Annotated in this window: 57 protein-coding genes (1 of these 57 running past the window's edge); 30 read left to right on the top strand and 27 right to left on the bottom strand. The window is 71.5% G+C overall.

The genetic code is table 11. The features are described 5' to 3' along the window. The first annotated feature begins 376 nt into the window (after positions 1-376). Complete coding sequence (locus OG332_RS25145; protein ID WP_327415604.1) at positions 377-973, top strand: SCO3374 family protein; 597 nt, start codon at positions 377-379, stop codon at positions 971-973. Here OG332_RS25145 and OG332_RS25140 read toward each other — a convergent pair. The 7 genes from OG332_RS25140 to OG332_RS25110 all read right to left on the bottom strand — a co-directional run bounded on the left by OG332_RS25140 (position 952) and on the right by OG332_RS25110 (position 5042). Next, entirely contained in the window at positions 952-1290 is a 339-nt protein-coding gene (locus tag OG332_RS25140) for a histone-like nucleoid-structuring protein Lsr2 (protein WP_327415603.1), read from the bottom strand. The genes OG332_RS25145 and OG332_RS25140 overlap by 22 nt on opposite strands. Before the next feature lie 165 nt (positions 1291-1455). Next, on the bottom strand, positions 1456-1986 hold the full coding sequence (locus OG332_RS25135; RefSeq protein WP_327415602.1) for an amino-acid N-acetyltransferase: 531 nt from the start codon (positions 1984-1986) through the stop codon (positions 1456-1458). Between the two features lie 11 nt (positions 1987-1997). After that, entirely contained in the window at positions 1998-2462 is a 465-nt protein-coding gene (locus OG332_RS25130) for a BlaI/MecI/CopY family transcriptional regulator (RefSeq protein ID WP_327415601.1), read from the bottom strand. A gap of 107 nt (positions 2463-2569) precedes the next feature. Then, positions 2570-2734, bottom strand: coding sequence for a hypothetical protein (locus tag OG332_RS25125; protein WP_319727111.1), 165 nt, complete (start codon positions 2732-2734; stop codon positions 2570-2572). 13 nt (positions 2735-2747) lie between these two features. After that, complete coding sequence (locus OG332_RS25120) at positions 2748-3332, bottom strand: hypothetical protein (RefSeq protein ID WP_327415600.1); 585 nt, start codon at positions 3330-3332, stop codon at positions 2748-2750. A gap of 48 nt (positions 3333-3380) precedes the next feature. Next, a complete protein-coding gene (locus OG332_RS25115) occupies positions 3381-3572 on the bottom strand; it encodes a DUF397 domain-containing protein (protein WP_030720495.1) in 192 nt (63 codons plus the stop codon). Between the two features lie 339 nt (positions 3573-3911). Continuing rightward, positions 3912-5042 (bottom strand): threonine aldolase family protein, encoded by a 1131-nt coding sequence (locus OG332_RS25110; RefSeq protein ID WP_327415599.1) that lies wholly within the window; start codon positions 5040-5042, stop codon positions 3912-3914. Positions 5043-5153: 111 nt separating this feature from the next. Here OG332_RS25110 and OG332_RS25105 point away from each other — a divergent pair, with 111 nt between their 5' ends. From OG332_RS25105 to OG332_RS25085, 5 genes are read left to right on the top strand one after another with little or no spacing between them, the layout of a single operon-like run. Further along, complete coding sequence (locus OG332_RS25105) at positions 5154-6065, top strand: Rossmann-like and DUF2520 domain-containing protein (RefSeq protein WP_327415598.1); 912 nt, start codon at positions 5154-5156, stop codon at positions 6063-6065. Continuing rightward, a complete protein-coding gene (panC, locus tag OG332_RS25100; protein ID WP_327415597.1) occupies positions 6062-7054 on the top strand; it encodes a pantoate--beta-alanine ligase in 993 nt (330 codons plus the stop codon). Before OG332_RS25105 ends, panC begins: the two co-directional genes overlap by 4 nt. After that, positions 7051-8811 carry an L-aspartate oxidase gene (locus tag OG332_RS25095; protein WP_327415596.1) on the top strand — a complete coding sequence of 587 codons (1761 nt, stop codon included), beginning with the start codon at positions 7051-7053 and terminating at the stop codon, positions 8809-8811. Before panC ends, OG332_RS25095 begins: the two co-directional genes overlap by 4 nt. Positions 8812-8813: 2 nt before the next feature. Next, complete coding sequence (nadC, locus tag OG332_RS25090; RefSeq protein ID WP_327415595.1) at positions 8814-9782, top strand: carboxylating nicotinate-nucleotide diphosphorylase; 969 nt, start codon at positions 8814-8816, stop codon at positions 9780-9782. A 3-nt stretch (positions 9783-9785) separates the two neighbouring features. Then, the gene (locus tag OG332_RS25085) at positions 9786-10595 is read left to right on the top strand and encodes a type III pantothenate kinase (protein ID WP_327415594.1); all 810 of its coding nucleotides are present in this window, start codon (positions 9786-9788) and stop codon (positions 10593-10595) included. A 52-nt stretch (positions 10596-10647) separates the two neighbouring features. Here OG332_RS25085 and OG332_RS25080 read toward each other — a convergent pair whose 3' ends face one another. Then, positions 10648-11085: an ATP-binding protein gene (locus OG332_RS25080; protein WP_327415593.1), complete on the bottom strand. Its 438-nt coding sequence runs from the start codon at positions 11083-11085 to the stop codon at positions 10648-10650. 186 nt (positions 11086-11271) lie between these two features. Here OG332_RS25080 and OG332_RS25075 point away from each other — a divergent pair, with 186 nt between their 5' ends. The 3 genes from OG332_RS25075 (at position 11272) to OG332_RS25065 (ending at position 13271) form a co-directional block, all read left to right on the top strand. Beyond that, positions 11272-12123, top strand: coding sequence for a helix-turn-helix domain-containing protein (locus OG332_RS25075; protein ID WP_327415592.1), 852 nt, complete (start codon positions 11272-11274; stop codon positions 12121-12123). 13 nt (positions 12124-12136) lie between these two features. After that, complete coding sequence (locus OG332_RS25070; RefSeq protein ID WP_327415591.1) at positions 12137-12328, top strand: DUF397 domain-containing protein; 192 nt, start codon at positions 12137-12139, stop codon at positions 12326-12328. 436 nt (positions 12329-12764) lie between these two features. After that, a complete protein-coding gene (locus tag OG332_RS25065) occupies positions 12765-13271 on the top strand; it encodes a hypothetical protein (RefSeq protein WP_327415590.1) in 507 nt (168 codons plus the stop codon). A 27-nt stretch (positions 13272-13298) separates the two neighbouring features. Here OG332_RS25065 and OG332_RS25060 read toward each other — a convergent pair whose 3' ends face one another. Beyond that, positions 13299-13508: a hypothetical protein gene (locus OG332_RS25060; RefSeq protein WP_327415589.1), complete on the bottom strand. Its 210-nt coding sequence runs from the start codon at positions 13506-13508 to the stop codon at positions 13299-13301. A gap of 198 nt (positions 13509-13706) precedes the next feature. Between OG332_RS25060 and OG332_RS25055 the strand changes: the two genes are divergently transcribed. Then, positions 13707-14831: a DUF5937 family protein gene (locus OG332_RS25055; protein WP_327415588.1), complete on the top strand. Its 1125-nt coding sequence runs from the start codon at positions 13707-13709 to the stop codon at positions 14829-14831. 241 nt (positions 14832-15072) lie between these two features. Then, positions 15073-16623 carry a M28 family metallopeptidase gene (locus OG332_RS25050; RefSeq protein ID WP_327415587.1) on the top strand — a complete coding sequence of 517 codons (1551 nt, stop codon included), beginning with the start codon at positions 15073-15075 and terminating at the stop codon, positions 16621-16623. 61 nt (positions 16624-16684) lie between these two features. Here the strand turns inward: OG332_RS25050 and OG332_RS25045 are convergent, their stop codons facing one another. Then, entirely contained in the window at positions 16685-17563 is an 879-nt protein-coding gene (locus OG332_RS25045) for a hypothetical protein (RefSeq protein WP_327415586.1), read from the bottom strand. 227 nt (positions 17564-17790) lie between these two features. On the opposite strand from OG332_RS25045, the gene OG332_RS25040 reads away from it, so the two are divergent. From OG332_RS25040 to OG332_RS25020, 5 genes are all read left to right on the top strand, one after another. Further along, the gene (locus OG332_RS25040) at positions 17791-18987 is read left to right on the top strand and encodes a CapA family protein (protein ID WP_442816372.1); all 1197 of its coding nucleotides are present in this window, start codon (positions 17791-17793) and stop codon (positions 18985-18987) included. Between the two features lie 124 nt (positions 18988-19111). Then, positions 19112-21355 carry a HAMP domain-containing protein gene (locus OG332_RS25035; protein WP_327419362.1) on the top strand — a complete coding sequence of 748 codons (2244 nt, stop codon included), beginning with the start codon at positions 19112-19114 and terminating at the stop codon, positions 21353-21355. A 6-nt stretch (positions 21356-21361) separates the two neighbouring features. After that, positions 21362-23182 (top strand): poly-gamma-glutamate synthase PgsB, encoded by a 1821-nt coding sequence (gene pgsB, locus OG332_RS25030; protein ID WP_327415585.1) that lies wholly within the window; start codon positions 21362-21364, stop codon positions 23180-23182. Beyond that, positions 23179-23661 carry a poly-gamma-glutamate biosynthesis protein PgsC/CapC gene (locus OG332_RS25025; RefSeq protein ID WP_327415584.1) on the top strand — a complete coding sequence of 161 codons (483 nt, stop codon included), beginning with the start codon at positions 23179-23181 and terminating at the stop codon, positions 23659-23661. Before pgsB ends, OG332_RS25025 begins: the two co-directional genes overlap by 4 nt. A 58-nt stretch (positions 23662-23719) precedes the next feature. Beyond that, positions 23720-24799 (top strand): C40 family peptidase, encoded by a 1080-nt coding sequence (locus OG332_RS25020; protein WP_327415583.1) that lies wholly within the window; start codon positions 23720-23722, stop codon positions 24797-24799. Between the two features lie 26 nt (positions 24800-24825). Here the strand turns inward: OG332_RS25020 and OG332_RS25015 are convergent, their stop codons facing one another. Continuing rightward, a complete protein-coding gene (locus tag OG332_RS25015; protein ID WP_327419361.1) occupies positions 24826-25899 on the bottom strand; it encodes an SAM-dependent methyltransferase in 1074 nt (357 codons plus the stop codon). A gap of 155 nt (positions 25900-26054) precedes the next feature. Between OG332_RS25015 and OG332_RS25010 the strand changes: the two genes are divergently transcribed. Together OG332_RS25010 and OG332_RS25005 are read left to right on the top strand one after the other, a co-directional pair. Next, entirely contained in the window at positions 26055-27257 is a 1203-nt protein-coding gene (locus tag OG332_RS25010) for a sensor histidine kinase (RefSeq protein ID WP_327415582.1), read from the top strand. Positions 27258-27274: 17 nt separating this feature from the next. Then, complete coding sequence (locus tag OG332_RS25005; RefSeq protein ID WP_327415581.1) at positions 27275-27952, top strand: response regulator transcription factor; 678 nt, start codon at positions 27275-27277, stop codon at positions 27950-27952. Between the two features lie 58 nt (positions 27953-28010). On the opposite strand, the gene OG332_RS25000 is transcribed toward OG332_RS25005, so the two are convergent. Then, positions 28011-29378: a PH domain-containing protein gene (locus OG332_RS25000; RefSeq protein ID WP_442816201.1), complete on the bottom strand. Its 1368-nt coding sequence runs from the start codon at positions 29376-29378 to the stop codon at positions 28011-28013. After that, positions 29375-29866 (bottom strand): PH domain-containing protein, encoded by a 492-nt coding sequence (locus OG332_RS24995; protein ID WP_327415580.1) that lies wholly within the window; start codon positions 29864-29866, stop codon positions 29375-29377. Before OG332_RS24995 ends, OG332_RS25000 begins: the two co-directional genes overlap by 4 nt. 31 nt (positions 29867-29897) lie before the next feature. Here OG332_RS24995 and OG332_RS24990 point away from each other — a divergent pair, with 31 nt between their 5' ends. The 4 genes from OG332_RS24990 (at position 29898) to OG332_RS24975 (ending at position 33230) form a co-directional block, all read left to right on the top strand. After that, the gene (locus tag OG332_RS24990) at positions 29898-31040 is read left to right on the top strand and encodes an NADH-quinone oxidoreductase subunit D (RefSeq protein WP_327415579.1); all 1143 of its coding nucleotides are present in this window, start codon (positions 29898-29900) and stop codon (positions 31038-31040) included. Between the two features lie 64 nt (positions 31041-31104). Continuing rightward, positions 31105-32049 (top strand): nucleoside hydrolase, encoded by a 945-nt coding sequence (locus OG332_RS24985; protein WP_327415578.1) that lies wholly within the window; start codon positions 31105-31107, stop codon positions 32047-32049. An 84-nt stretch (positions 32050-32133) separates the two neighbouring features. Continuing rightward, positions 32134-32985 carry an arylamine N-acetyltransferase family protein gene (locus OG332_RS24980; RefSeq protein ID WP_327415577.1) on the top strand — a complete coding sequence of 284 codons (852 nt, stop codon included), beginning with the start codon at positions 32134-32136 and terminating at the stop codon, positions 32983-32985. A 29-nt stretch (positions 32986-33014) separates the two neighbouring features. Next, a complete protein-coding gene (locus tag OG332_RS24975) occupies positions 33015-33230 on the top strand; it encodes a hypothetical protein (protein ID WP_319726030.1) in 216 nt (71 codons plus the stop codon). 430 nt (positions 33231-33660) lie between these two features. On the opposite strand, the gene OG332_RS24970 is transcribed toward OG332_RS24975, so the two are convergent. Further along, the gene (locus OG332_RS24970; RefSeq protein ID WP_327415576.1) at positions 33661-34551 is read right to left on the bottom strand and encodes an NAD(P)-dependent oxidoreductase; all 891 of its coding nucleotides are present in this window, start codon (positions 34549-34551) and stop codon (positions 33661-33663) included. A 116-nt stretch (positions 34552-34667) separates the two neighbouring features. Between OG332_RS24970 and OG332_RS24965 the strand changes: the two genes are divergently transcribed. Beyond that, positions 34668-35261, top strand: coding sequence for a TetR/AcrR family transcriptional regulator (locus OG332_RS24965; RefSeq protein ID WP_327415575.1), 594 nt, complete (start codon positions 34668-34670; stop codon positions 35259-35261). Between the two features lie 39 nt (positions 35262-35300). Here the strand turns inward: OG332_RS24965 and OG332_RS24960 are convergent, their stop codons facing one another. The 4 genes from OG332_RS24960 to OG332_RS24945 all read right to left on the bottom strand — a co-directional run bounded on the left by OG332_RS24960 (position 35301) and on the right by OG332_RS24945 (position 38780). After that, on the bottom strand, positions 35301-36290 hold the full coding sequence (locus OG332_RS24960) for a hypothetical protein (RefSeq protein WP_327415574.1): 990 nt from the start codon (positions 36288-36290) through the stop codon (positions 35301-35303). A gap of 108 nt (positions 36291-36398) precedes the next feature. Continuing rightward, positions 36399-37376, bottom strand: coding sequence for an ABC transporter substrate-binding protein (locus OG332_RS24955; RefSeq protein WP_327415573.1), 978 nt, complete (start codon positions 37374-37376; stop codon positions 36399-36401). A 32-nt stretch (positions 37377-37408) separates the two neighbouring features. Then, entirely contained in the window at positions 37409-38077 is a 669-nt protein-coding gene (locus tag OG332_RS24950; protein ID WP_327415572.1) for an ABC transporter permease, read from the bottom strand. A 4-nt stretch (positions 38078-38081) separates the two neighbouring features. Continuing rightward, entirely contained in the window at positions 38082-38780 is a 699-nt protein-coding gene (locus OG332_RS24945) for an ABC transporter permease (RefSeq protein WP_327415571.1), read from the bottom strand. Positions 38781-38929: 149 nt separating this feature from the next. Between OG332_RS24945 and OG332_RS24940 the strand changes: the two genes are divergently transcribed. Next, positions 38930-39892, top strand: coding sequence for an ABC transporter ATP-binding protein (locus OG332_RS24940; RefSeq protein ID WP_327415570.1), 963 nt, complete (start codon positions 38930-38932; stop codon positions 39890-39892). 60 nt (positions 39893-39952) lie between these two features. On the opposite strand, the gene OG332_RS24935 is transcribed toward OG332_RS24940, so the two are convergent. Continuing rightward, positions 39953-41062 (bottom strand): alpha/beta hydrolase, encoded by a 1110-nt coding sequence (locus tag OG332_RS24935; RefSeq protein WP_327415569.1) that lies wholly within the window; start codon positions 41060-41062, stop codon positions 39953-39955. A gap of 152 nt (positions 41063-41214) precedes the next feature. Between OG332_RS24935 and OG332_RS24930 the strand changes: the two genes are divergently transcribed. Next, entirely contained in the window at positions 41215-43065 is a 1851-nt protein-coding gene (locus OG332_RS24930) for a phosphatidylglycerol lysyltransferase domain-containing protein (protein WP_327415568.1), read from the top strand. 69 nt (positions 43066-43134) lie between these two features. Here OG332_RS24930 and OG332_RS24925 read toward each other — a convergent pair whose 3' ends face one another. Continuing rightward, on the bottom strand, positions 43135-44328 hold the full coding sequence (locus OG332_RS24925) for an IS30 family transposase (protein WP_327419148.1): 1194 nt from the start codon (positions 44326-44328) through the stop codon (positions 43135-43137). A gap of 295 nt (positions 44329-44623) precedes the next feature. Here OG332_RS24925 and folP point away from each other — a divergent pair, with 295 nt between their 5' ends. From folP to OG332_RS24900, 5 genes are all read left to right on the top strand, one after another. Beyond that, positions 44624-45496 carry a dihydropteroate synthase gene (gene folP, locus OG332_RS24920; protein WP_327415567.1) on the top strand — a complete coding sequence of 291 codons (873 nt, stop codon included), beginning with the start codon at positions 44624-44626 and terminating at the stop codon, positions 45494-45496. Positions 45497-45578: 82 nt separating this feature from the next. Next, positions 45579-45965: a nuclear transport factor 2 family protein gene (locus tag OG332_RS24915; RefSeq protein ID WP_442816371.1), complete on the top strand. Its 387-nt coding sequence runs from the start codon at positions 45579-45581 to the stop codon at positions 45963-45965. Positions 45966-46095: 130 nt separating this feature from the next. Beyond that, positions 46096-46455, top strand: a complete 360-nt coding sequence (gene folB / locus OG332_RS24910; protein ID WP_030010912.1) for a dihydroneopterin aldolase — start codon at positions 46096-46098, stop codon at positions 46453-46455. Further along, positions 46452-47060, top strand: coding sequence for a 2-amino-4-hydroxy-6-hydroxymethyldihydropteridine diphosphokinase (folK, locus tag OG332_RS24905; protein WP_327415565.1), 609 nt, complete (start codon positions 46452-46454; stop codon positions 47058-47060). Before folB ends, folK begins: the two co-directional genes overlap by 4 nt. Positions 47061-47114: 54 nt before the next feature. After that, positions 47115-47603, top strand: a complete 489-nt coding sequence (locus OG332_RS24900; RefSeq protein WP_327415564.1) for a DUF3180 domain-containing protein — start codon at positions 47115-47117, stop codon at positions 47601-47603. 4 nt (positions 47604-47607) lie between these two features. Here the strand turns inward: OG332_RS24900 and OG332_RS24895 are convergent, their stop codons facing one another. From OG332_RS24895 to dacB, 7 genes are all read right to left on the bottom strand, one after another. Beyond that, on the bottom strand, positions 47608-48468 hold the full coding sequence (locus tag OG332_RS24895) for a hypothetical protein (protein ID WP_327415563.1): 861 nt from the start codon (positions 48466-48468) through the stop codon (positions 47608-47610). Between the two features lie 192 nt (positions 48469-48660). Then, positions 48661-49269: a GTP cyclohydrolase I FolE gene (gene folE / locus OG332_RS24890; protein ID WP_327415562.1), complete on the bottom strand. Its 609-nt coding sequence runs from the start codon at positions 49267-49269 to the stop codon at positions 48661-48663. A 112-nt stretch (positions 49270-49381) separates the two neighbouring features. Continuing rightward, positions 49382-51418 carry an ATP-dependent zinc metalloprotease FtsH gene (ftsH, locus tag OG332_RS24885; RefSeq protein ID WP_327415561.1) on the bottom strand — a complete coding sequence of 679 codons (2037 nt, stop codon included), beginning with the start codon at positions 51416-51418 and terminating at the stop codon, positions 49382-49384. A gap of 216 nt (positions 51419-51634) precedes the next feature. Further along, a complete protein-coding gene (gene hpt, locus OG332_RS24880) occupies positions 51635-52195 on the bottom strand; it encodes a hypoxanthine phosphoribosyltransferase (RefSeq protein WP_030010907.1) in 561 nt (186 codons plus the stop codon). Between the two features lie 66 nt (positions 52196-52261). Beyond that, a complete protein-coding gene (gene tilS, locus OG332_RS24875) occupies positions 52262-53296 on the bottom strand; it encodes a tRNA lysidine(34) synthetase TilS (RefSeq protein ID WP_327415560.1) in 1035 nt (344 codons plus the stop codon). A gap of 241 nt (positions 53297-53537) precedes the next feature. Continuing rightward, the gene (locus tag OG332_RS24870; RefSeq protein WP_327415559.1) at positions 53538-54674 is read right to left on the bottom strand and encodes a zinc-dependent metalloprotease; all 1137 of its coding nucleotides are present in this window, start codon (positions 54672-54674) and stop codon (positions 53538-53540) included. A 38-nt stretch (positions 54675-54712) separates the two neighbouring features. Continuing rightward, positions 54713-55828, bottom strand: partial view of a D-alanyl-D-alanine carboxypeptidase/D-alanyl-D-alanine endopeptidase gene (gene dacB / locus OG332_RS24865; RefSeq protein WP_327415558.1) — the 3' portion only. It continues 369 nt past the right edge of the window; only the last 1116 of its 1485 coding nucleotides appear in the window; its start codon lies off the right edge, out of view; the stop codon is at positions 54713-54715.

The raw sequence follows: 55828 nt of genomic DNA, 5'->3' as shown, positions 1-55828 counted from the left end.
CTCATTCCAACTGCCGACATCCGTCCCCGGCTCACCCCTGCGTCAGCGGGAAAACCGGCTTGAAGAGCCGACAACTGCTCCAACTCGATGGTGCGAGACGATGTTCCCGCAGGCCAGGCAGATACCCGTCATGCGTGTACGCCGACGGCGAACGGGAGCCCGTCAAATCAGCGTGTCGCCCCGATCCACTAGGAATGTCTTACCCGTAAGGACTGACACTCCACGCCCCCGGCACCGGTCTCCTCAGCTAAGGGCGAACACAGTTCCGTCCCGAATGCGGGACTCCGCCTCCACAGACGTTTACGTTCCGCATGCGAGTGAGTGCGGTGTGTCACGGCGACCGTAACCCCGGAGCGTTTCGCGAGTTGCTCCGGGTATGGCCGTAACCGCTGCGCCGACCGTCCCGCTGCCCCGCGTCGCGCCCGAGGAGGGCGCGTACGCCTCCTGGTACGAGAGGGTGCTCGGCTGGGCCGTCACGGGCGGTCCGCCCGGCCGGCTCGCGACCGGGATCCGGTTCGACGTGCTGGAGCTGCCGTCCGATGCGGGGACGGCACTGCTGCGCAGGCCGGTCGCCACGGGCCCGGTGGCGCTCATGGGGCGCCGGATGCGGTTCCTGGTGGCCGCGGGGAGCGCAGAGGAGCTGGAGGGGCTGCTCGACTGGCTGGAATGGGGCGGGGTCGCCCTGGACCTGACCGCCCTGGGTGCGGGTGGCCGGATCACCGCCCCGGCTCCCCCGGGGCATCCCCGAGAAAGCCCTCGGGGGGCCGCTGTGTGGCTGCGACCCCCCGAGCAGGGGTGTGAGGCACTGCTGCCGGCCCTGCCCGGTCCCGGGCGGGCCGCCGGACCCGGTCCCGGCAAGGGCACCGCCGGGCCCGATCTCGTACGCCTGGTGGCGGCGGCGGCGACGGAATGCCACCGGGCCCGCCTGGGCCGGCGTACGGCGGGGGTCCGTCAGCCCTTGGTCTTCTCGTAGGCCTCGCGGATCTCGGCCGGGACGCGGCCGCGGTCGTTCACGTTGTAACCGTTCTCCTTGGCCCACGCGCGGATCTCCGCGGTGTCCGGGTTGCCGGTCGTCGCCGAAGCGCGACCCTTGGCACGTGCCGCGCTGGCACGGCCACCGGTGCGGCGGCCGCCCTTGGTGTACGGGTCGAGCAAACCGCGGAGCTTTTCAGCGTTGGCGGTGGTGAGGTCGATCTCGTAGGTCTTGCCATCCAGAGCGAACGTCACCGTCTCGTCCGCCTCGCCACCGTCGAGGTCGTCGACAAGAAGGACCTGAACCTTCTGTGCCACCGGGATTTCCTTTCATCGAAAAGCAGTACGTGGAAAGGAAACCGCTTTTGCCTGGAAAACACAAACCCCCGGGGAGAGGTTCAGGACCGCAACAGGGCGGGAAACGTGCGCGATTCGGACATAGGCCACAGGTGTGCGGATCGACGGAAAAGCTGAGGCCATCGATCAGAGGTGCAGAAGCATCCGACTGTTGCCCAAGGTGTTCGGCTTCACTCGTTCGAGACCGAGGAACTCGGCGACTCCCTCGTCATAGGAACGCAGGAGCTCCATGTAGACATCGGTCTTGACCGGGGTCTCGCCGATCTCGACGAACCCGTGCTTCGCGAAGAACTCGACTTCGAAGGTCAGGCAGAAAACCCGGCTCACCCCGAGCGTGCGGGCGGTCCGCAACAACTGCTGCAGCACCATGTGGCCGACGCCGCCGCCCTTCAGGTCGCGGTCCACGGCGAGAGTACGCACTTCGGCGAGGTCTTCCCACATCACGTGGAGGGCGCCGCAGCCGACCACCTGACCGTCGGAGTCGCGTTCCGCGACCCAGAACTCCTGGATGTCCTCATAAAGGACGACCGGGGCTTTGTCCAGCAGGATCCGCTGCTGCACGTACTGGTCGAGGAGGCGGCGCAGCGCGGGAACATCACCGGTGCGGGCACGGCGGATCGTCACTGTTTCTGCATGTGCAGTGGAAAACTCTCCCATGGCTGCGGACGCTATCGCCCCGGCTCCCGCGGGCGCTCGTCGGAGTCCCCTTCGGCTTCCGGCGCAGCGGAGGGTTCGGCCACGGCTCCGGCCACGGCTTCGGCGCCGGACTCGTCGTCGTGCTGGACGACCCGTACGGCGTCCCGGAGTGCTTCCCGCTGTTCCGCGGACATCATGCCGAAGAAGGCGACGAGGGCGGCCGCGGGGTTGTCGCTCGTCGACCAGGCTTCGTTCATCAGTGCGGCCGAGTAGGCGGCGCGGGTGGAGACCGCCGTATATCGATAGGCGCGGCCTTCGGCTTCCCGGCGGACCCAGCCCTTCTGATGAAGATTGTCCATAACGGTCATGACCGTGGTGTACGCGATGGACCGTTCCTGCTGGAGGTCTTCCAGTACTTCACGAACGGTGACCGGGCGGTTCCACTGCCACACCCGCGTCATGACGGCGTCTTCGAGTTCTCCCAAGGGGCGAGGCACAACAGCACGATAGTGCTGCTTGTGCGGAATTGCCCGACTATTCGCTCGGCAACGCGCGACAAAATCGGGAGTGCGGCCGGTGGGCCGCACTCCCGTCGCCCGGAGGGCTAGTTCTGCTGGCGCGCGGCCTCGGCCCGGGCGATCACGGCGTCGACCGCGGCGTCTTCCTTGGCCTTGTTGGCGCCGCCCTGGCTCTTCACGATCGTCACGACGAGAGCGATGAAGAACGCGGCCATCACGATGGGGGGCACGAGCGCGGAGACGTAGTCCATGCCCACAGCGTAGCTACCCGACGGCCCGCCCGGCCGCCGGGGGCGGCGCGGGCTTGCGGCGCGGCGGGAACACCTCGCCGGGGGTGGGAACCGGCCGCTCGGGGCGCGGCGGCTCCTTGGGCTGCGGAGCCGGCTTCGGCGGCTCCTCCCGCCCGCCGGCCAGGGCCAGCAGCCGGGTCCGGGGCGCGGGAGTCGTCGACAGGCGCCGGCGTACGGAGCGCTCCGCGACGCCCTGGGCCCGCTCCAGCAGCGCGGCGGCGACCGGATTGGCGCGGAGCGCGCGCAGGGCGGCGAGGTCGTCGGGCACCGGTTCGTAGCCGGCGGCCAGGGCGTCCTGCAGCAGCTCCAGGTAGCCGGAGAGGCTGCCGGGCAGGGCGCCCCGGTAGCGGGCCAGGTCGTCGAGGAGGAACGCTCTGAGCCGGCCCGCCTCCTGGACCGCTTCGTCCACCGACTGCGCGAGGCGCAGGCAGTCCTGGACCTCCGCGGCCGCCAGGGGGGCCGGGGAGGACTGAAGGGCGTGGGCGAGGAGACGCCTGAGCACGTGCAGTTCAGCAGCGCTGAACGCCATGCCGCCGCGGGATCCGTAGGGCGTGGGCATGGGCCGAAGATACGCGCTAATCGGACAAAATCCCCTGAGGGTGAGCAATTACGGCGCGGCGGTTTCTTTCACGGCGCGGATGAAATCGGCCCAGGCGGCCTGGGTCGTGGCGAGCACGAGGTGCGCGGGGTCGACGCGGTCGGCGACCTTGACGAGGGCTCCGGGGGCGGTGGCGACGTAGACGCAGGCGTCGCCCTCACTGCAGAACGAGGACTTCCGCCACGTGGGCTGAGCGGTCATGGTGTCTCCTCCGGGCAACGGTGGCCGGTAATTGCCGTCGATGGGACGGTAACTCCGACACCGGCCCGGACCGATGGCTTTCCCGGAATTCGGTGTTTCGCCACTTCCCTCCGGGGGCGCGGGGTCGCCGCTGCGCGGAGCCTTTCCCCCACCGGGGCTCCGCCCCGAACCCCGCGCCTCAAACGCCGGCGAGGCTGGATCTTCCAGCCCGTCCGGCGTTTGAGGACCGGGTCCGGGCAGAGCCCTGGGGCCACCTCCCAGCGGAGCTGGGGGAGAAACGGGGAAAGGGCGGGGCGGGGAGCGGCTCCGCGCAGCGGTACGCCCGCACCGAGGCCGCGGCTAGAGCCGGGCCACGAAGGCGGCGGTGGCCTTCCGCACGTCGGACTCCGTCCAGGACAGGCCCGGCTCGGTGATCTCCAGTTCCGTCACCGCGAGACCCGGCGGCCCCTCGGGAGACCACCGGCGGAAGAGGACCGTGCCCGTCTCCTCCGCCAGCCGCAGGCCCGCCTCCGTCAGGCGGTCCGCCTCGTACGGCAGCCACACCTGGAACTGGTGCGTGTGCGGCTCCTCCGGGTGGATCCTGGCCCACGGGACCGGCGACTGCGCGAACGCCGAGCGCAGCGCCCCGGCCACCATCCGCGCCTGGGCGACGTACGACGGCAGCCGGGGCAGTTCCCGTTCCAGCCCGGCCAGCGCGGACAGGGCCTGCGGGAACTGCCGGAAGATCTGGCCGCCGTACCGGTGGCGCCAGACACGGGTCTCCTCCACGAACTCCCGCGCCCCGGCCAGGCAGGCCCCGCTCAGGCCGCCGAGCGACTTGTAGAAGGAGACGTACACCGAGTCCGCGAGCCCCGCGATCTCCGGCAGCGGGCGCCCGAAGTGGACGGTGGACTCCCACAGGCGGGCGCCGTCGAAGTGGACCACCGCCTCCCGCTCGCGGGCCGCCTCGACCAGTGCCTCCAGTTCCTCCCAGCCGGGGAGGAGGAAACCGGCGTCCCGCAGCGGCAGCTCCAGCATCAGCGTGCCGAAGGGCTCCCGGACCTCAGCGACCTCCGCGGGCGTCGGCTGGCGGGGCTCCGTCGTCGGGTGCACCACCCGCAGCCCGGAGACGTTGGACAGCGCGTCCCCCTCCCACCGCTCCGGATGGCTCATCGGGTGCAGCGCCACCACCGGGTTCCCGGTCCGGCCCGCCCAGCAGCGCAGCGCGATCTGCTGGGCCATCGTCCCGCTGGGGAAGAACGCCGCGTCCTGCGTGCCCAGCAGCCCCGCGACCCGGCGCTCCAGCTCCTCGACGACCCCGTCGCCGTACACGTCGGCCGGTCCGTCCATGGCGTACGGGGCTTCGGCGAGCTCGGCGAGCAGCTCCCCCACCGTGGGTTCGAGCAGGCTGCGCGACAGCCTGCGCTCGGCCCCGCGCCAGGCCGCCACCTGCCGCTTCGTACGTTCCGTCTGGTCACTGTCGTCGCTCATGGAGCCCGATCCTCGCCCTCGTCGTCGCCGTCCGGCCAATTGCCCCAGGAGCTAGCATGGCGGCGTATCGTCCGGTACCCCCCGCGGACTGGAACGGAAGGCCCTCCCCGCGTGAATCCATCACAGCAGCCACGTCCTGCCCGGCTCGCCGTCGGCGTCGTCGGAGCCGGCCGTGTCGGTCCGGCGCTGGCCCGTGCGCTCCAGCAGGCCGGGCACCGGCCCGTCGCCGTCTCCGGTGTGTCCGACGCGTCCGTGCGCCGGGCCGCGCGGATGCTGCCCGACGTACCGCTCGTGCCGCCCGCGCAGGTGCTGGAGCGGGCCGATCTGGTGCTCCTCACCGTGCCCGACGACGCGCTGCCCTCCCTCGTGGAGGGTCTGGCCGAGACCGGCGCGATCCGCCCCGGCCAGCTCATCGTGCACACCTCGGGCCGGTACGGGGCGGCCGTGCTCGACCCGGCGCGCCGTGCGGGCGCGCTGCCGCTGGCCCTGCACCCCGCGATGACCTTCACCGGCACCGAGGTCGACGTGCAGCGGCTGGCCGGCTGCTCCTTCGGCGTCACCGCTCCCGAGGAGCTGCGGCTCGCCGCCGAAGCCCTGGTCATCGAGATGGGCGGGGAGCCCGAGTGGATCGCGGAGGAAAACCGTCCGCTCTACCACGCGGCCCTCGCCCTCGGCGCGAACCACCTGGTCACGCTGGTCGCCCAGGCGATGGAGCTGCTGGGCAAGGCCGGGGTCGAGCACCCCGACCGGATGCTCGGCCCGCTGCTCGGCGCGGCCCTCGACAACGCCCTGCGCTCCGGGGACGCCGCCCTGACCGGGCCAGTGGCCCGCGGGGACGCCGGTACGGTCGCCGCGCACGTCTCGGAACTGCGCAGGCACGCGCCCGGCACGGTCGCCGGATACCTGGCGATGGCCCGCACCACCGCCGACCGGGCCCTCGCCCACGGTCTGCTCAAGCCGGAGCTCGCCGAGGACCTGCTCGGCGTGCTCGCCGACACGGACGCCGACGGGGGCCACGGGTGAACCGGCTGCTGCTGCACACCGCCGAGGAGCTGCACGGGCTTCCGCGCGCCGGCCGGCGGGCCGTGGTGATGACGATGGGCGCCCTGCACGAGGGCCACGCCACCTTGATCCGTACCGCGCGCGAACAGGTCGGGCCGGGCGGCCAGGTCGTCGTCACCGTCTTCGTCAATCCGCTGCAGTTCGGGGCGAACGAGGACCTCGACCGCTATCCGCGCACCCTCGACGCCGATCTGCGGATCGCCGAAGGGGCGGGCGCCGACGCGGTGTTCGCCCCGGCCGTCGACGAGGTCTACCAGGGCGGCGACCCGCAGGTGCGGATCAGCGCCGGGCCGATGGGCGAGCGCCTCGAAGGGGCCACCCGCCCCGGCCACTTCGACGGGATGCTGACCGTCGTCGCCAAGCTCCTCCACCTCACCCGTCCCGACCTGGCCCTCTTCGGCCAGAAGGACGCCCAGCAACTGGCGCTCATCCGGCGGATGGTGACCGACCTGAACTTCCCCGTGGAGGTGGTCGGCGTCCCGACCGTCCGCGAGGAGGACGGGCTCGCCCTGTCGTCCCGCAACCGCTACCTCTCCCCCGCCGAGCGGCACACCGCCCTGGCCCTGTCCCGCGCCCTGTTCGCCGGGCAGGACCGGCTCGCGGCGCAGGCGGCACTGCGCGCCCGCGCCGAGGCCTCCCCGGCCAGTGACGAGCGGGCCAGCGCCCTGGCCCGGCTGGGCGAGATCCGCGCCTCGGCCGACGCGCACGCCGTCTCGGCGGCGGGCGGGGGGCTGCCGGACGGCGTACGGGCCGCCGCGCTGCACGTCCTGGAGGAGGCGGGGCGCCACGAGCCGCCGCTCGTGCTGGACTACCTGGCGCTCGTGGACCCGAAGGACTTCACCGAGGCCGGTCCCGGCTTCACCGGGCAGGCCGTGCTGGCCGTCGCCGCGAAGGTGGGCGCGACCCGGCTGATCGACAACATCCCATTGGAATTCGGAGCACACTCGTGAGCACCCCAGGCAGAGGCCCCGCAGGCAGCGGCGGCGGAGACACGGCCGCGGGCACCGGCATACGGCTGCACGCGCCCGCCCCCGGCTGGTCCCTCGACGCCGATGTCGTGGTGGTCGGTTCCGGTGTGGCGGGCCTGACCGCCGCACTGCGCTGCGCCGCCGCGGGCCGCCGTACCGTCGTGGTCACCAAGGCCCGGCTCGACGACGGCTCCACCCGCTGGGCCCAGGGCGGCATCGCCGCGGCCCTCGGCGACGGCGACACTCCGGAGCAGCACCTCGACGACACCCTGGTCGCGGGCGCGGGCCTGTGCGACGAGGAGGCCGTACGGCTGCTCGTCACCGAAGGCCCGGACGCGGTACGGCGGTTGATGGCCGCCGGTGCGGTCTTCGACACCTCCGCGGAGACCGGCGAGATAGAACTGACCCGGGAGGGCGGCCACCACCGCCGCCGGATCGCGCACGCGGGCGGCGACGCCACCGGCGCCGAGATCTCCCGGGCGCTCGTCGAGGCGGTCCAGGCCGCGGGCATCGAGACCGTCGAGAACGCACTCGTGCTGGACCTGCTGCAGGACGCGCAGGGTCGTACGGCCGGTGTCACCCTGCACGTGATGGGCGAGGGCCAGCACGACGGAGTCGGCGCCGTCCACGCGCCCGCCGTGATCCTCGCGACCGGCGGCATGGGCCAGGTCTTCTCGGCCACCACCAATCCGTCGGTGTCCACCGGTGACGGCGTGGCGCTCGCGCTGCGCGCCGGCGCCGAGGTCTCCGACCTGGAGTTCGTGCAGTTCCACCCGACGGTGCTCTTCCTCGGCCCGGACGCCGAGGGGCAGCAGCCGCTGGTCTCGGAGGCGGTCCGCGGGGAGGGCGCGTACCTCGTCGACGCGGACGGCGTCCGCTTCATGCTCGGCCAGCACGAGCTCGCCGAGCTGGCCCCGCGCGACATCGTCGCCAAGGGCATCATGCGCCGCATGCAGGAGCAGGGCGCGCAGCACATGTACCTGGACGCCCGGCACTTCGGCGCCGAGATGTGGGAGCAGCGGTTCCCGACGATCCTCGCCGCCTGCCGCTCGCACGGCATCGACCCGGTGACCGAGCCGATCCCCGTCGCGCCCGCCGCGCACTACGCGTCCGGCGGCGTACGGACCGACCTGCACGGCCGGACCACCGTCCGCGGCCTGTACGCCTGCGGTGAGGTCGCCTGCACCGGTGTGCACGGCGCGAACCGGCTCGCCTCCAACTCGCTGCTGGAGGGCCTGGTCTTCGCCGAGCGGATCGCCGACGACATCGCCGCCCAGCGCTTCGGCGGCAACGGCCCGGTCGTCCCGGTCCCGGCGACCGGCCCGCTGCAGCCCGCCGCGGCCCGGCACGAGATCCAGCGGATCATGACGCAGGGCGCGGGCGTGCTCCGCTCCGCCGACTCGCTGTCCGCGGCGGCCGAGGCCCTCGAAGCGCTGTACGCGACCGCCCTGAACGACCTCGAAGCGCACGGCAAGACCGCCGAGCCGGGTGTGGACACCTGGGAGGCCACCAACCTGCTGTGCGTGGCACGGGTCCTGGTCGCCGCCGCGCAGCGGCGCGAGGAGACCCGCGGCTGCCACTGGCGCGAGGACCACCCGGACCGGGACGATGCCGACTGGCGGCGCCACCTCGTCGTCCGGCTCTCGGCGACCGAGAAGCGGGCCCTGGTCGTCGTCCCCACCGACTCCGCGGACTTCCCGTCCGTGCACCCCCTGAGCACCCCGAGCCTGGAGCAGTGACCGTGAGCACCCCCGAACTTCCCCTGATCGACCAGAACGACGGCGGCTGCGGCGACGACTGCGCCTGCGGCGACGGCGAGGAGACCGGCCTGGACCCGGCGCTGGCCCAGCTGCTGGTCGACGCGGGCCTGGACCCCATCGAGGTCGAGGACATCGCGCACATGGCGCTCTCCGAGGACCTGGACGGCGGCGTGGACGTCACCACCGTCGCCACGGTGCCCGAGGAGGCCGAGGCGATCGCCGACTTCGTCGCGCGCGAGAACGGCGTCGTGGCCGGTCTGCGGATCGCCGAGGCCGTGTTCTCCGTGGTGTGCACGGAGGCCTTCGAGGTGGAGCGGCACGCGGAGGACGGCGACAGCGTCGAGGCCGGGCAGCTGCTGCTGTCGGTGCGCTCGCGCACCCGCGACCTGCTGACGGCGGAGCGCAGCGCGCTGAACATCCTGTGCCGGCTCTCCGGCATCGCGACCGCCACCCGCCGCTGGGCGGACGTGCTGGAGGGCACCGGGGCGAAGGTCCGCGACACCCGCAAGACCACGCCGGGCCTGCGCGCGCTGGAGAAGTACGCGGTGCGCTGCGGCGGCGGCGTCAACCACCGGATGTCGCTGTCGGACGCCGCGCTGGTCAAGGACAACCACGTGGTGGCCGCGGGCGGCGTCGCGCAGGCCTTCAAGGCGGTGCGCGAGGCCTTCCCGGAGGTCCCGATCGAGGTCGAGGTCGACACCCTGGAGCAGATCGGCGAGGTCCTGGAGGCCGGCGCCGACCTGATCCTGCTCGACAACTTCACCGTCGAGCAGACCGCCGAGGCCGTGGCCCTGGTCGCCGGGCGCGCGGTGCTGGAGTCCTCGGGCCGCCTCACCCTGGACACCGCCCGGGCGTACGCGGCGACCGGCGTGGACTACCTGGCCGTCGGCGGGCTGACCCACTCCTCGCCGATCCTGGACATCGGCCTCGATCTGCGCGAGGCGGTGTAACCGGTGCTCCTCACCATCGACGTGGGCAACACCCACACGGTCCTGGGCCTGTTCGACGGTGACGAGATCGTCGAGCACTGGCGCATCTCGACCGACCCGCGGCGCACGGCAGACGAGCTGGCCGTGCTCATGCAGGGCCTGATGGGCATGCACCCGATGCTCGGCAGCGAGCTGGGCGACGGCATCCACGGCATCGCGATCTGCTCTACGGTGCCGGCCGTTCTGCACGAGCTCCGCGAGGTCACCCGCCGCTACTACGGCGACGTGCCGGCGGTGATCGTGGAGCCCGGCACCAAGACGGGCGTGCCGATCCTCATGGACAACCCGAAGGAGGTCGGCGCGGACCGCATCGTCAACGCGGTCGCGGTGGTCGAGCTCTACGGGGGCCCGGCGATCGTGGTCGACCTCGGTACGGCGACCACCTTCGACGCGGTGTCCGCGAAGGGCGAGTACGTGGGCGGGGTGATCTCCCCGGGCATAGAGATCTCGATGGAGGCACTGGGTGTCCGCGGCGCCCAGCTCCGCAAGATCGAACTGGCCCGGCCGCGCAACGTGATCGGCAAGTCCACGGTCGAGGCGATGCAGGCGGGCGTGGTCTACGGCTTCGCGGGCCAGGTCGACGGGGTCGTGGCCCGGATGGCGAAGGAACTGGCCGGGCCGACCGGCGATCCGGACGACGTCCGCGTCATCGCGACGGGCGGGCTGGCGCCGATGGTGCTGGGCGAGTCCTCGGTGATCGACGACCACGAGCCGTGGCTGACGCTCATCGGACTGCGACTGGTGTACGAGCGCAACGCGCCCAATTTCGAGTAGCCCGGGGACCGGAAAAGGGGCCGTACCCCGTGTGTGTACGGCCCCGGCCCGGTCAGGCACGGACTTCGACCCACAGCAGCTTCCCCCCGGCGTCCCCGTACAGCCCGGTCCCGCCGAGCGGATATCCGCCCCAGTTCGCGGCGTACGCCCGTACGAGGAACAGCCCGCGGCCCCGCTCGGCATCCGACTGCGGTGTCCTGCCGGGGGAGTCCGCTCCGAAGGGCGGCGGGATGTGCGGATTGCTGTCCCAGACGCTGACACGCAGCCGCGTGGCCCCCATGGCCCGCAGCCGGAGGGTGTACGGGCCGTCGGAGTAGAGGTAGGCGTTGGCCATCAGCTCCCCGGCCAACAGCTCGGCCGTCTCGACGAGTGCGCTCATCGCGTGGGTGCGGAGCACGGAGCGCAGGGTCTGGCGGGCGAGGCCGGGGGCGCGGGGATCTTGCGGGAGTTGCAGGCTGTAGGCCCACGACGGAGATACGGTGGCAGGCATGGAAGTCTCCGATCACGGAGGGGTGTTGGTCGCGTTGCGCTTGCTGCCCGGTGACCGTGCCGCTCCGTCGAGCGGGGTACTTCCGGGTGAGGTGGCCTGCGTCCCAGACTAGAGGGCGCCAAAGATTCTTTGCGTGAATCCAAGGTCTTCGATCCGGAATTCCCTCGTGTGAGTGAGGAGTGAAGCATGGTCACTCGCCCCGCCCCGACGGCCCGTCGTGCCCGGCTGGCGGCTGAACTGCGCAAACTCCGCGAGCGGGCCGGTATGACTGCCACCGAGGCCGCGGCCTCGATCGGCACGAGCTCGGGCCAGCTGAGCAATGTGGAGACGGCCAGGTTCGGAGTGAGTCCTGACCGCGTTCGTGCGATGGCACGCGTCTACTCGGTCTGCGACCATCAGCTCGTGGAGGCGCTGGCGGCGATGGCAGCCGACCGCACGAACGGATGGTGGGAGCAATACCGGGAGGTCCTGCCTCCCAGCCTCCTCGACTTGGCCGAACTTGAGCACCACGCGTTGGCGTTGCGTGCCGCCTACACGGCTCATGTCCCGGGCCTCCTGCAGACAGCGGACCACGCGCGGGAAGTCTTCCGACAGGTAGTACCGGAGCTGACCCCACCCGAGATCGAGCACCGGGTGTCCCACCGGATCAAGCGGCAGGACGTGCTCTACCGGAGCGCCCCCATTCCCTACACCGCGATCATCCACGAGGCTGCCCTGCGGATGCAGTTCGGCGGACGCGCCGTCGTCAAGGGGCAGCTCGCCCACCTCATGGAGATGGGGCAACGAAGCCAGGTACGCATCCTGGTGATCCCCTTCGACGCGGGATCATTCCCCGGTGCCGGCCAGTCGATCTATTACGCCCACGGACCCGTGCCCCAGCTCGACACAGTCCACCTGGACCAGTCCCACGGTCCGGCATTGGTGGATGCCGAGGCTCGACTGGGCGGATATCGGCTCCTCCTCGACCGTATGGAGGCCATGACCCTCGGCCGGGAGGAGAGCAGCCAGTTCATCCACAGCATCCTGCGCACCCTGTGAAGGGAAAATCCCCATGTCCGAGCTCAGCTGGCAGAAGTCGTCCTACTGCGGCACTGGAGAGGCCTGCGTGCACGTCGCGACGACCGCCCCGGACGCGGCCGTGAAGGTGGCCGGAAGCGCCGACCCCGGCGAGGACCACCTCACCCTCTCCCCGGCCGCCTGGTCGGCCTTCCTCCAGGCGGTGAAGAACCCCGGCGCCGCTTGAGGGAGGTTCCTCGCGGTACGTGCCAACAGCGTCCTGAGAAACCTGCCCGCCTCTTCACTCACGGCGAGTAGCCTGGCGCGATGGTGGATGTGGGGGTGAGCGAGCTACGCCGGAGCCGCGAGCGACTCGCCAAGCAGGGGGAGGCCGCTGAGCAGGCGGGGGAGAACGTGGTCAGCGGACTGCTGCTCTTCTACGCTGCCGAGTGCGGGTTGAAGGCTGAGGTGCTGCGCTGGGTTCTGCGCAGCGAGGACACTTCCTCCTTACCCAGTGACCTGCGGACGCACAATCTGCGCCGCCTGGCCAAGGCCTTGAACCTCCAGGACCCCGCCCCTGGGCCGGACCCGTTGCGCTGCCATCGGCACAAGAACGGCGCCTGGATCGAGAGCCACGAGTTGCACGAAGCATGGCGCCGACCACAGCTCTTCCGATCGCCGACATGGGCTACGACGAGATCGTCGAGGCACTCCTCCCCCTCTGGGGCGCGAAGCTCGGGACCGAGAACTCCCGCGAGGCGTGGGCCGAACGATGGGTTCCGGCCGCCCTCGCGGACTTCAACGAACAGATTCAGGCTCGCGATGTCGTCCGCTTCCTGTGCGAGGCGGCGGTCGCGTCCGTGGGCGATGCGAAATGGCCGGACAGATTGCTGACGCCGGTGGCCATGCGGCGCGCCCTGAGCGCGTGCAGCCGGGCGAAGGTGGAGGAGATCAACCAGGAGAATCCGCTGCTCGGAGCGCTACTGAGGCGCATGTCGACCTTTTCGGACTCCGTGAAGATGCCCTTCGACGCGGCGGACGTGGAACTGACGGCCGACGATGTCGAAGCCCTGGGGCAGTGGGGTGCACTGGCCCGAGACGTCGACGGGCGTTACCGCATGCCCGAGATCTATCGCCACGCCCTCGGCTTCCGCACGCAAGGCAGGGCTCGAGTGGTCCGGGGTCTTTGAAGATCCAGGAGGGTGCCGCACGAGCGGTCAGCACGTCCGCGGGCGGACGAATATCCGGCGCAGGGCCGCGCGCCAGGGGTGGCGGCCCGATCTGCCGTCCATGACGGCGCGGGCCTGCTCGTACGAGCGGAGCGAGCGCAGGACGGCGACATCGTCCCGCCCGGGCGGCGGGGGCATCGGGGCGCCCTGCTGGGACGCCCGGTAGGTGTCGATCATGTACTGCTCGATTGCGGTCATGCCCCAAGCCTCACCCCGTCGGCGGCATCGCGCACGACAGTTGACGTTCCCCGTCAATCGACGGCCCCGGCAGGGCCTCCGCGCCGCATGTGATCACTCGTCCGGCCGCCGCACCGGGCCGCCCGCGGCCACTCGTACGGCGGCGGCGGACGGCCCGCCCCGCCGCCCCCACCGCGCGCGGGACGACAGAATGGCCTGATGAGCGTCACCATCGACATCGCCGGACTCCCCAACGAGCGGATCACCTTCGCGCCCTCCCCGCTCGCAGAGCTCAGCATGGCCCTGCACGCGCTCTCCCAACCCGCACACCACCCGAAGCTCACCTCCTGGACCACCGCCACCGCCGCCTCGCTCGATCCGTGCCTCGCGGACCGGCTGCTGGAGGCCGATTTCATGTGGCGGAGCTCCTTCTCCGACCTCTTCATGGCCTTCGCCGGGGCCGCCGGCGGAACCGGGGTGCCCGCCGGGACCCTGGCCGAGGAGCTCGACGTGCTCGACCGGCTGGACGACGAGCAGTTCGTGCTGGCCGCCCTGGAGCACTGCTGGCTTGCGCTCTACAACGAGGGCGGCCCGGGCTCGCCGCTGACCGACCCGGCGGCGCGGGCGAAGGCGCTGGAGACGGCCGCCGCCCGCGGTCCCCGCCAGCTGGACTTCTCGCTCCGGCTGCTGGACGACACCGCAGCGGTACGGGTGTGGATGCGCCGGCTCCTGGAGGACTGCGACGAGGCCTTCTTCGCCGAGACGTGGCGGCGCATCGAGCCCGGGCAGAGCGCGGACGCCCGGCACAAGACCGAGGTACTGCGCCGCAAGGGGCTGCCGGCCGCGCTCAAGGAGGTCTCGGCGGCGCTGAGCGTGGACGAGGGCCGCACCACCATCACCGCCGACAAGATGCTCAACGGGTCGACGAGCGCGACCGACGCCCGAATAGGCACCGGCCTGGTCCTCGTGCCGACCAACTTCGGCTGGCCGCATCTGCTGGTGCTGCACGCACCGGGCTGGCGGCCGGTGGTGCACTATCCGCTCGGCACCCCCGAACCGGCCTCCGCGCCGGGCTCGGTGGAGCTGCTCCAGCGGCGGATGGAGGCACTGGCCCATCCCATGCGGATGCTGCTGTGCCGGAGTCTGGCCAGGGCCCCGTACACGACGAGCGAGCTGGCGACCGTGTACGGGATCACCGCGCCGGAGGTGTCACGGCATCTGGCCGTCCTGAAGAAGGCCGGTCTGATGCACACGCGACGGCAAGGCCGCTACGCCCAGCACCAGTTGGACCTGGGGGCGGTCGCCCGCATCGGATCCGACTTCATCGAGGGCGTCCTCCGCTAGGAGCAACCGGCGTGCGGTTGGCCGGTTTCCACCGGCGCAGAGTCACCGATATACGGAATTCACGAACCGAAAACAGCGAAAACTCTGGCCATGATGGCCACTTGCTGTCTAACGTGCGCTCACTGTTTCCCCACCTGACGCGCACCGATTCTGCGTTTCCGCTTCACCCTGTTCCACCACGCCCTGCCTTGCCGTGCCCAGATCCGCCCGCCCTGCTCGCCTTTGTCGTGGAAGGACCTTCATGCCCTCACGCCGTATAGCCGCAGCAACCGCCGCCCTGGCCGCAGCGGCCCTCGTCTCACCGCTGCTGCTCGCCGGACCGGCCGGAGCCACCGGGAGCCCGCAGAGCGACGCCGCCCGGGGTGACGCGCTCGCCAGGAAGCTGGTCAAGGAGGCGACCGGCAAGGGCGCCTACAACCACCTCAAGGTCCTGCAGTCACTGGCCGACTACAACAACGGCAACCGTGCGGCCGGTTCCAAGGGGCACGAGCAGTCGGCCAAGTACATCGAGGCCGTGATGAAGGCGGCCGGCTACAAGGTCACCAAGAACGAGTTCGACTTCGTGTACGTCGAGACCATCGCGGAGAAGCTGACGGTGGGCGGCGCGAACCAGCGCGACGTACCGATCCACCTGATGTCGTACACGGCGAACAGCCCGGAGGGCGGCGTGACCGCCCAGGTCGCCGTCGCCCCGGTCGACGCGGACGGGACGAACGGCTGCGAGCCGGGCGACTTCGCCTCCGGCACCTTCACCGGCAAGATCGCCCTGGTCAAGCGCGGCGGCTGCACCTTCGCGGTGAAGCAGCAGAACGCGGCGGCGGCCGGCGCGGTCGGCGCGATCATCTACAACAACACCGCGGGCGCCCTCAACGGAACCCTCGGCGACCCGAACGCGGGCAAGGTCCCGACGGGCGGCATCACCCAGGAGGACGGCGAGAAGCTCGCCGCCGAGGCCGCGGCCGGCCCGGTCGAGGTCACCCTCGACATCCGGCAGCTGCGCGAGAACCGCAAGACGTACAACGTCATCGCGGAGACCCGCGGCGGCGACGAGAACAACACCGTCTTCCTCGGCGCGCACCTCGACTCGGTCGCGGCGGGCCCGGGCATCAACGACAACGGCTCCGGCTCGGCCGGCATCCTGCAGGTCGCGCAGCGCCTCGCGAGCAGCCAGACGAAGATCAAGAACAAGGTCAAGTTCGCCTGGTGGTCGGCGGAGGAGTTCGGCCTGCTCGGCTCGGAGGCGTACGTCGCCGGGCTGACGGACGAGCAGAAGAAGCAGATCAAGCTCTACCTCAACTTCGACATGATCGCCTCGCCGAACTCCGCGTACTTCGTCTACGACGGCGACGACTCGGACGCCACCGGCGCGGGCCCCGGCCCGGCCGGCTCCGCCCAGCTGGAGAAGGGGATCACCGACTTCCTCGACTCGAAGAAGATCCCGCACGAGGGCACGGACTTCTCCGGCCGCTCGGACTACGGCCCGTTCATCGAGGTCGGCATCCCGTCCGGCGGCACCTTCACCGGCGCCGAGGGCATCAAGACCCCGGAGCAGGCCGCGAAGTTCGGCGGCCAGGCGGGCGTCGCCTACGACGTGAACTACCACGGCAAGGGTGACGACATCACCAACATCGACCAGAAGGCGCTCGACATCAACGTCGACGTCATCGCGGACGCGGTCGGCCACTACGCGCACGACCTGGCCCCGCTGGCGAAGCCGGTCGTCTCGACGCCGACGGGCGGCTCGGGCAGCGGCGGCGGCCTCCACCAGGGCCACGACGAGGTCCAGCAGTAAGCAGCGGCCAAGAGGAGGGGCCGGCATCCCGCACACGGGGTGCCGGCCCCTCCGCCGTCTCCTACGGAGCGCCCCGCGACCACCTCGTGGTGACGTACGTGATCGCCTGGGCGGTCTCGTCCAGGCGGCGGGAGCCGGAGCGGACGGTCCTGCTCAGTTCCACGTGCAGGAAGCGGGTCCCGTGCTCGGCGGCGAGCCGGCCCTGCTCGTTGGTGCGACCCGACAGCTTGCAGGTGGCGGACCACGCCCGGCACACCTCGACGCCCTGGCCGGCCAGCTGCTCGGCGAGCCGTTCGGCGTCTTCGACCGCCCGGCTCCCCGCACCGGTGGAGACGACGGAGTCGGTGCCCGGGACGGAGTCGTCGGCGAATCCGTGCAGCTGGATGCCCGGCAGGCCGCGCCGGGTGAGCTCGGCGATCACGGCGTGGAAGACCGAGTCGGTGCGGTGCGCCATGTCGGCCGGGTTCCCCTCGCCCCCGCCGTCCGCGTCGTCACCCGCCCCGGCAGCGCCGGGGTCCGTGCCCGCCCCCGCCGTACGGTGGGCCCCCGCCATGACCATGACCCCGCCGGGGGCGCCGCGCAGCACCCTGACCCCGAGCCGCTCGGTGCCCTGGTCGGCGACGGGGTGCGGGACCTGGACCGACCAGCGCGGGGGCGCGCCGAGGTCGACGTAGACGCGGCCCCAGCCCCGGTTGGCGGATCCGGAGCGGCCCGCCGCGTCGGAGACCTCCGCGAAGCGGCGGCCGCCCGGCGTGTCGGTGAAGGTGTCGAGCTTGTAGTCCACCTCGGCCAGCCGAGTGCGCGCTCCGTCGACATCCCCCTCGAAAAGGGATGAAACACCCTCGACAATGATCGCCTTCTCGACCTGCGTGGGCGCGCGATAGCCGCCCGTCACGCCGAATTCCGCGGCGAATCGGGTGGCCCGGCCGAGCAGATCCATGTCCTCCGCCACAGGCGACGGAGAGGGAACGGCTGCCTTTTCGACCGAATTGACTGGATCAAAGGCGACATAAACCACCAGCGACATGGCCACACCGCAAATGATCACACCAATCGTTATGCCCCTCGTAAACTTCACAGTCCTCACTGGCTGAAAATAGCTGAGTGAAAACCGCCCCTACCCGCCCGGTCTCCGCCCTGACCCGCGCCGCGCTCCTCGTCCTCCCGCTGAGCCTCTCGCTCGCGGGGTGCGGTCTGCTCGGCGGCGCGCAGGAGAAGCCCGGGGCGGCGCCGGGCGACGCGGCGGACGCAAGCGCCAAGGGTGCGGGCCGCTCCTTCACCGTGGCCGCCGCGGGCGACATCCTCATCCATCCCCAGCTCACCGACCAGGCCGCCCGGGACGCCAAGGCGGCCGGGCACACGGGGTACGACTTCGACCGGATCATGGCGGGGGTCAAACCGGTCATCAGCAAGGCCGATCTCGGCATCTGCCACATGGAGCCGGTCCTGGGCCGGCCGAACGGCCCCTTCCAGACCTACCCCGACTTCCTCGTCCCGCCGCAGATCGCGAAGACGATCAAGAACGTCGGGTACGACACCTGCTCGACGGCCTCGAACCACACCCTCGACCACGGCCCGGAGGGCGTGTTCCGCACCCTGGACACCCTGGACCGGGAAGGCCTCAAGCACACCGGCTCCGCCCGTAGCGCGGAGGAGGCCGACAAGCCCCTGGTCCTGGACGTCAAGGGCGTCAAGGTCGCCCAGATTTCCTTCGCCTTCGGCTTCAACGGGCGCGAGGTCCCCAAGGACAAGCCCTGGCTGGCCAACCTCATCAACTTCAAGGCCATCGCCGCGGCCGAGAAGAAGGCCCGCGCGGCCGGCGCCGAGGTGGTCATCCTCTCCGTCCACTGGGGCCGCGAGCACCAGCCGAACCCGAGCAACCCGCAGCTGGAACTGGCCCGCCGGATCGCCAAGGAGACCGGGATCAACCTGGTCATCGGCCACCACGCCCACGTCGTGCAGCCGATGGAGAAGGTCGACGGCACCTGGGTCGCCTACGGCCTCGGCAACCAGCTCGCCCGCCACGACGTGCCCAGCGGTCTGACCGAGGAGGGCGCCATCGGCTGGTTCGAGTTCAGCGAGAAGAACGGCACGTGGGACGTCCGGGCCCGCTTCGTGCCCACCTTCACCGACATCCCGCCGGACCCCGAGAGCACCCCGGGGGCGGACCTGCCCGGCACGAACGCCCAGCCGGTACGAGACCACCGCCTGGTCGATGTCGTCGAGGCCCTCCGGAACGACAAGGACCTGCTCCCGGAGCAGCGCGCCCGCTACCGCCTGGCCTTCGAGCGCACCCAGGGCACCATGCTCAACCGCGGCGCCGGCAAGGACGGACTGCGACCCCTGCGGGGACTGCCCGGGTGACCCCGCCCCGCGCACCAGCCCGCGCACGCAAGACCTCCCGCTCTCCCGTCCAGTCCAGGAAGGACCCCGCTCCGTGGCCGCATCCCGCAACCAGCGGCGGCGCAAGGCCGGCCGCAGGGCCGACATGTCACTGCTCGGCGGCATCAGACCGCCGATCTCCGTGCTGTCGGTGCTGCTGCTCGCCCTTGCGGGGTTCACCGCGCTGAGCCTGGGCAGCGTCCACGAGGACCGGCTGCCCGCGGCCGTGCTCACCTCGCAGCAGCACTTCGCCGAGGACGGCGCGATCGCCCTGCGCGCCTCGCTGGACGAGAGCGTCACCGACCTCGACCGGGCCGCGACCCTGTTCTCCACCGGGAAGCCCGTCGCCCCCGACGCCGTGCTCGACAAGATCGGCAGCGTCTACCAGAAGTGGCGCGGCACCGCGGTCGTCGAGATCAGCTCGGGCCGGCTGCTGGCCGCCCGCGGCGAGAACCTCCCCCTGACCGCGATCGACCGCACCCGGCTCTCCGGCGAGGGCGGGCTGGCCCCCCGCATGGTCAAACTGGCCAACGGCGAGACCCGGCTGCTCACCCTCTCGCTGCTGTCCTGGAAGGACCAGCCGCAGCAGCTGCTGGTCGCCTCCAGCAGCCTGCGCTTCCCCGGCATCAGCCTCGGCAACTTCCGGTCCATCGCCGTCGTCGGATCCGACGGCACGGTGCTCAGCAACGACGGCATCCCCGAGCCCGAGATGGTCCTCACCGACCTCCAGCGCGCCGACGTCAAACGCGACACCAAGCAGCTCGCCTCCTTCGCCAGGACCGCGGCCAAACGGGCCAAGGCCAACCCCTTGACCGCGAAGGAGCCCGGCTCCGGCGGCTTCCTCGGGGTCAGCGGCAGCCTGATGGGAGGCGAATGGGGCGGTGAACGCGCAGCCGCGGGCTACGCGCGCCTCGCCGGCCCCGAACCGGGCGTCGGCACCAGCGCCACCAGCCTGGAGCTGACCGTCGTCGCCATGGTCAACGTCGCGCAGAACCCCGCTCGCACCTCCGACGCCTTCGCCGGACTGATCCTGGCCGGAGCCCTGCTGCTGGTCGGCGCCCTGGTCGTCGCCCTGCTCGTCGGCACCGTGCAGCGCCCGCTGATCACCCTGTTCCTGGAGAGCCGACGACTGGCCCGCGGCGACCTGACCCGCCCGGTGTCCCTCCCCCGCGGGGCGGAGGCGGCCCGGATCGGGACCGCCCTGGAGCGCTTGCGCGGCCAGCTGCGCAGCGACGCGGCCCCGGCACACGTCCCGCGCGGCAGGCGAAAGCGCCGCACGGGCGCCCGTGTGCTCCTCGCCCTGTGCGGGGTCCTGCTCCTGGCCTGGTGCGTGCCGCTGGGCCTGCTGGTCAACCGGGCCGGCGAGGACGTCGTCGTACCGCAGCAGCTGGTCAGCGACCAGCGGGAGCGCACCGACACCCTCAACGACCGGATCCGGCGCGCCCTCAACGAGGGCCAGGCCGACCTGCTGTCCGTCGCCTCGCTGGTGGGCGACGACACGACCCCGCAGCACATGACAGACATCCTGGAGCACACCGCCCGGGAACACCTGCGCTACGCGTCCCTGTACGTGCTCGACGGCACCGGCAGCATCCTCGCCCGGGCGGGCGGCGCACCGCAGGCCACGGGTGGCAAGGGACCCCGTGAGGAGCCGATCGCCCTCCACGACGGCGGCAAGGAGCCCGTCATCGTCGCGACCGCCCAGATCCCTGGCCAGGGCGGCGCGGCGGTCGTCGGCGAGTTCCGCATCGACTTCCTCAACTCGCTGCTCAGGCGGCCGGGTCTGGGGGAGATACGGGTGGTCGACTCCCAGCACCGGATCATCGCCTCCAACCGCGGCTACCGCGCCTTCGAGAAGCTCGACGACGAGCGGCTCGACGCCCTCGTCGAGGGCTCCGCCCTCAAGGTCGGCATGTCCCCGCGGCCCGGCAGCATCCTCTACCGCAGCGGCGGCGACCACGTCATCGCGGCCGCCGCGCCGTTCGTGGGCGGCGGTGCCGCCAAGCCCATGGACTGGACCGTGGTCAGCTGGCAGTCCGCCAAGGGCCTGGCCATCCAGGAGTACAGCCTGCAGAACCGCACCGTCCTCGCCGGCCTGCTCGGCTTCGCGGTCGGCGCGGCCTGCCTGGGCTGGCTCCAGATCATCGTGGTCGCCCCGCTGCGCGAACTCGCCCGGCGCGCCGAGGCCCTCGCCGACGGCGACCGGCGCACGGTGCTGTACCCGCGCCACCACGACGAGGTGGGCGCCGTGACGCGCAGCCTGGAGATCATCCGCCAGCAGCTCCAGCAGCGACAGCAGCAGCGCAAGCAGGCCGGCGGACACGCGTCCGCCCCGGCCGGAAGGAACTGATCCCCCGTGCTCTTCCTCTACTGCGTACTGCTCGTCTGCTGCGCGATCATGCTCGTCGCGGGCATCGTGGAGCAGCGGCGGCACTTCGCCAGCCTGCACCGCATACCCAACCGGGTACTGGTCAACGGCATCCGCGGCAAGAGCTCCATCACCCGGCTGTGCGCGGGGGCGCTGCGCGGCGGCGGTCTGACCACGGTCGCCAAGACCACCGGCACGGCGGCCCGGTTCATCCACCCGGACGCCACCGAGGAACCCGTCTACCGCAAGTTCGGCATCGCCAACGTCGTGGAGCAGATCGGCATCGTGCGGCGCGCCTCCGCCTACCGTCCGGACGCGCTCGTCATGGAGTGCATGGCGGTGATGCCGGCGCTCCAGGAGATCAACCAGTCCAAGCTGATCCAGTCGACCATCGGCGTCCTGTGCAACGTCCGCGAGGACCACGTCGCCGAGATGGGCCCGACCCTCGACGACATCGCGCGCTCCCTGTCCCGGTCGATGCCGTACGGCGGGATCTGCGTCACCGCCGAGAAGGAACGCTTCGACGTCCTCCAGGAGGAGGCCGACGCCCGCGACTGCCGGCTCCTCTACGCCGACCCCGACACGGTCAGCGACGAGGAGCTGCGCGGCTTCAGCTGGTTCACCTTCAAGGAGAACGTCGCCATCGCGCTCCTCGTCGCCGAACTCCTCGGCGTCGACCGGGACACCGCCCTGCGGGGTATGTACGAGGCCCCGCCGGACCCGGGTGTGCTCTCGGTCGAGCGGTACCTGGCCCCCGGCGGGAAGCGGCTGCGGTTCGCCAACGTCTTCGCGGCGAACGACCCCGAGTCCACCCTGATGAACATCAACCAGCTGCTGGACCTGGGTGCGGTGGACCGCCCCCTGAGCGTGGTGATCAACTGCCGGCCCGACCGCGTCGAGCGCAACGGCCAGATGGGCGCGATCGTCCCGGAACTGCGGCCGGACAAGGTCTTCGTGATCGGCCACCCCGCCAAGAGCGCCATCGACGCGATCCCGGCCGAGTGGCAGGGCCGCGCCGTCGACCTGGGCGGCGACCACCGCGACGGCGAGGAGTTCATGCAGGAGCTGCTGGGGCACCTCGGCCCCAGCTCCTCGCTCGTCGCCATCGGCAACATCCACGGGCAGGGCGAGGTGCTGCTGGAGCACCTCGCGGACCTGCCGGTGGACGAGGCGGACGACTCCGAGGACCGGGACCAGGTCCGGCAGGAGGAGCCGGCGGGGCAGTTCGCCCGCCCCTTCGACCCATACGCAGACGCCCCGCACGGCCGGGACCCGTACGCCCAGGCCCCGAACGACCGGCTCCCACACGCGCAGGTCCCATACGGCCACGTCCCGCACGCGCAGAGCCCGAACGGCGGGGTCCCGTCTGCCCAGGTCCCGAACGGCCGGGACCCGTACGCGCAAGGCCCGTACAGCCAGAACCCGAACGGCCACGTCCCGCACGCGCAGAGCCCGAACGGCGGGGTCCCGTCTGCCCAGGTCCCGAACGGCCGGGACCCGTACGCGCAGGCCCCGAACGACCGGCTCCCGCACGCGCAGGGCCCGAACGGCAGTGTCGCGAACGGCGGGGACCCGTATGCGCCGGGCCCGAACGGGCACGTGCCCCGCGCTCCGGCCCCGCAGGGGTCCGGCGGCTATGCGCAGGCGCCGCGGGCAGCCGCGCCGGACGTCCGCGCCCCCGACCCGTACGGCATCCGCGCCGCCACGCCCGTACCGGCCTGGCCGCAGCCGCAGCCGCAGCCGCAGCCGCAGCAGATCCACCCGAGCCCCCCGCAGGGGCAAGGGCAGAAGCCAGGAGAAACCCGTTGATCCCCGCCGTCCTCACCCCCGAGATCGCCGCGATCGGCATTGCCCTGGGTCTGCTGTTCTCGCTCGTCTGCTACCTCACGACCAACCTCTCCCCCGGCGGAATGATCACCCCCGGCTGGCTGGCGCTGACCCTCCTGGAGGACCTCCAGCGAGCCGCCCTCGTGGTCGGCGTGACGGTCACGACGTACGTGCTGACGCTGGTCGTGCAGCGATTCGTGATCCTCTACGGCAAGCGGCTGTTCGCGGCGGTCGTGCTCATCGGCGTCCTGATCCAGGCCACCGTGGTGATCGTGCTCCAGATGGAGTTCCCGCTCCTCTACACGAACCAGACCCTCGGCTTCATCGTGCCGGGCCTGATCGGCTACCAGCTGGTCCGCCAGCCGAAGGGGGCCACCCTGCTCGCCACCGGCAGCGCCACTCTCATGACGTACGTCGTGCTCACCGCCGGCATCCTGCTCGGCGTCATGCCGGCCGCGTAGCCCCCAAGAACCCGCACCCGCAACCGCGCCCGTCCCCAACCGCTCCGGAGCCCCCCGCATGACCGCCAAGTCGAAGAGCCGCACACGTTCCGCACTGCACGCGGCCACCGTGCTCGCGCTGCTGGCCGGCAGCGCCTACCTCACGTACGCGCTGCGCGCGCAGGAGCAGGCCAAGGCGCCCGCCGTCCAGGTCGTCGTCGACAAGGACATCGCGGCCGGCGCCGGCGCGAACGAGGCCGGCGCCCAGAAGTGGGAACGGCTCCGGAGCCCCGACCGGTCGGTGATGCGCGACGGCACCGGGCAGGTGCTGGCCACCTTCACCGACGGCGCCCGCACGGCCACCCTCACCGGGCCGAGCCGCACCTTCACCGAGCCGGCCAACACCACGACCCGGGTCGTGACCGAGAACTGGGTCCGCCTCATGCCGGAGCCGTGGAAGCCGGGCGCGGAGAACGAGCAGTGGTTCAAGGAGTGGTTCAAGAAGTACTTCGGGAGCCAGGAGGACGACGTCTTCGCGATGGCCTTCCAGTACGGCGACCAGGCCCCGGTGAAGAAGGACGCGCAGGGCACCTCGTACGCGGGTGACGCCTCCTTCGGCCCCCTCAACCCCACCGGCTCCGCCGGAAACGACCTGCGTCTGGAGCAGTCGGACTTCTACGACTACCTCGGCACGCCGTACGTCTTCCGCGACGGAACCAAGAAGCAGCCCCAGACGGCCCGGTACCGGTCCATGGACTGCTCCGGCTTCGTCCGCACCGTCTTCGGCTACCGGGCCCGCTACCCGCTCCTGTCCGACGACAAGCCCGGCTCCGGCCTGCCGCGGACCGCGAACGGCATGGCCCGCTCCGCCCTGGGCGCGGACGTCCTCCCCCTCAAGGGCGTCGGCGCGCAGGACCGGCCCGTCTCGATCGACGTGATCCAGCCGGGCGACCTGCTGTTCTTCAAGCTCGACGCGCGTACCAAGGACCGCCTCGACCACACGGGCATCTACCTGGGCACGGACACCGACGGGCACAAGATCTTCATCTCCAGCCGGGAGGAGGCCAACGGCCCGACCATCGGCGACAAGGGCGGTACCTCTCGCCTCGACGGCAACGGCTACTACGCGACGACCCTGCGCAGCGCGAAGCGGCTCTAGCGGGTGCACTCGCCTCCGGGCGGGTGTCAGCTCCCGCCGTCCCCGCCCCCCGGCCACGGCGGGATGCCGACCGGCTGGACCAGCCAGCCGAAGGCGCCCAGGCCGGAGCGGGACGTGAGCTCGGCCGCCTCGCCGGCCGAGGCCAGGGCCCGGACGTAGGCCGCCGGATCCGCCGAGGCCAAGGCCAGCGGGGGCCGGGCGCCCGAGACGCCGAGGGCGGTGAGCGCCTCGCGCTGGGTCAGCAGGACCGAGTCCGGGCCCGCACAGGAGTCCAGCGCCACGTGCGCGGTGACGTCGCAGCTGCCGTCCGGGACGGGCGGGACCTCCCGGCCCGCGCGGAAACCCGTCAGCGTGCCGTACGGCGGCCTCGCGTCGCGGGTGTGGGCGTAGTCCACCGCCACCGCCAGCCCCCGCTCCAGACTCGCCACGGCCGCCGCCCAGGCCTCGTCGCGCGCCCGGCCGATCTCCGCCCGACCGATCTCCGCCCGACCGATCTCCGCCCGACCGATCTCCGCCCGACCGATCTCCGCCCGACCGATCTCCGCCCGACCGATCTCCGCGCCGCCGGCCTCCGCGCCGCCGATCTCCGCGCCGCCGGCCTCCGCACCGCCGCCGGGCCACCACCGCTCCAGCCAGGCCCGGTCCACGCCGTCCAGCGGCCCGCCGGGGCTCTCCGTACCGTCCGGGGCGACCAGGACGTAGCGCCCGTCCTCCGCGATCTCCAGCGGCACGTTGTCCAGCCACTCGTTGGCGAAGAGCAGCCCCGTCGTCCGTTCGGGTGGGGCCGCGACCCAGCGGATCCGCGGGTCGAGCCCGGCGGGCCGCTCCGCGCGCTCCACGGCGTACGGGACCACCCGCGCGGCCGTCTCCGGGTCCAGCGCGGCCAGCACCCCGGCCAGCAGCTCCCCGCGCCCGGCCCCCACGTCGACCAGGTCCAGCCCCCGCGGGTGCCCGAGCTCCGCGTCCACCCACCGCAGCAGCCGGGCCACGGCTCCCGCGTACAGCGCGGAGGCGTGCACCGAGGTGCGGAAGTGTCCGGCGGGCCCGGGCCCGCCCGGGCGCACGTAGAAGCCGCCGGGCCCGTACAGGGCGGCGTCCATCGCGTCGCGCCACCGGACCGGAGTCGTATGTCCCACCTGGGTGCTCACCCCACAAAGGTTAGGTTCACCCTCCACCTTGCGGAGTACGCCCCTGTTGCCAGGTTCGAACCTCTGGTTGACTCCAGCACCTATCACCGTTCCCTACTCTGGGTTACGTGCAACGCCTCTACGACTTCCTCCGCAGACACCCGACGGGCGTCGACAGCTTCTGGGCTGTCCTCTTCTTCGGGGTCTCGATGCTGAACGTCGTGGGTGAGCCCGACATCGGCAAGCCCCTGAAGGTCGCCGCCGTCCCCGTGGTGATCGCGCTGAGCGCGGCCGTGGCCCTGCGGCGCAAGTGGACGCAGGCCATGTTCTGGCTCACCCTCGGGGCGGGCGTCTTCCAATTGCTCATGGGGATCGTCGCCGGGGTCTACGACCTCGCGATGTTCGTGATCCTCTTCACGGTCGCCGCGAGCGAGGTCCCGCGCTGGGTCTCCCGCACCGCGCTGGGCTGGGGGCTGGCCGCCGCGCCGCTGTACTTCGTGCGCTTCGGCGTGGACAAGGGCAGCAACGACGTCGACAACGTCCTCTTCGCCGTCTTCATGATCATCCCCTTCGTGCTGGCCTGGGTGCTGGGCGACTCCCTGCGCACCCGCAGGGCCTACTACGCCCAGCTGATCGAGCGGAACCAGCGGCTGGAGAAGGAGCGCGAGGCCCAGGCCAAGGTGGCCGTGGCCGGCGAGCGCGCCAGGATCGCCCGCGAGCTGCACGACGTCGTCGCGCACAACGTCTCGGTGATGGTGGTCCAGGCGGACGGGGCGGCGTACGTCATGGACGTGGCCCCCGAGCAGGCCAAGGAGGCCCTCCAGACCATCTCCGGCACCGGCCGCCAGGCCCTCGCCGAGATGCGCCGGCTGCTGGGCGTCCTGCGCACCGGCGAGCCGCAGGAGTCCGAGGACTACGTGCCGCAGCCCGACGTCGAACAGATCGAGGTCCTGGTCGAGCAGGTACGGGCGGCCGGGCTCGCGGTGGACTTCGAGGTCGAGGGCGCGCCGCGGCGGCTGCCCAGCGGCGTCGAGCTGACGGCGTACCGGATCGTGCAGGAGGCGCTGACCAACACCCGCAAACACGGCGGCCCCGAGGCGAGGGCCAGCGTCCGGCTGGTCTACTTCGACGACGGACTCGGCCTGCTGGTCGAGGACGACGGCCGGGGCGCGGCCCACGAGCTGTACGAGGACGGCGGCGCGGACGGCGCCGGGCACGGACTGATCGGCATGCGCGAGCGGATCGGTATGGTCGGCGGAACCCTGGACGCGGGCCCGCGTCCCGGCGGCGGCTTCCGGATCAGCGCACTGCTTCCCCTGAAGAAGAGATGACGAGGACGAGGTAACTGATGTCCATCCGAGTGATGCTGGTCGACGACCAGGTGCTGCTGCGCACCGGCTTCCGGATGGTGCTCGCCGCCCAGCCGGACATGGAGGTCGTCGCCGAGGCGGGCGATGGCCTGGAGGCGCTGGAGGTGCTGCGGGCCACGAAGGTGGACGTGGTGCTGATGGACGTCCGCATGCCGAGGCTGGACGGTGTCGAGGCGACGCGGCGGATCTGCGAGCCGGACGAGCACCCGAAGGTCATCATCCTGACCACCTTCGACCTGGACGAGTACGCCTTCTCCGGCCTGAAGGCCGGTGCGAGCGGCTTCATGCTGAAGGACGTCCCGCCGGCCGAACTGCTGGGGGCCATCCGCTCGGTGCACAGCGGGGACGCGGTGGTCGCCCCGTCCACGACGCGTCGGCTGCTGGACCGCTTCGCGCCGATGCTGCCGACGACCACGCAGGAGCCGCAGAACAAGGACATCGAGCGGCTGACGGAGCGCGAGCGCGAGGTCATGCTGCTGGTGGCCCAGGGGCTGTCGAACGGGGAGATCGCGGCCCGGCTGGTCCTCTCGGAGGCGACCGTGAAGACGCACGTGGGCCGCATCCTGACGAAGCTGGGGCTGCGCGACCGGGTCCAGGTGGTGGTCCTGGCGTACGAGACGGGCCTGGTCCGCGCGGGCGGCGGCGGAGCGGCGTAGTCCGACCCCGCACGGCGTTCCCCCCGGGCTGCCGGCCCGGGGGGAACGCCGTGCGGGCTCACGCGCCCGGCTCCGTCATCCAGCGGTCCGGGCGGGCCGACGCACGGGAGGTGCGGGCCCGCACCGCCTGGGCGGCCAGCAGGACGGCGGCCTCGTCCGCCGCGCGCAGCCGGGCCGTGACCGTGCCGTTCGCACCGGTGTCCACGTGTACGTCGGCCAGACCGCGGGCGCGGGCCCACGGGCCCTGCGTGAGGCGGACGCTCTGCACCTTGGCGTGCGGGACGATCTCCGTACGGCGGCACAGGCGGCCGTGCCGGGCGGCGAACACCTCCGGGGAGACGGCCAGCGCGTAGCCCTTCCACCACACCGGGACCACCCAGCGCGAACCGGCCCGCGGGGAGCCGGAGAAGGACAGGGACGCCAGGTCCACCCCGGGCAGCACCCGGGCGATCACGGCGTACGCGGCGGCCCGCGAGGCCACCGGGACCAGGACCTCGTTCTTCGAGCCCGCCACGGCCAGTTCCACGCGGACCCGGTCGCGCCGCCGCCACAGCAGCGGCTCCACGATCCGTACGGTCTGCACGCGCCCCGGCGGCACGGTCTCGTGGGCCCGGTCCAGCATGCCGTGGTCCAGACGCAGCCCGTCCGGGGACTGCGCGACCCGCCAGTCGTACTCCGCGAGGAAGCGGCCCGCGGTGGCCGCCCAGAGCGCGCCGAGCAGCGGGAGCAGGGCGACGACGGCCGCCCACGGGCTGGAGCTGAACCACCACACGGCCACCGGCCCGACGACCCCGGCCGCGAGCGCCGCCAGGACGCCGAGGCTGAGCAGCAGCGACACGGCGAGCTCGCGCGGGCCGACGCGCAGCAGCTCCCGGTCGGGGGCCTCGCCCAGGCGCACCGCCTCCTCGGGGGCGAAGCCCGCCGCGCGGGCGAGGAGTTCGGCGCGCAGGGCGACGGCGTCCTGCTCGCCGAGGAAGGACAGCTGGTCCTTGTCGTCGGTGCCGATGACGTCGAGGCGCAGGCTGGCGACGCCGGTCAGCCGGGCCAGCAGGGGGCGGGTGACGTCCACGGCCTGGAGGCGGTCGAGCCGGATGTGCGCGGTGCGGCGGAAGAGCAGCCCGGTGCGGATGCGCAGTTCGGTGTCGGTCACGGCGTAGTGGGTGAACCACCAGCTCAGGAAGCCGTACCCGGCGAAGACGAGGACGACGCCGGCCAGTGCCAGCAGCCGCAGGAGGACGGACAGGTCCGCCATCCACTTCTGGGCCTGGTCGCCCTGCTGGGCGATCACGCCGACGGTCGCGGCGATCGGCACCCAGGCGCGGCGCAGCGGCGTGAAGGGGTGCAGCCGCCGTCCGCCCGCCGCGGGCTCGGCGGCGGCAGCGGGAGTGGCGGTCAGCGGGTCCTCGCCCGCCGGGCCCGAGGTCACAGGCCCGCCGACCGTGCTTCGCCGAGGGCGGTGAGGCGGTCGCGCAGCCGCTCCGCCTCGGCCGGCGCCAGGCCCGGGATCTTGGCGTCGGTGGCCGCCGCCGCCGTGTGCAGCTGTACGGAGGCCAGCCCGAAGCGCCGCTCCAGCGGGCCCGAGGTGACCTCGACCAGCTGCATCCGCCCGTACGGGACCACGGTCTCCTCCCGCCAGAGCACGCCCCGGCTGATCAGCAGGTCGTCCGCCCGCTCGGCGTACCGCCAGGACCGCCAGTTCCGGCCGAGCAGCACCCAGCCCCAGACCAGGGCGGCGAGCCACGGCACCCCGAGGAACGCCCACCACGGGCCGACCGTCAGTCCCAGTACCACGGCGGTCACGACGGCGAACCCCGTCGTCCAGACCACCAGCAGCAGCCGCCGCAGAGTGAGCAGCCCGCCCGGCAGCCCCACCCACACGGGCCCACCCGTCTCACCCTCTGTCCCCGTATCCATCCCTCCAGCCTAGGGCTGAGACAATGCCCGCATGACGGAGACCACGGTCGGCATCGGCGGAGCGGCGGAGAGCACCGACATGGTGCTCAACATCGGCCCCCAGCACCCTTCCACGCACGGCGTGCTGCGCCTGCGCCTCGTCCTGGACGGCGAGCGGATCGTCAGCGCCGAGCCCGTGGTCGGCTATATGCACCGCGGCGCCGAGAAACTCTTCGAGGCCCGCGACTACCGGCAGATCGTGATGCTCGCGAACCGCCACGACTGGCTGTCCGCGTTCTCCAACGAGCTCGGCGTGGTCATGGCCGTCGAGCGGATGCTCGGCATGGAGGTCCCCGAGCGGGCCGTGTGGATGCGGACCCTGCTCGCCGAGCTGAACCGGGTGCTGAACCACCTGATGTTCCTCGGCTCGTACCCCCTCGAACTGGGCGGGATCACCCCGATCTTCCACGCGTTCCGCGAGCGCGAGGAGCTCCAGGCCGTCATGGAGGAGATCTCCGGCGGCCGCATGCACTACATGTTCAACCGCGTCGGAGGCCTCAAGGAGGACCTGCCGGCCGGCTGGCTCGGCCGGGCCCGCGCCGCGATCGCCGACGTCAACACCCGCATGCACGTCTACGACGACCTGGTGCGCGGCAACGAGATCTTCCGCGCCCGCACCCGCGGCGTCGGGGTCCTGTCCGCCGAGGCGGTGCACGCGTACGGGGTCTCCGGCCCGATCGCCCGCGCCTCCGGCGTCGACTTCGACCTGCGCCGCGACGAGCCGTACCTGGCCTACGGCGAGCTGCAGGACGTGCTCAAGGTCGTCACCCGCACCGAGGGCGACTGCCTGGCCCGCTTCGAGTGCCTGCTGGAGCAGACCCACAACGCGCTCGACCTGGCCGTGGCCTGCCTGGACCGGATGGCGGAGCTGCCGCCGGGGCCGGTCAACCAGCGGCTGCCCAAGGTGCTGAAGGCGCCCGAGGGCCACACGTACTCCTGGACCGAGAACCCGCTCGGCATCAACGGCTACTACCTCGTCTCGAAGGGCGAGAAGACCCCGTACCGGCTGAAGCTGCGCAGCGCCTCGTACAACAACATCCAGGCCCTGGCCGTACTGCTGCCGGGGCAGCTCGTCGCGGACATGGTGGCGATCCTGGGCTCGCTCTTCTTCGTGGTCGGGGACATCGACAAGTAGCGACCGCGCGAGCGGCCCTCCGGCGGCAGACTGGGTGGTCCGCAGTCCGACGAGGAGGTCGCCCGTGCCCGTCCCGATCATCATCGACTGCGATCCCGGGCACGACGACGCACTGGCGATCATGCTGGCGGCGGCGAACCCGGCGGTCGATCTGCTCGCCATCACCACGGTCGCCGGCAACCAGACGCTGGAGAAGACCTCCCTCAACGCCCGCCGGGTGTGCACCGTCGCCGGGATCACGGACGTGCCCGTCGCCGCCGGGTGCGACCGGCCGCTGCTCCAGCGGCTGGCCGTCGCGGCCGACGTGCACGGCGAATCCGGGCTGGACGGAGCGCAGTTCCCCGAACCCACGGTCGACCTGGTCCCCGAGCACGCGGTGGAACTCATCCACCGGATCCTCGTGGAACACCCGGAGCCGGTCACCCTGGTCCCCACCGCCCCGCTGACCAACATCGCCCTGCTGCTGACCCGCTACCCCGACAGCGCCGCCCGCATCCGCGAGATCGTGCTGATGGGAGGCTCCACGGAGCGGGGCAACCGCACCCCGGCGTCTGAGTTCAACATCCACACCGACCCGGAGGCCGCGGACATCGTCTTCCGCAGCGGAGTACCGGTGACCATGTGCGGGCTCAACGTCACCCACCAGGCCCTGGCCACGCCCGAGGTCATGGCCCGCTTCGAGGGCCTCGGCACCGAACTCGGCGACATCTGCGCCGGATTGCTGGCCTACTTCGCATCGACCTACAGCCGGCTGTGGAACATGCCCCATCCGCCGCTGCACGACCCCGTCGCGGTGGCCCGCGTGATCGACCCGGCCGTCGTGGAGTGCGTGGAGGCGAACGTCACCGTGGAACTGCACGGCCGGTACACGCGCGGGGCCACCGTCGTGGACCTCCACCGGTACCTGGACCGCCCGGCCAACGCGAAGGTCGCCGTGGCCCTCGACGCCCGGCTCTTCTGGGACCACATGGTCGACGCCGTCGCGGCCCTCGGCAGGTCCCGCCCGTGACCGCCGGAGGCACCGGAGGCGAGGCACCGGAGGCACCGGAGGGAATTCCCGGGGACCGCACCCGTCGGCGCCTACGCCGACCGGATGATCTCTGACATATTCGACGGCTACCTGCGCCGGCTCGGCGTCATCGATCCCGGAGCCCCCAGCGCGGAAGGGCTGTTCGCGCTCCAGCGCGCACACCTGGAGCGCATCGCCTACGACAACATCGACATCCAGCTCGGCCGGCCGCCCGGCATCGACCCCGAGCTGTCGGCCCGCCGCTTCGCCGCCGGCCGCGGCGGCTACTGCTACCACCTCAACGGCGGCCTCGCCCTGCTCCTCGAAGCCCTCGGCTACGAAGTGACCCGGCACTCCGGCGGCGTGTGCGGCGATCCCGCCTCCCGCGAGGTCAGCGGCGGGCACCTCACCCTGACCGTCCGCGTCGACGGGAGCGAGTACTGGGTGGACGCCGGGATCGGGGACGGCCCGTACGAGCCGCTGCCGCTGCGCGAGGGCGCGTACGAGCAGGGCGGCCTGCGGTACCGGCTGGAGCGGCTGGATCCGCTGGAGGGCGAGGGCGAGGGCTGGAGCCTCCTCAGTCCCGACATGCACATGCCCCGGATGAACTTCCGGGACGCCCCGGCGACGACGGCCGGCTTCGAGGCCATGCACACCTGGCTGTCCACCGCCGAGGACTCGCCCTTCGTACGGACCTTCGCGCTGTTCCGGCGCGACGCGGAGGGCGCGGACGTGCTGCGCGGCCGCATCCTGACGCGGCTCGACTCCGCGAAGGGGACCAGCGAGCGGGAACTGGCCGACGAGGACGAGCTCTTCGAGGTCATCGGGAGCGTCTTCGGGCGCGACCTCGACGACCTGACCGCCGCCGACCGGGCGGCGCTGTGGGCCCGCGTGCAGCAGGCCCACGAGGCATGGCTCTCCGCCCGGCAGGGCTGATGTCGGCGGGGCAGGGCAGACTGGGGGCCATGTCCCACTCCCCCCGCCGGGCCTGCCCCGCCTGCGGCCGCGACTGCGCCGTCACCGCCGGCCGGATCGCCCGCCACGACCCCCCGGCCGGGCGCGGGCGCGGCGACCTGGTGTCCTGCCCCGGATCCCGGGCCCGGGTCGTGCTCGGCGCCTCCGCACCGACGCTGGACGGCTTCGTACTGCCCGAACACCCCGGCCAGCTGCCGCTGTTCTGAGGCCGCACCGGTCAACTGCGCCCGCAGCCCGGGACTTTCCCCTCGATCGGCGGGGGGCAGCGACGGCCGGGGCGCGCCCGCGTCCGCCGTCTTCTCCCTCTCCTGCTCCCTCACCGCCCGGAACCGGCTGCACCCGCTCCACGTGGACCCCGCGGAGGTCTTCCGCGCACCCTGTGCACAGGCTGTGGAAGACCTGTCCGACGGCAACCACCGGGAGCAGGACATCGTGGCCGCGCTCCCCGCGACACCTCAGGAGCTGCCGATCCGGCCCGCCGCGGAGTCCGCGCGAAGGTCGTCGACCAGGGGCCGGACGCCGCCCACTTCACCACGGCCGTCCGCTCGGCACCGCAGGCCGTCCGCTGGTTCGACTCGATCCGCCAGGACCCGTTCGGACTTGGGGCCCGGCCGGGCCCAGTCACCAGCATTGGGCCTAGGAGGGCTTGCCGGCGCCGCCCAGCAGCCCGATCAGCCGCGAGCTGCTGTCGGCGCCGAAGCCCGCGGCGACCCCGCGCCGGTAGAGCTCGGCGTGCGCGGCCAGGATCCCGGTGTCCACACCGGAGTCGGCGGCGGTGTGCAGGACGTGCTCGACGCTGGCGGCGCACATGGCGAGGCGCTCGTACTCGCCCCCGTGCTCGCCGGCGTCGACGAGCGGGGCGCCCTGGGTGTAGAAGCCGCGCATGCTGTCGGCCGTGTAGCCGGCGTAGGGCAGGATGTCGGCCGCCGTCAGCCCGTTGGCGCGGGCGACGGCGAGGGCCTGGTACCAGCCCGTGTAGGCGGTCCAGAAGAGGATCATGTTGAGCTGGTAGTACAGCTGCGCGTAGCCGGGGTCGACGCCCCGGTAGTCGGTGGCGGCGAGCACGTCGAGCGCGGCGCGGTGCTCCTCGTAGACCTCCTCCGGGCCGCTGACGAAGACGGAGGAACCCTCCTGCCCGATGCCGGTCGGGGGGACGTTGACCCCGCCGGTGAGGTAGGCGGCCCCGCGCTCCCCGGCCCACCGCGCGGCCGCGCGGGCCGCGTCCGGGACGTCCGAGGACAGGTTGGCGAGCACGCGGCCGGCGAGGTCGGTGTCACCGAGCGTGCCGTACATGGCCTCCACGTCGATGAGGCTGAGCACGGTCAGCCGGCTCGCGGCGACGGCCTCGCCGATGCCGACCGCCCGGCGGGCCCCGCGGGCCACGAGGTCGGCGTCCTTGCCCGCGCTGCGGTTCCAGACGGTGACCTCGTAGCCGGCGTCGAGGTAGGCGGCGGCCATCGCCCGGCCCATGGGGCCGAGACCGACGACGGTGACCTTGGTGTCCTGGGCAGTCGAAACGTGGTTCATGACGGAGTTCTCCCCTGCGACATGGTCTAGAACGAACGCTCTATCCAGCGATCGGGACGACCGTACCATCGACTAGAACGAACGCTCTATCCAGAATCGGCGGTAGGATCACGCCCATGGCAGCAGCAGGGACGAAGACAGCACTGGGAACGCGCGACCGACTGGTCCGCACCGCCTCCCGCCTCATGCAGCACGGCGGTTACGAGAACACCCCGGTCAAGCAGCTCGTCCGCGAGGCCGAGGCGACCCTGGGCTCGCTGTACCACTTCTTCCCGGGCGGCAAGCAGGAGCTCGCGGTGGCCGCGATCCACTTCGGCGACGAGGAGTTCGCCGGGATGCTCCGCAACGGACTGGCCGCCCACCAGGATCCGGCGGAGGCGGTCGAGGCCGTCGCCGTCCTGCTCGCGCAGGAACTGCAGGCCTCCGACTGGAGGGACGGCTGCCCGGTGACGGCCACGGCCCTGGAAACGGTCGGCCGCCTGCCGGAGATCCAGGCGGCCTGCGCCCGGGCCTTCGCCAACTGGCAGGAGCTGGTCGCCGCGAAGCTCCTGGCTTCGGGCTACCCGGAGCCGGAGGCGCGCGATCTGGCGGTCACCGTGATCAACACCCTGGAGGGCGCCGAGATGACCTCACAGGTCGCCCGGAGCCGCACCCCGCTCCTGGTGGCGGGCCGGCACCTGGCCCGGCTGGTGGCCTCGTACCGGGACTGAGCACGGGCCGGACGGGGACGGCGCGGCAGGGGACGGGTGCTACGAGATCGCGGTGCGCAGCCGGACCACGTCGATCGGCTCGGTCTCGTCGTGGGCCGTCAGGTCGATGACCTGGCCCACCGCACGGGTCTCGGCGGTCGCCGGCTTGAACTCCGGTCCGGGAACGTCCTTGGCGGACTCCGCCTTGTGGACCGCGAGGGCCTCGGCGCCGACCACGTCGGCCAGGTCCTCGTTCTGGACCGCCTCGATCACCGCACGGGCCTGCGCCGCGTTCTTGGTGCCGAAGAAGTCGAAGCCGCCCTCGACGCGGGAGGCCGTACGCCGCTGGGCCGCGTACGGGGCCACCGCCGCCGCCGGACGCCGAGCGGGGACCGAGGACGCGGGGGCCGAGGGCGCGGGGAGCGCCGACGCCGCGGCGGGGCCCGCGGGCAGCGCCGCCTGCGTCTGCGCCCTGCGGGCCAGCGCCCCCAGAGCCGCGTGGGCCCGGGCGTAGCCGACCGTGGTGGGCGCGCCCGCCGAGGTGCGCTCCTCGGAGACGGGCGGAAGTTCCTTCTGCGCGGCGGCCGGGGCCGCGGAGGCCTCGATGGCCAGCAGCCGGCGGCCCTCCAGGGCGCTGGCGCGCTCGGTCTCGGCGGTCGCGTACCGCCGCAGCAGCGCCGCGTGCTCCCCGCGCAGCCCGGCCAGTTCGACCCGCTTGGCACGCAGCTTGGCGTCGAGCCGGCCGCGCAGCACGCGGGCCTCTTCGAGGTCGGATTCGAGCTCGGCTATCCGCTCGTCCGTCCGCCACTCGTCCTTGACCCGCTCGCGCGCGAGCTCCGCGACGCGGCGGCCGGCCGACCGGTCCCAGGCGCGCATCACGACGGCGCCGCCGACCCCGGCGGCCGCGGTGAGGGCCACGAGGAGCCTCAGCGCCAGCGGTTCCGCGAGCAGCCAGGCCGCTCCGGCGCTGATGACGGACACACCTGCGACGGTCGTCGGCGTGAGCAGCCGGTGCAGGGGTTCGGGATTGCGGTGGCGTCCACGGGGCATGGCCCGAAATTTACAGGGCGTGGGGGTCCAGCGGGATACCCGCCCGGCAATCTCTTGTCGCTCTTCCCGGGCAGGTACTCCACATTCCTCCATCAACCCACGTGTCTTCTACTTCTTCAGAAGGCCCTTGGACTCCAGGTAGGCCTTCGCCACGTCCGCCGGCTTGGCGCGCTCCGCGTCCACCTTCCGGTTCAGGTCGACCAGATCGGCCGTCGTGAGGACCTTGGTCAGCTGGTCGAGGGCGGCCGCGACCTCGGGGCCGCCGGCATCCTTGGCGTTGACCACCGGGAGCACGTTGTCGGCGTTCTGGAGCTTCTTGTCGTCCTCCAGCAGGACCAGGCCGAAGCTGTCGAGCGTGGCGTCCGTGGTCGTGGTCAGCACGAGCTGGTCGGCGCCGTCCTTGACGGCCTGCTTGGCCTGAGGGGTGCCGACGCCCTTCGGGTCAATACCGGAAACCTGAATTCCGTATGCCTTCGTCAACCCCGGTGCGCAGAAGGGCCGTACGGAGCATTCGTCGCCCGCCGCGATCTTCACCTTCAGTCCGGACTTACCAAGATCGGAAAGCGTCTTCAGGTTGTTCTTCTGGGCGAATTCCCTGGTCACCGCGAATGCGTTCTGGTCGACCGCCCCGCCCGCGGACAGCGCCTTCAGCCCGAGCGGGGCGGCGAGCTTCTCCAGACCCGCCACCGTCGCCGCGACGTCGCTCGACGCCACCGGCTTCTCCTCGGGCGCCTTCGGGCCGTTCACCTTGGCGTTGAGGAACTCCGCGAGCGTGGCGGCGTACTCCGGGACGACGTCGATCTCGCCCTTCTCCAGCGAGGGTTCGTACAGTTCGCGGTTGTTGACCGTCTTGATCGAGGTGCCGTAGCCCGCGTCCTTGAGGACCTGCGCGTACAGCTCCGCCAGCACGTTCGACTCGGTGAACCCGGCGGCGCCGACGACCAGGCTGCCCTTGCCCTCCGCGGCCGGGGCCGACGAGCCGCCGTCCTTGCTCTTCTCCAGGCTGTCACCGCCGCACGCGGCCAGCGACACCGTCAGGGCCAGGGCGCCCAGGGACGCGCCGAGGACGCGCGTGGTCTTGGTCATGGAGTGACTCCGTTCGAGGGTGTGGACAGGATTCAGCGGTGGCCCGCGGCCCGCGGCAGCAGCCGGTCCGCGGCCACCAGCACGCCCTCCACCAGCAGGGCGAGCGCCGCCACCAGCAGGGCACCCGCGACGACCTGCGGGGTGTTGTACGTGTTGAAGCCGGCGGTGATGATCCGGCCGAGGCCGCCCTGGCCGACCATGGCGGCGATCGTGGCCGTGGCGATGACCTGCACCGCGCCCGAGCGCAGCCCGGTCATCACCAGGCCGCGCGCCAGCGGGAGCTCGACGCGCAGGAAGAGCTGGCCCCCGGACATGCCCATGCCCCGGGCGGCCTCCACCACCGAGCGGTCCACCCCGCGCATGCCGACGTACGCGTTCGTCAGCAGCGGCGGGACGGCAAACAGCACGAGCGCGGCGATGGTCGGCAGATAGCCCGCGTTGCGCAGCGGGGAGACCATGAACAGCGCCAGCACCGCGAAGACCGGAACGGCCCGGCCGATGTTGGAGACGTTGATCGCGAGGGCGCCGCCCTTGCCGAGGTGGCCGAGGTACAGGCCGACCGGAAGCGCCACCGCGCAGGCGACGGCCAGCGCGACCCCGCTGACGTAGGCGTGCTCGCCGAGCCGGTGCCAGACCCCGCTCTCCCCCGACCAGTTGGCGCCGTTCGCCAGCCAGTCCCAGGCCCCTCCCAGTACTCCCACGGCCTCAGGCCCCCTTCCCGGAAGCCGCCGGGCGGGCTCCGGCCCTGGTCCACGGCGTGAGCAGCCGCTGCATGCCCAGCAGCAGCAGGTCCGCCACGAGCGCGAGCAGCACGCACAGCACCGAGGCGGTGAGCACCTGGGCCTTGAAGGAGCTGTTCACCGCCGGGGCGATGAGGTTGCCGAGGCCCCCCTTGCCGACGATGGAGCCGACCGTGGTCAGCGCGACCATCGAGACGGTGGCGATCCGTACGCCGGCGAGCAGCGCGGGCAGGGCCAGCGGCAGTTCGACCTGCCACATCAGCCGCCCCGGCCCGTACCCCATGCCGCGCGCGGCCTCGCGCACCTCCTCGGGCACGGCCTCCAGGCCGGCCAGCACGTTGCGCACCAGGATCGTCAGCGAATACAGCACGAGCCCGGTCACCACCAGCGCCGCCGAGAGCCCGAAGACCGGCAGCAGCAGGGAGAACATGGCCAGCGAGGGGACCGTGTAGAGCAGCGTGGTGAAGGCGAGCACGGGCGCCGCCCAGTGGCGGCCGCGGCGGGCCAGCAGGGCGAGCGGCACGGACACGACGATGCCGATCAGGACCGACACGCCCGTGATCCAGATGTGTTCGACGGTGGCGTCGGTGAGTTCCTGGGAGCGGGAGGTGACGTAGTCCCAGCAGATCCAGTCGTTCGCCACCAGGCAGTTCTGCCCCGCCATGCACCTCACCCCCCATTTTCGAACACACGTCTTTCGATCACACAGTCACGATCGACCATAACCCGCACCACCCCCCATGGCCGGAATCCTTCGCACCGGAGCAACACGCCCTTCACACAACCGCACCGCGCGTGCGGAAGGATGGGACCGTGATCCGATTCGAGCATGTGACCAAGCGCTACCCCGACGGGACGACAGCCGTCGAGGACCTGTCCTTCGAGGTGGCGGAGGGCGAGCTGGTCACGCTCGTCGGACCGTCCGGCTGCGGCAAGACGACCACGATGAAGATGGTCAACCGGCTGATCGACCCGACCGCCGGCCGGATCCTGCTGGCCGGCGAGGACATCGCGGCCGCCGACCCGGTCGAGCTGCGCCGCCGCATCGGGTACGTCATCCAGCAGGTCGGGCTGTTCCCGCACAAGACGGTGCTGCAGAACACAGCGACCGTGCCGCAGCTGATCGGCACCCCGAAGGCCAAAGCCCGCGCCCGGGCAGCCGAACTGCTCGAACTGGTGGGGCTGGACCCGGCCGTGTACGGGGGCCGGTACCCGGAGCAGCTGTCGGGCGGGCAGCGCCAGCGCGTCGGCGTGGCCCGCGCACTCGCCGCCGATCCACCGGTGCTGCTGATGGACGAGCCGTTCGGCGCGGTGGACCCGGTGGTGCGCGAACGGCTGCAGAACGAGTTCCTGACGCTGCAGAAGACGGTGCGCAAGACGATCCTGCTGGTCACGCACGACCTGGAGGAGGCCATCCGGCTCGGCGACCGCATAGCCGTCTACGGGACCGGCACCATCGAGCAGTTCGCCCGCCCCGCGGCGGTCCTCGGGTCGCCGGCCACCCCGTACGTGGCCTCCTTCGTCGGCTCCGACCGGGGCCTGAAACGGCTCGCCGTCACCGCGGTCGAGGCGGCCGACCTGGCGGCCGCCGAGGGCAAGGCTCCCGCCGCGGCCGTGGAGCTGGGCGCGACGCTGCGCGAGGCGCTCGCCGCCCTGCTGCAGGAGGACTCGGGCCGGATCGGGGTCACCGACCCCGACTCCGGCGCCCTGGTCGGCGTACTGACCCCGGAGGGCGTGCACCGGGCACTGCGCCGGGCCCAGTTGCAGGACGCGTAGCGCGAACGCGGAAGGGCCCGGCCGAAGCCGGGCCCTTCCGCCTTCACCGCGTCAACGGCCTCAGGCCTGGATGCGTCCGCTCATCCACACCAGCATCGGCGGGATCTCGCGTCGCCACGTGTTGAAGTTGTGGCCACCGCTGTCGAGGATGATCGAGGAGACCCGGTCCGGGCCCTGCACCTTCTTGATGAACTTCCGGGTGTCACCGAGGTTCGGCTCGCCCTTCTCGCTGCTGGTCACGAGGAAGGACGTACCGCTCGGCTTCTTGTTCCCGATGCTGTGCAGCACGTCCGCGCGCTTCTTCAGCTTCTCGTCCCCGTGGAACAGGTCGCCGGTCGTCGGGTCGTCCGGGGCGTCGTAGTACGCGGACAGACCCGCGGCGGCGCCGAAGGTCTGCGGGTAGTGCGCGGCGATCTTCAGCGCGCAGTAACCGCCCGTGGAATTGCCGATGAAGCCCATGTTCTCCGGCTTCTTGCCGACCCGGAAGGTGTTCGTGATGGCCTGCGGGAGGTCCTCGGCGAAGAAGGTCTCGGTCTGCGGGCCACCGGGTATATCGACGCACTCGGTGTCACGCGGCGGCGCGATGGTCGGGCGCAGCATCACCAGGATCATCGGCTTCATCTTGCCCGACTTGGACAGACTGAAGGCCTTCATCGGGTAGTCGAGCCCTTTGATCAGGTTCTCGGCGGTGCCCGGGTAGCCCGTCAGGACGATGGACGCGGGGAAGTTCTGATCCTTGTGCTGGGGCTGGAAGTACTCCGGCGGGAGCCAGACGTAGCCGGGGCTCGTTATCTTCGACTTCTGGCCGGTTATGGCAACCTTCAGGATCTGACCGCCCACCTGGGGCTTGGCACCCCCGGGGACGTCCAGCTTCTGCTTGTCGACGACCTTGATGTCATCGCTGCTCATCGAGTGGTCGACGACCTTGCCCATGGACGTCTCCTGGCCGAACAGGTCGGCCCAGGAACCGTAGAAGAGGAACGACTTGTTAGCCGCGAGACCCACAGCCGAGAACAGCGCAAGCTGCGTCGCCAGCAGGAGCCCGATCCGGCCGGCGACAGCGCGCCAGGTGCGGCCCGAAAGCTTCGGCCACATCCAGACCGTTGCCGCGAAGAGCAGCACACCGGCCAGGATGGCCAACGCCAGAACCGTAGTACTCGTGAGACCCATGAGCAGTCAGTCGACTTTCTGGTGGCAGGACAGATTTTTCCGACGAAAGAGTGAACCCGCTCCTCGTCGATGTCGTCCTAAGGGACGCACCACAACACCGGAGGCTGTCGCGGCCTTCGGCCACATGATCTCTCGCGGAGCAACGGGAAGCGATGTCTAGCAGGATAGATGGCGATAAGTCGGGACAGGTTCCGAGCAGGGTCCGCCGAATCCTCCGAGGTCCACAGCCGGAGGCGGTGCCCGGCCTGGTAGGTACGGCCGTCATGATCGTCGGCCTTCTGGACATCGCGGCCGGTGTCTTCCCGCGCTTCCGGCACAGCCGGATCCACGCGGTCACCGAGGTGCTGCCCGGGTCCATGGGCCCGTTCGCGGCAGCCCTGGCCATCAGCGCGGGCGTCCTGCTCCTGCTGCTCGCCCACGGCCTCAAGCGCCACAAGCGGCGGGCCTGGCGGGCCGCCGTCGTCCTGCTGCCCGCGGGCGCGGCGGCGCAGTTCGCGTACCGCCACTCGATCATCAGCGTGGTCATCGCGGCGGTGCTCCTCGCACTGCTGCTGCGCCATCAGGGTGAATTCAAGGCGCTGCCGGATCCCCGCAGCCGCTGGAAGGCACTCGCGAACTTCGTTCTCATGAGCGCCGGTTCCATCGGCCTCGGGCTGGTCATCGTCAACGTCCACCCGGGCAAGGTCGTCGGCAACCCCGGCCTGTACGAGCAGATCACCCACGTCATCTACGGTCTCTTCGGCTTCGAGGGTCCCGTCGACTACGCCGGCCGGGTCTCCTGGACCGTCGGCTACTCCCTCGGCGCCCTCGGCATGCTGACCGCGCTCACCACCATCTACCTCGCCTTCCGCCCCGAGCACCCGGCCGCCCGGCTCACCACCGACGACGAGACCAAGCTGCGCGAGCTGCTCGCCAAGCACGGCGGCCGCGACTCGCTCGGCCACTTCGCGCTGCGCCGCGACAAGGCCGTCGTCTTCTCCCCCAGCGGCAAGGCCGCCGTCACCTACCGCGTCGTCTCCGGCGTGATGCTCGCCTCCGGCGACCCCATCGGCGACGTCGAGGCCTGGCCCGGCGCCATCGAGCGGTTCATGGCGGAGGCCAAGGCCCACTCCTGGACCCCGGCCGTCGTCGGGTGCAGCGAGACCGGCGGCGAGGTCTGGACCCGCGAGACCGGTCTGGACGCCCTGGAGCTGGGTGACGAGGCGATTGTCGATGTCAAAGACTTCTCCCTCTCGGGCCGCGCCATGCGCAATGTCCGCCAGATGGTGAAGCGCATCGAGCGCAACGGCTACACCACCAAGGTCCGCCGGGTCAGCGAGCTGACCGAAACCGAGCTGGAGCAGGTGCGCGGCGCCGCCGAGGCCTGGCGCGGCACCGACACCGAGCGGGGCTTCTCGATGGCCCTCGGCCGGGTCGGCGAGGACGGCGACGGCGACTGCTTCATCGCCACCGCCCACCGCGTGGAGGAGGGCGACACCAGCCCGTACGGCGACCTCAAGGCCGTCCTGCACTTCGTCCCGTGGGGCAAGGACGGCATGTCGCTGGAGCTGATGCGCCGCGACCGCGCCGCAGACCCCGGCATGAACGAGCTGCTCATCGTGGCCTCGCTGGAAGCCTGCCCGGGCCTCGGCATCGAGAAGGTCTCGCTGAACTTCGCGATGTTCCGCGCCGCCCTCGCCCGCGGCGAGAAGATCGGCGCCGGCCCGGTGCTGCGGATGTGGCGCGGCCTGCTGGTCTTCCTGTCGCGCTGGTTCCAGATCGAGTCGCTCTACAAGTTCAACGAGAAGTTCCGCCCCCGCTGGGAGCCGCGCTTCATGGTCTACCGCTCCACCCGCGACCTGCCCCGCATCGGCTTCGCCGTGATGCAGGCCGAGGGCTTCGTGACGCTGGCCCTCCCGCGCCTCTTCGCCAGCCGACGCCGCCCCAAGCCCGTCCGCACCTGCACCCACAACCACATGGCGACCGTCCCGAAGCAAACGGAACGCGAGGCCCAGGCGGCGTAGCCGCCCGTACGCCCACCAGGGCCCCGGCGGCCGAGGCGGATTCTTGGGGTCCTCGCAACACCTGACGGTCTACGTGCTCGTCAGTAGATCACGCAGGCGCTCGGCTGGGGTTTTCCAGCCGAGCGTTTTGCGGGGCCGGCCGTTGAGTTGCTGGGCGACGTGTTCGAGGTCTTCGGGGCTGTGCACGGACAGGTCGGTGCTCTTGGGGAAGTACTGCCGTAGCAGGCCGTTGGTGTTCTCGTTCGATCCGCGCTGCCAGGGTGAGTGCGGGTCGCAGAAGTAGACCGGCACGCCTGTGGCCACGGTGAACTGCTTGTGCGCGGCCATCTCGCAGCCCTGGTCCCAGGTCAGCGAGCCGCGCAGGTGCCCGGGCAGGGTCTGGATCAAGGGCACCAGCACGTCGCGGACCTCCTCGGCCGTATGCCCGCCGGGCAGATGCCCCAGCATGACGTAGCGGGTGGAGCGCTCGACCAGGGTGACGATCGCGCTCTCGCTGCGGGGGCCGACGATCAGATCGCCCTCCCAGTGACCGGGCACTGCCCGGTCCTCGACCTCGGCAGGACGCTCGGAGATCATCACCATCTCGTCGACGAACCGGCGCGTGCGCTGGTCCGGGCTGCGGTGCGGCTTGCGGCGAGTGCGCCCGGTGCGCAGCGCGGCCGCGACTTCGCGGCGCAGTCCGCCACGGGCCTGGACGTAGACCGCCTGGTAGATCGTTTCCGGGCTCACGCGCATGCTCTCGTCGTCGGGGAACTCGATGACCAGAGCGTGGCAGATCTGCTCGGGTGACCACTGTTCCTGCAGCTTTTCCGCGACGAACCGGCGGAGCGGGCTGTCCTGGGCGAGCTTGGAGTCCTTGGGGCGCGACCGGCTCCTCGCCCATGCCCGCTGGGCCCGGTGCGGCCGGTAGACGCCATCGACCGACCGGGCGTCGATCTCGCGCTTGATCGTGGACGCCGGTCGGCCCAGTGCCCGTCCGATCGCGCGCAGCGACCGGCCTTCACGGTGCAGATCAGCGATCAGCTCTCGCTCGGTCACCGTGAGAAACCTGGGGTGCAGTTCGGCCTCGACCGTTGCGAGGGACGACCTTGAAGAGGTGGCGGCGATGGTGGTCACACCGGTCTTGTAGTCGATGCGGCGCCCGTCAGGATGCAGGCGCGAGTGGCCGATCTGCCGGATACCGCGGTCCCAGTCCTCAGCGGTGCGCTCATGGACGCCGGCCTGCGCGGCGGCATCACGGCGCCGGACTCCCGCAGCACGCAGCCGCTCGTACTCCGCCCGACCGGGGTGGCCGGGCCTGCGAGGCTTGCCGCGACCACGGACTCCGGCCCGGCGTGCCCACCCGAACGCCGTGTTGCGGTTCACTCCGACTGCACGAGCCGCAGCAGTGATGCTGCCGTTCTCCCTGTCCAGCGCCTCGAAGAACCTCGCCTTCAGCACCTCGAAATCCACGATCCCCGCAACTCCCTGAACTCCAGGGTGTTGCGTGGATCATTAGAACCCGCCCGACAGACCGCCGGGGCCCTGCCGTATCCAGGTCAGCCCTACCCTTGGACCTATGAACACGAAGCGCGGAGCCACCGGCAGGGGCCGGGTCGCAGGTCTGCCGGAGTGGGACCGCTGCGCGGTCATGGGAGTCGTCAACGTCACGCCCGACTCCTTCTCCGACGGCGGCCGCTGGTTCGACACCACCGCAGCCGTCAAGCGCGGCCTCGACCTCGTCGAGCAGGGCGCAGACCTCGTCGACGTCGGCGGCGAGTCCACCCGGCCCGGCGCCTCCCGCGTCGACGAGGAGGAGGAGCTGCGCCGGGTCGTCCCCGTGGTCCGCGGCCTGGCCTCCGAGGGCGTCACCGTCTCCGTCGACACCATGCGCGCGGCCGTCGCCGCCCAGGCCGTCGCCGCGGGCGCCGCACTGGTCAACGACGTCAGCGGCGGACTCGCCGACCCCGGCATGATCCCGGCCGTCGCCGCCGCCGAGGTGCCCTTCGTGGTGATGCACTGGCGCGGCTTCAGCGCCGGCATGAACAGCCTCGCCGTCTACGAGGACGTGCTCGCCGAGGTCACCGCCGAGCTCCGGGCCCGGATCGACGCCGTCGTGGCCGGCGGGATCGCCCCCGAGCGGCTCGTCGTCGACCCGGGCCTCGGCTTCGCCAAGAACGCCGAGCACGACCTGGCCCTGGTCGCCCACCTGCCCGAGCTGCGCGCGCTGGGCTTCCCGCTGCTGGTCGCCGCGTCGAGGAAGCGTTTCCTCGGCCGGGTCCTGGCCGGCACGGACGGCGCCACCCCGCCGCCCGCCCGCGAGCGCGACGCCGCGACGGCCGCCGTCTCCGCCATCGCCGCCCATCAGGGCGCCTGGGCCGTACGGGTCCACGAGGTACGGGCCACCGCGGACGCGGTTCGGGTGGCCCGCGCCGTGGAAGGGGCACTCTGATCCTCAACGACCGACAAGGAGCACTGTGAGCAGAACCGACATCGAAGCGGTCGAAGAGGTCAACACGGCCTTCTACGAGGCAATGGAGCGGGGGGACTTCGACGCTCTGTCGGCGCTCTGGCTGGAGGACGAGATCTCCTGCGTGCACCCCGGCTGGCCCGTGCTCTCCGGCCGCGGCGAGGTGCTCCGCTCGTACGCCCTGATCATGTCCCACACGGACTACATCCAGTTCTTCCTCACCGACACCAAGGTGACCGTGATAGGCGACACCGCCCTGGTCACGTGCACGGAGAACATCCTCAGCGGCGGACCCGCCGAGGACGGCGGGGAACTCGGCCCGCTCGTCGGTCAGCTCGTCGTCGCCACGAATGTGTTCCGACGCACATCCGAGGGCTGGCGCCTCTGGTCCCACCACGGTTCTCCCGTCCTCACGGAGTCCGAGGACGAGGACGAGGACGACGCCTCCTGACCCCTACGGCGGGACCCGGAGTATTTCGCAGGTAAATTCGAAGACGGACGACGCCGACCGCACTCGGCGTAGGCCCATGGCCCCGGGGAGCCCCGGGACCGGAAGCACTACGAAAGCAGGAGTGATTCGCGTGGATCGTGTCGCGCTGCGCGGCCTCAAGGCTCGCGGGCACCACGGCGTCTTCCCCCGGGAGCGCGAGGAAGGCCAGACCTTCATCGTCGACCTCGTGCTGCACCTCGACACCCGCCCCGCGGCGGCCGGAGACGACCTGGCGAAGACCGTGCACTACGGGGTAGTCGCCGAAGAGGTCGTCGACGTCGTCCAGGGCGAGCCCGTGGACCTGATCGAGACCCTGGCCGAGCGGATCGCCCAGCAGTGCCTGAAGCACGAAGCGGTGGCGCAGGTGGAGGTCGTCGTCCACAAGCCGGACGCGCCCATCACCGTCCCCTTCGACGACGTGACCATCACGATCACCCGGAGCCGCGCATGAACAACGGACTGAACGCTCAGAGCGACCCCACCGTCCAGCCGGTACCCGCCTCCGTCGTCGAGACGGTCGACGCGGCGGACGTCACCCTCTCCAACCCCAAAGGGGCCGTGATCGCGCTCGGCGCGAACCTCGGCAACCGGCTGGAGACCCTCCAGGGCGCCATCGACGCCCTCGGTGACACCCCGGGCCTGCGGGTCAAGGCCGTGTCCCCCGTCTACGAGACCGAGCCGTGGGGCGTCGAGCCCGGCTCGCAGCCCTCGTACCTCAACGCCGTCGTCGCGGTGAAGACCACGCTGCCCCCGTCCTCGCTCCTGGAGCGCGGCCACGCCATCGAGGAGGCCTTCGACCGCGTCCGCGAGGAGCGTTGGGGCCCCCGCACGATCGACGTGGACATCGTCGCGTACGCCGACAGGGTCTCCGACGACCCCGTCCTCACCCTGCCGCACCCGCGCGCCCACCAGCGCGCCTTCGTGCTGGCCCCCTGGCACGACATCGACCCGGAGGCCCAGATCCCGGGCCGCGGCCCGGTCGCCGCGCTGCTGGCCGAAACCGGCCTGAGCGGCGTCACGCCGCGCCCCGACCTGGAACTCCACCTCCCGGAGTAGTCGTTACCCTGTGGACTGCCTGACTGATCGGCGCGGAAAGCGGGGAACGGGCAAGTGAAGCAACTGAGGCCGGCGGTCCTGGCGGGCATCTTCGTGGTCGCCGGGATCCTGTCCTGGGCGGGCGCCCGGCTGTGGAACGCGTACGGCACGCTGCCCGGCGTTCCGCTGGCCGCACCGATCGTTCTCGGCGTCATCGCGGCGGTGCTGCTGGCCACGGCCCTGTCCATGCGGTCCCGTCTCAAGGCCCAGCGCGAGCGCCGCCCCGGGGCCAAGGGCGTGGAGCCGCTGATGGCGGCCCGAGCGGTGGTCTTCGGCCAAGCCAGCGCGCTGGTGGCGGCGCTCGTGGCGGGCATGTACGGCGGGGTGGGCGTCTTCCTGCTGACCGACTCCCTGGACATCCCCGCCCGCCGCGACCAGGCCTGGTACGCCGGATTCTCGGTCCTGGCAGGGGTGGCCGTCATCGCCGCCGCCCTCTTCCTGGAGCACGTACTCAAACTCCCCGAGGACGACGACCAGGCCCCTGAGTCCACCGCCCGCGCCTGACCCGTCAGGAGGGCGCGCGGACGAGGTGCCCGTTCACCAGGAAGCCGAGGCAGGGGTCGAGGCGGTAGGTGTAGAGGGTGAAGGGCTTGGCACCAGTGGCAGTGTGGGGCCGGACCTCGGATACCGTCGCGGACTGCCGCTCCACGAGGTGTATGGAGTGCTCCTCCGCCACGAAGGTACCGCGCCGCTGCCAACGGTCGGTGACCACCAGCTGCGATGCCTTCCCGTTCAGAGGCGAGAAGCGGGCTCCGATGATCGCGGCCAGCTCCGCCAGAAACGGAACGTTGGCGCTGGTGATCGTCCGACCGTGCCAGCGCTTGAGGCGGCAGCCGTCGCCGTCCGCGTATCCGTCCAGGAAGCCTTCGACGGTGGCAAGGTCTTTCATGACGACGCGGGGGAAGCCCTGACGCATGTGGTGCGCGTCGCCCCCCCCCACGTACTGCCGTAGGACGTCCGCAAGGTACGAGGAGACCACGCGCACGCGGAATCCGGGAATGTCGCGCTGGAGGAAGCCGGACGGCCTCATGACGGGTTCCAGGCGGGCGGGAAGGCCCGTGGCCGAAGTCAGGCACGTCGCGTACTTGGCCGCAAACCCCAGGTCGTTCACCACCAGGGACACGTAGTTCTTGCCGACCGTGCCGTCGGCACAGGTGGCACCCACCAAGTAGCCGAACTCATAGCCGGGCCGCATGGTCAGACGCGTACGGCACAGCTTGCGTGGCGGGGTCCACACCACCGTGCTGCCCGCGGCGTCTCCGGCCGGGATCCACCCGTCGCGGGTACGCAGTAACTGGTCCGGCGCCACGGTGAACGTCTTTCCGTCCGTGACCACATCCACGACCTCGCGGGCCTTCACGGCGGTCACGTCCAGAATGGCCGTATGTACCGTCCGGTCGCCGTCCAACGTCCAGAGCCGGTCGCCCGCGCGGAAGGTTCTCGCCTGAGCGGCCCCGTCGACCCCATTCACGATCTGCTTGCTCGGCAGCCCGCCCATCCCGCCCCCTGATCAAGTGAATCAGCTGATCAACGACGTTATCGGGCGGGTCTGACAATCCGGCTAGCGAGCCATGATCAGGGACATTGCCTCGTTGCGGGTGGCGGGGTCGCGCAGCTGGCCGCGGACCGCCGAGGTGATGGTCTTCGCGCCGGGCTTGCGGACTCCGCGCATGGTCATGCACATGTGCTCGCACTCGATGACCACGATGACCCCGCGCGGGTCCAGGATCTCCATCAGGGAGTCCGCGATCTGCGTGGTCAGGCGCTCCTGCACCTGGGGACGGCGGGCGAACACGTCCACGAGGCGGGCCAGCTTCGACAGGCCGGTGATCTTGCCGTCGATGGACGGGATGTAGCCGACGTGGGCTACTCCATGAAATGGGACCAAATGATGTTCACACGAACTCATGACCTCGATGTCCTTCACGAGGACCAGCTCGTCGTGGCCGAGGTCGAAGGTCGTGGTCAGGACCTCTTCGGGCCGCTGGTACAGGCCGGCGAATATCTCCCGGTACGACCGTGCCACGCGCGCCGGGGTCTCGAGGAGACCCTCCCGGTCCGGGTCCTCGCCGACCGCGATCAGCAGCTCGCGAATCGCCGCCTCGGCGCGCTTCTCGTCGAACTCGCCGATCGTGCCCTCGTCGCCGGTCAGGGTCACTGGGTCGGTCATCTCTTCCTCGTTCCTGTGTGCACAGCGCTCGCGGCCACCCAAGTATGACCAGATGAAAGTGCCGCGCCCCCCAGGCTAGAACCTGGGGGGCGCGGCTTCCATTCCGGGTGGATCAGACCTCGGGGCGCTCCTCGGGGGCCACCTCGATGCCCTTCTCCGTGGAGACCGGCGTGACGGCGGTGGTCGCCGAGGTGCCGTTCGCCGAGTTCGTCAGCTGGAGCTCCTTGGGAGAGAGCACCGGCGGACGGGTGGAGGGGGTGCGGCGGGAGGAGCCGGTCCACGCGGGGCGGGCCGGACGCTTCACGATCGTCGAGAAGATCTCGGCGATCTGCTCCTTGTTCAGCGTCTCCTTCTCCAGCAGCGCGAGGACCAGGTTGTCGAGGACGTCACGGTTCTCGACGAGGATCTCCCAGGCCTCGTTGTGCGCGGTCTCGATGAGCTTCTTGACCTCTTCGTCGACCAGCGCCGCGACCTCTTCCGAGTAGTCCCGCGGGTGCGACATCTCGCGGCCCAGGAACGGCTCGGTGTTGTCGCCGCCGAACTTGATCGCACCGAGACGCTCGGTCATGCCGTACTGCGTGACCATGGCCCGCGCCGTGGCGGTGGCCTTCTCGATGTCGTTCGCCGCGCCCGTGGTCGGGTCGTGGAAGACCAGCTCCTCGGCCGCGCGCCCGCCCAGCATGTACGCCAGCTGGTCGAGCATCTCGTTGCGCGTGGTCGAGTACTTGTCCTCGTCGGGCAGGACCATGGTGTAGCCCAGGGCCCGGCCGCGGGACAGGATCGTGATCTTGTGGACCGGGTCGGAGTTCGGGGAGGCCGCCGCGACCAGGGCGTGTCCGCCCTCGTGGTACGCGGTGATCTTCTTTTCCCGGTCCGACATGATCCGGGTCCGCTTCTGCGGGCCCGCCACGACACGGTCGATCGCCTCGTCCAGCGCGTGGTTGTCGACCAGCTTCTTGTCCGAGCGGGCCGTGAGCAGCGCGGCCTCGTTCAGGACGTTGGAGAGATCGGCACCGGTGAAGCCGGGCGTACGACGGGCAACGGCGCCCAGGTCGACGTCCGGGGCGACCGGCTTGCCCTTCTGGTGGACCTTGAGGATCTCCAGACGGCCCTGCATGTCGGGACGGTCGACCGCGATCTGCCGGTCGAAGCGGCCCGGGCGCAGGAGTGCCGGGTCGAGGATGTCCGGACGGTTCGTGGCGGCGATCAGGATGACGCCGCCCTTCACGTCGAAGCCGTCCATCTCGACCAGCAGCTGGTTGAGGGTCTGCTCGCGCTCGTCGTGGCCGCCGCCGAGACCCGCACCGCGGTGCCGGCCGACGGCGTCGATCTCGTCGACGAAGACGATCGCCGGGGCGTTGGCCTTGGCCTGCTCGAACAGGTCACGGACACGCGAGGCACCGACACCGACGAACATCTCGACGAAGTCGGATCCGGAGATCGAGTAGAAGGGGACACCGGCCTCGCCCGCGACGGCGCGCGCGAGCAGGGTCTTTCCGGTGCCGGGCGGGCCGTACAGCAGCACGCCCTTGGGGATCTTGGCGCCGACGGCCTGGAACTTCGCCGGCTCCTGGAGGAACTCCTTGATCTCGTGGAGTTCCTCGACGGCCTCGTCCGCGCCCGCGACATCGGCGAACGTCGTCTTCGGGGTGTCCTTGGTGATGAGCTTGGCCTTGGACTTCCCGAAGTTCATGACCCGGGAGCCGCCGCCCTGCATCTGGTTCATCAGGAACAGGAAGACAACGACGATGAGGACGAAGGGGAGGAGCGAGAGGAGAACGCTCAGGAACGGGCTGGTCTTGTCCGGAGTGACGGAGTACCCGTCCGGGATCTGACCGGCGTCGTACTTGGTCTGGAGGTTCTGGGCGAGCTGGACGCCCTGATCCCCGATGTAGTTGGCCTGGAACTTGCTGCCGTCGTGCTTGCCGAGCTTCTGGCCGTCGCGCAGCTCGATCTTGATCATCTGGCTGTCGCCGGTGGTCAGCTTCGCTGTCTCCACCTGGCCAGTGTTGATCGCCTTGATGACCTCGCTGGTGTCCACCGACTTGTAGCCGCCGCCGGAGCCGACGACATTCATCAACACGACCACGGCGAGGACGGCCAGCACGATCCACATGACCGGCCAACGGAAGTATCGCTTCACGTCCATCCATACGGGGCGCCAGGCACCCCGTCCCTCCTGCCCGTAGGTAAATGCTGCTGTGAGTAAAGACTGTTCTTCGGAATGTACCCCTGTATTGTCACCCGCGGCCCCGTGGGACGGCTGACAGACCCGCCTTCCCCTGCTCCAACGGCGGGAATCGCCCACAGGTTCCCCGGAGCGTGCGCTGGTTCCCGCAACGGGCCCCGGGGACCGGGAGCGGGATCAGCCGCCGTAGACGTGCGGGGCGAGCGTGCCGACGAACGGCAGGTTGCGGTACTTCTCCGCGTAGTCGAGGCCGTAGCCCACCACGAACTCGTTGGGGATGTCGAAGCCGACCCACTTCACGTCGATCGCGACCTTCGCGGCCTCGGGCTTGCGCAGCAGCGTGACGACCTCGAGGGAGGCCGGCTGGCGGGAGCCCAGGTTCGACAGCAGCCAGGACAGCGTCAGACCGGAGTCGATGATGTCCTCGACGATCAGGACGTGCTTGTCCTTGATGTCGGTGTCCAGGTCCTTGAGGATCCGGACCACACCCGAGGACTGGGTTCCGGCGCCGTACGAGGACACCGCCATCCAGTCCATGGTGAGCGGGGTGGACAAGGCACGCGCCAGGTCCGCCATCACCATCACGGCACCCTTGAGCACACCGACGATGAGCAGGTCCTTGCCCGCGTACTCCGCGTCGATCTTCGCGGCCAGCTCGGCCAGCTTCGCGTCGATCTCTTCCTTGGTGATGAGCACCGACTGGAGGTCGTTGCCCATGTCCTTCTCGTCCACCCGCATCACTTTCGTTGTCGGCCGGGGCTCCGGGGGTGTCCCCCGGAGGACTCAGCCGTGTTTCAGCACCAATCAGCCCTGCCGGATGACAAGTCTGCCACCCTGCCGCTGGGCCTCCACCCGTCCGGGCAGGTTGATGGCGCCCTGGCCGCGCCATCCGGTGATGAGCCGGTCGACTTCCTCGATGTGGCGGGCGAAGAGGGAACCCGCGGGAGAGCCGGCGGCGACCACGGCCCTGCGCAGCACCCGGCGGCGGACGGCCGGGGGCAGGGCGTACAGCTTGGCGCACTCCAGGCGGCCGTCCGCGTCCCGTACGCCGGTCTCGGCCTCCGCGGCCCAGGCGTCCAGGGCGTCGGCGTCGTCGCGGGAGAGCTGGGCGGTGCGGGCCAGGGCCTCGACGACCCCCTTGCCCAGCGCCTTCTCCAGGGCGGGCAGTCCCTCGTGGCGCAGGCGGGAGCGGGTGTAGGCGGGGTCGATGTTGTGCGGGTCGTCCCAGACGGCGAGGGACTGGACCATGCAGGCCTTGCGGGCGGTCTGCCGGTCGACCTGGAGGAAGGGGCGGCGGTAGCGGTGGCTGCGGCCGGGGCCTCCGGACTTTTCGGCCATGCCGGACAGCGAGCGGATCCCGGAGCCGCGGGCGAGGCCCAGCAGGACGGTTTCGGCTTGATCGTCCCGGGTGTGGCCCAGGAGCACGGCGGCGGCGCCGAGGCGGTCTGCGGCCTCGTCCAGGGCCCCGTAGCGGGCGTCGCGGGCGGCGGCCTCGGGTCCGCCGTCGCGGCCGACGCGCACGGCGACGGACTCCACCGGGTCGAGGCGGAGTGCGGTCATGCGGGTGACGACCTCGGCGGCGCGCAGGTCGGAGCCCGGCTGGAGGCCGTGGTCGACGGTGATGCCGCCGGCCCGGATGCCGAGTTTGGGGGCCTCGAACGCGAGGGCCGAGGCGAGCGCCATGGAGTCGGCGCCGCCGGAGCACGCGACGAGGACGAGCGGCCGGGTGCCCGCTGCGGTGCGGGGGCCGGCGGGAGTGTCGGTGAGGTCGGTGAGGACGTCGTGGAGTACGCGGCGGACCGCCAGGCGTATCGCCGCGACCGCAGGATGGGGACCCATGTCCGGTGCCCTTCGATGGAGTTCGGATGCCTCGGAGGCGTTGGGGTGTGGTGCGCTGGGGGTGGTGCCCGGCACCCCCGCCGGGCGGGGGCTGCCACTCAGGAATGTCACTCAGAGTGCGTTGATGGTGACAGAACTCGGCCGTTCCCCGAGCATCGCACGCCCTTCCACGGCTCACGGTCCCTCGGACGGGTGACGCTGCTTCCCCCAGTGAGACATGTTTACGCCCCTTGAGTCACCCTCATTCGCTCTCTTCGCTCCCCTTGCGGTGGACTCGGGCGACCCAGTCGGCGGGCTTGGCGATCTCGGCCTTGGTCGGCAGTGTGTTCGGGGAGGTCCAGACCCGGTTAAAGCCGTCCATGCCGACCTGGCCGACGACGCCGCGCACGAAGCGCTCGCCGTCGCGGTACTGGCGCAGCTTGGCGTCGAGGCCGAGGAGCTTGCGCAGGGCGGCGTCGAGACGGCCGGCTCCGCTGGCCCTGCGCTGCTGGAACTTCTCGCGGATCTCGGCCACCGAAGGCACCACCTGGGGGCCGACCCCGTCCATGACGAAGTCGGCGTGGCCTTCCAGGAGGGACATGACGGCGGTGAGGCGGCCCAGGATCTCGCGCTGTTCGGGGGTCTGCACGAGCTCGACGAAGGAGCGCCCCTCGTCGCCGCGCTCGGCGTCGGGGCGGGCGCCCGCGAAGGACTGGGCGGCTTCCCGGATGCGCTCCAGGACGGTCGCCGGGTCCACTTCGGTGGCGCCCAGGAACGTCTGGATTTCGCCTTCGAGGTGGTCGCGCAGCCACGGGACGGCCGTGAACTGTGTACGGTGCGTCTCCTCGTGCAGGCACACCCACAGCCGGAAGTCGTGCGGGTTCACCTCCAGCTCGCGCTCGACGTGCACGATGTTGGGGGCGACGAGCAGCAGCCGGCCGCCCGCGGCCGAGGCCGGCAGGTCGCGCGAGACCGGCGCGAAGGTCTCGTACTGGCCGAGGACCCGGGAGGCCAGGAAGCTCAGCAGCATGCCCAGCTCGACGCCGGTGACCTTGCCGCCGACCGCGCCGAGCACGGCCCCGCCGGGGGCGCCCGCGCGGCGGTCCTGCATCTTGCCGAGGAGCGGTTGGAGCAGCTCTCGGAATCCGGCGACGTTGGCCTTGACCCAGCCTGCCCGGTCGACGACCAGGACGGGGGTGTCGGGGACGGCGGCCCCTTCCGCGATCATGCGGGTGAACTCGCGCACGTGCCGTTCCGAGGTCCTGGCGTGCCCGCGCAGCTCCGCGACGACCGCCCGTGCCTCGTCCCGGGTGACCTCCGGCCCGGGTCGCACCAAACGGGTCGCGGTCGCCACCGCGAGGTTCCAGTCGACCATCTCCGCACCACTGATGCTCGTCATGCGTCAACCGTACGTGGGCAGGGCGCCCGGCGGACCCCCTACGAAGCGGTCGTGACGGCCGCCGCCAGCTTGTCGAGGGCCTTCTCGGCGCCCTCGGGGCCGGGACTGTTCGCGGTCAGGAAAGCGAAGGCGAGCAGTCGGCCGGAGGGGTCGACGACGGTCCCGGAGAGGGAGTTCACGCCCGTGAGGGTGCCGGTCTTGGCCCGGAGCAGGCCCGCGGCCGGGGAGGTGCCCGCGTTGCGGCCGCGCAGGGTCCCGGTGAAGCCGGCGACGGGCAGCCCGGTGAGGACCGGCCGCAGCTCCGGGCGCTGCGGGTCGGCGGCCTTGGTGAGGAGGCCGGTCAGCAGGCCGGCGCTGACCTTGTCGGCGCGGTTCAGGCCGCTGCCGTCGGCGAAGCGGGAGCCCGCTGTGTCCACGCCGAGGGCGGCGAGCTTGGCGGCGACGGCCTTCTCCGCGCCTTCGAAGCTGGCGGGCTGGCCGGAGGCGAGGGCGGTGTGCCGGGCGAGGGCCTCGGCGATGTCGTTGTCGCTGTTGGTCAGCATCCGCTCGACGAGCCCGGCCACCGGGGTGGAGAGGGTGGTGGCGAGCGGCTGGGCGGCAGCGGACCCGTCGGCGGCGGGCTTGGCCTTGGCCGGTTCGCCGGTGACCTTGATGCCGCGCTCCGTGAGCAGTGTGCGGAAGGCGCGGGCGGCGTCCTTGGACGGGTCCCCGGTCCGGTCCACGGGCCCGGAGGTGGAGTCGTCGGGGCGGCCCTCGTCGGCCGTCAGGGCGGTCACGAGCGCGATGTTGGGGTTCACGCCGATCGGGTGGCGGGCGGGGCCGGTGTAGAGGCTGTCGTCGTAGCCGAGGGTCACGGTGTCGGTTCCGGCCGCCTTGAGGGCCTGCGCGGTGTCGGCGGCGAGCGCGACGAGGCTGCCGCCGGATCCGGCGGGGCTCTTCTTCTTCGCGGTGAGGGAGGGGTCTCCGCCGCCGACCAGGACGATCTGTCCGGGGGCGGCTCCGGGCACGACGGTGGTCCTGATCCGGTGCTCGGGTCCGAGCGCGGCCAGCGCGGCGGCGGCGGTGACGATCTTGACGGTCGACGCGGGGGTCATGGCGTCCCGCGCCCCGGACTCGTAGAGCACCTGCCCGGTGGCGGTGTCGACGACGGAGGC

Source organism: Streptomyces sp. NBC_01233, assembly GCF_035989305.1.
GTDB lineage: Bacteria > Actinomycetota > Actinomycetes > Streptomycetales > Streptomycetaceae > Streptomyces.
Note: the sequence above shows the minus strand (reverse complement) of the source record. Positions and strands in the feature narration are given on the sequence as shown.

Coding starts and splice junctions, on each gene's coding strand:
- OG332_RS25115 (WP_030720495.1), bottom strand. CDS start 3,572: ATGACCGCTCAGCCCACGTGGCGGAAGTCCTCGTTCTGCAGTGAGGGC.
- ftsH (WP_327415561.1), bottom strand. CDS start 51,418: ATGGACGTGAAGCGATACTTCCGTTGGCCGGTCATGTGGATCGTGCTG.
- OG332_RS25050 (WP_327415587.1), top strand. CDS start 15,073: ATGCCCTCACGCCGTATAGCCGCAGCAACCGCCGCCCTGGCCGCAGCG.
- OG332_RS24935 (WP_327415569.1), bottom strand. CDS start 41,062: ATGGGTCTCACGAGTACTACGGTTCTGGCGTTGGCCATCCTGGCCGGT.
- OG332_RS24970 (WP_327415576.1), bottom strand. CDS start 34,551: ATGAACCACGTTTCGACTGCCCAGGACACCAAGGTCACCGTCGTCGGT.
- OG332_RS25120 (WP_327415600.1), bottom strand. CDS start 3,332: ATGCCCACGCCCTACGGATCCCGCGGCGGCATGGCGTTCAGCGCTGCT.
- OG332_RS25065 (WP_327415590.1), top strand. CDS start 12,765: ATGGGCTACGACGAGATCGTCGAGGCACTCCTCCCCCTCTGGGGCGCG.
- tilS (WP_327415560.1), bottom strand. CDS start 53,296: ATGGGTCCCCATCCTGCGGTCGCGGCGATACGCCTGGCGGTCCGCCGC.
- folE (WP_327415562.1), bottom strand. CDS start 49,269: ATGACCGACCCAGTGACCCTGACCGGCGACGAGGGCACGATCGGCGAG.
- OG332_RS25125 (WP_319727111.1), bottom strand. CDS start 2,734: ATGGACTACGTCTCCGCGCTCGTGCCCCCCATCGTGATGGCCGCGTTC.
- OG332_RS25070 (WP_327415591.1), top strand. CDS start 12,137: ATGTCCGAGCTCAGCTGGCAGAAGTCGTCCTACTGCGGCACTGGAGAG.
- OG332_RS25110 (WP_327415599.1), bottom strand. CDS start 5,042: ATGAGCGACGACAGTGACCAGACGGAACGTACGAAGCGGCAGGTGGCG.
- OG332_RS24930 (WP_327415568.1), top strand. CDS start 41,215: ATGTCTAGCAGGATAGATGGCGATAAGTCGGGACAGGTTCCGAGCAGG.
- OG332_RS25060 (WP_327415589.1), bottom strand. CDS start 13,508: ATGACCGCAATCGAGCAGTACATGATCGACACCTACCGGGCGTCCCAG.
- OG332_RS25015 (WP_327419361.1), bottom strand. CDS start 25,899: ATGGACGCCGCCCTGTACGGGCCCGGCGGCTTCTACGTGCGCCCGGGC.
- OG332_RS25045 (WP_327415586.1), bottom strand. CDS start 17,563: ATGGATCTGCTCGGCCGGGCCACCCGATTCGCCGCGGAATTCGGCGTG.
- OG332_RS24990 (WP_327415579.1), top strand. CDS start 29,898: ATGACGGAGACCACGGTCGGCATCGGCGGAGCGGCGGAGAGCACCGAC.
- OG332_RS24945 (WP_327415571.1), bottom strand. CDS start 38,780: ATGGCGGGGCAGAACTGCCTGGTGGCGAACGACTGGATCTGCTGGGAC.
- OG332_RS25005 (WP_327415581.1), top strand. CDS start 27,275: ATGTCCATCCGAGTGATGCTGGTCGACGACCAGGTGCTGCTGCGCACC.
- OG332_RS25080 (WP_327415593.1), bottom strand. CDS start 11,085: ATGCCTGCCACCGTATCTCCGTCGTGGGCCTACAGCCTGCAACTCCCG.
- OG332_RS24995 (WP_327415580.1), bottom strand. CDS start 29,866: ATGGATACGGGGACAGAGGGTGAGACGGGTGGGCCCGTGTGGGTGGGG.
- OG332_RS25020 (WP_327415583.1), top strand. CDS start 23,720: ATGACCGCCAAGTCGAAGAGCCGCACACGTTCCGCACTGCACGCGGCC.
- OG332_RS25035 (WP_327419362.1), top strand. CDS start 19,112: ATGTCACTGCTCGGCGGCATCAGACCGCCGATCTCCGTGCTGTCGGTG.
- OG332_RS24960 (WP_327415574.1), bottom strand. CDS start 36,290: ATGCCCCGTGGACGCCACCGCAATCCCGAACCCCTGCACCGGCTGCTC.
- folK (WP_327415565.1), top strand. CDS start 46,452: ATGAACAACGGACTGAACGCTCAGAGCGACCCCACCGTCCAGCCGGTA.
- hpt (WP_030010907.1), bottom strand. CDS start 52,195: ATGCGGGTGGACGAGAAGGACATGGGCAACGACCTCCAGTCGGTGCTC.
- OG332_RS24980 (WP_327415577.1), top strand. CDS start 32,134: ATGATCTCTGACATATTCGACGGCTACCTGCGCCGGCTCGGCGTCATC.
- OG332_RS25075 (WP_327415592.1), top strand. CDS start 11,272: ATGGTCACTCGCCCCGCCCCGACGGCCCGTCGTGCCCGGCTGGCGGCT.
- OG332_RS24915 (WP_442816371.1), top strand. CDS start 45,579: ATGGAGCGGGGGGACTTCGACGCTCTGTCGGCGCTCTGGCTGGAGGAC.
- OG332_RS24975 (WP_319726030.1), top strand. CDS start 33,015: ATGTCCCACTCCCCCCGCCGGGCCTGCCCCGCCTGCGGCCGCGACTGC.
- OG332_RS25055 (WP_327415588.1), top strand. CDS start 13,707: ATGAGCGTCACCATCGACATCGCCGGACTCCCCAACGAGCGGATCACC.
- OG332_RS25135 (WP_327415602.1), bottom strand. CDS start 1,986: ATGGGAGAGTTTTCCACTGCACATGCAGAAACAGTGACGATCCGCCGT.
- folP (WP_327415567.1), top strand. CDS start 44,624: ATGAACACGAAGCGCGGAGCCACCGGCAGGGGCCGGGTCGCAGGTCTG.
- OG332_RS25145 (WP_327415604.1), top strand. CDS start 377: ATGGCCGTAACCGCTGCGCCGACCGTCCCGCTGCCCCGCGTCGCGCCC.
- OG332_RS24870 (WP_327415559.1), bottom strand. CDS start 54,674: ATGACGAGCATCAGTGGTGCGGAGATGGTCGACTGGAACCTCGCGGTG.
- OG332_RS24955 (WP_327415573.1), bottom strand. CDS start 37,376: ATGACCAAGACCACGCGCGTCCTCGGCGCGTCCCTGGGCGCCCTGGCC.
- OG332_RS24965 (WP_327415575.1), top strand. CDS start 34,668: ATGGCAGCAGCAGGGACGAAGACAGCACTGGGAACGCGCGACCGACTG.